Here is a 57,671-nt window from a genome sequence, read left to right on the forward strand (position 1 = left end):
TTCGCTTCTCCCGCCTGATGCCTATTCCGTTATCGCGCACATAGAGTCTCAGAATCCCCTTCCTCAGCCCGCCATTCACGACGATAAGCCCGCCGTGATTCGGCGTTAGTCCATGGAAGAGTGCATTTTCTACGAGCGGCTGCAGCGTAAGCTTAAGTATGCGATACTGCAGAAGATCAGGATTGATATCAATCCTAAACTGATATTGTTCCCCAAAGCGCACCTGCTGAATATGCATGTACATTCGCAGCCCTTCCAGCTCCTCCTCAAGGGATACGTATTCTGATTGCTTGTCGAAGCTGAAGCTTAACAGCTTGACCAGTGAACGAATCGTATCGCGTAACTCGTCGATACGCTGCTGCTTTGCCAAGCTGCTTATGCAGGCAAGGGTATTATACAGAAAATGGGGCGCAATCTGGCTTCGCAGCATCTTCAGCTCGTATTCCTTCTTCTGCTCCTCCGCATTTTTCGTCTTTTGGAGCAGGCTCTGAATCCTCTCGAGCATGGCATTGTAGCTCTGCGTTAGCTTGCCGATTTCGTCCATTCTCGTAACAGGCAGCTTCGCCACAACCTCAAAGTTGTTAAGACGGTCCATCTTCTCGACAAATCGGCGAATCGGATGTGTGAACGATCGGCTGAGCAGATACGCACTGATCAGAAGCATAATGATCCATACGATACTCGCGGTCCGGTAGTTGTTGTTCAGCCTCTGAAGGTCCTGATAGAAATAATCCTCTTCGATGAACGCCGCAAGCGACCAGCCTAGACGGTTTTTGGTCGACTTCACGGCAACGAGCGGATTCAAAGAATCCCCTTCTATGCCGCTTACGCCGACTTTGAGCAAGGCGAGCTGCCCGCGAAAGCTCTCCTCCAGCTTCGGCGGATACGAGGCGGCTTGGAAGGGGAGCAGCTTATCGCGGGAATCCAGCCGATTAATGACGCTGCCTTCCTTCGTGAACAGTATATAAGATTGATAGATCATCGGCGCAATACGCTCTGTGAGCAAATCGAGATTAAGTTCGGCGACTACGACACCCTTCACCTTTTTGCCAGCATCCGCAATAGGCAGTACGTAAGCAAGCGTTCGCCCCGACATTGGCGAATCATAAGGTTCGCTCACGTTAATGGCCCCGTAGTTAATAAGCGCCAGCTCATAGAGCTGATTCAGATTTGGATTGCCGATGATGTCATAAACGACCTGCGAGCTTGCAAATACTTGGCCGTCAGCTCGAATCATGTACAAAGTTCTGGCGATGGAGTTGTTAATCCCCGCAAACTTGCGAAGCGTCTCGACGGCTGCCACCTCATTCCCTTCCTCCAGCAAATCGGCGCGGGTCGAGAGTAGCAGCAGCATATTTTCCACATTGTCCAAACTTGCATCGATATATTGATTCGTCCGGCTGACGAGCAGCTCTGCATCGCGAATGACTTGATTCTGAAGCAGACTTTCAGCCTCGTGGAGGTTTCGCCATGCAAGCACTTGAACGAGCAGCAGCGTCACGATGAACAAATAAATAAACTGCTTGGTAGCGAGACCAAGGCTGGCATACCAATGAAACAGTTTCGTCATTATCCCCCTTCTTTCGCGCCCGTTCTGACGCTCCCATGCTCTCAGCCATTCCGTTTATAGTCCGTCGGCGATACCCCGGTCCAATTTCGAAACGTAACGGTAAAATAGCGGTAGCTCGGAATGCCGACCTCTTCCGCGATCTCATATACCTTCTTATTCGAATGCCTAAGAAGCTCAATCGCCTTCTCCATACGAAGACGGGTAATATACTGATTGACCGTACTCCCCGTTTCCTCGCGAAACAATTTGCTGATATAGTGTGGGCTCAATCCTACCTGCTCTGCAATAACGGGCAGTGAGATCGGCTCCTTGAGATGGTCTTTGATCCATTGCACGGCCAACCGAATCTCAAAGCGCGAACGCGACTTCCCTAGCTCGACAGCTTCCATAACCTGAACAATATTGGTAATCATCTCGGCTAACGTTCCTGCGTCCATTAATAGCCCCATACGGACTGCGCTTAGGTCAGCGCCCTCTTGCTGCCTGTGCCAGTCAACCTGCCAATGGAGTATCCGTTCCTTCAGTTGACTTGGCTTCACTCGCTCAGCGATGCACCAATCCCTGAACTCGCCAAGCAAGCATTCCTTCAAGCTCGCAAGAGACAATGATGCTTTTCTCAGCATCTCGTTTAATTCCTTCGTTTTCTTTTCCGTCAGATCCGATAGAGGCAGCGAATGCTGCGCGTACACAGCGCTTTCCTCGGGACATCGGTCGTAAAACAGCGCATCTTTCCACTCGTTCGAATAGGCGAGCGCCGATGCAATTTCTTCCTTCGATGTGACCGGTTTGCTAAATAGGGCACATACTGTCGCCCACCGTCCCTGCTTGGTCTCTTCCCTATTCAACAGCTCCGTCAAATGCTGAACGACCGTGCGGAGTGACTCTAGAACAGCATTGGCAGAAGTTCTGCCTTCAAGCAGAACAAAATATTCCCGCTCCCGTACCGTCAGCCAAGTCAGCCAAGTTGGATCCCTTTTTTCCTGCTCGGTCAGTCTCTGCCGAACCGTTTCCTTCACGGGTAGATAGGCAAATGGAGGAATGTCTAGCTGAAGTCGTACCAGCCGAATCGGACGATCTACGCTTAGCGTCATCGATTGCCAATCGGAGCCGGCTGGCTCTTGCCCATGAAGCAGCTTGCCGAATAAGGCGGCTTGCAGCTGCCTCTGTTCCCTTCTCGCATGCTCCTGCACCATGCGCTCCTTGATGACCGCAGCTCTCACTTTGTCCATCGCCTGCTTAAGCTCTTCTTCCTCCAATGACACCTTCAAAATATATTCAAGCGCTCCAAGACGGAGCGCTTCTTGTACGTAATGAAAATCGCTGTGACAGGTTAACAATATGATCTGAACGTGCGGGTGCCGCTTCCGGAGTTCCCGAATGAGAGCAATGCCGTCCATAACCGGCATCGTAATATCCGTTATCACGACATCTGGCGTGCGTTCAGCACATAGCTGCATCGCTTCCGAGCCGTTGCTCGCTTCCCCTATCCATTCGGCTCCGCACGCCTCCCATGGAAATAGCCGAAGCTCTTGCCGCAGAGGAATTTCATCTTCAACGATCAATACGCCAAGCGGCTTTATGACCATGATATCCTCTCCTTTACGCCCTAAAATGAAAGCGCTATCATTTATTTTATTCCATTATAGAGCATAAACTCTCATTTCGGCAACCTCCGCGCGTGGTCCTCCGTTCGTTTCGTCGATCCATAGTCTAATCGTATGCGACGAGATGGAACGGCTGAGCTTATGCACTTTTTTGCGCTTATGGTTGTGCTTCTCTTCAGCCAGTGTAACCCACTCCTCACCGATGAGCGCCTCGATCCGATAAGCTCGGACGAGCTCGGGAATCGCTTCGAAAGCCGTGCGATGATGGTGCAAATTGATTAAATCTTCATTAACGTCGTCGTTAAAGGTGACGTGGATCTCGGCGATCGATTGCACTTCAGCCCACTCCAGCTGCAGCCATTCCGGTTTGCCTGGAGACATCGGCTCGGACATCCATAAATGCGGACCGGCGAACGGCCGAATATACCCGTCCGTCACCGCTGCGGCAGCGTACGCTTCCGTATTTGGCGTAACCTGCAGACACAGCGGCTTGCGGTTCCAACGGCGCATGCTCCACTGTACGACCGGCTGATCCGGTTGACGATCCTCTAAAAGCGTAGAGACGATCGGCTTTGGCCCCTTCTCAAAGCACAGCACGCCGGTCATCGGACAATCCAATCCGTGTAGCTGAATCGCTTCGTTCGCCTTAATAATAAGGAATGCATTACAGGCTGCATCGGGCTGCCAAAATAAGTCCAGCTTAACCCACTGCCCGGTACCTTCGGCTACTGACACCGATGCTTCAGCTACCATCTGCTTTGGCACGTAGTTTTCACCTTTATCCGTATGCCACAGCTCCACTTCAAGAGTAGCAGCCTTTGCCGCATCGATCAGCAGCTTCACTGATTCAAGCGAGGGATTCACGGGAAACAGGATGCCCAGTTCTTTATCCAACGGGTGCGTATAGGTTGAGTCCGTCAGCGAAACTTTGGTCATTGTGCTGGATGCCGTAATACGGGCCGACTTGGCGTGATCGTAAGGGTCGTCTGCCGCGATTCCGATAATCGACGCATCCTGCCTGAGCATCGTCTGCTGCAGGTCGTTCATATGGTCACGGTGCAACGCACGCGGCGATATCCCTTTCTGCACGCACAGTGCGGCACCGCTTCCGGCTGCTTCGCCGATGACCGCACAGGTTGCCATTACCCTCGTGGTACCGAATGCGACGTGAGTTGCGCTGATATCGCGGCCTGCGAACATCAGATTGCTGACGTTGCTGGAGTACAGACACCGAAATGGAATATGATAGATGCCGTCCGAAAATAAATGCTTTGAACCGCTCTCTGTCGAATACATGCCTTGCGGCGGATGAAGATCTATCGACCAACCTCCGAAGGCGATGCGATCGGTGAAGGGCACCTGCGCGATAATATCGTTTTGGTTCAACATATAATCTCCTGTGAATCGGCGATACTCCCGTTTGCCAGGGAGCGATCCGACCCATTCCAGCGTCATGCGATCGGCATCGAAATTGCCGGAGTTTTTGATATAATCCCATACCCCGTAAATGACCGACCAGAGCTCATCGCGTATTCGTTCATTATCATGCACCGTATCCAGCTCGCCGCCCCATTCGATCCACCAATAGTGGCAGCCTGAGTCGCCGCTGCGAATGACCCGCTTCATCGGGATCGCCGTTTGCGTAATGTCCTTCGCAAAGCTCGGCGGAATGTACTTGACCGGCCGATCGGCTTCCTTCGTATAGAACAGGAGCGTGCTGCCAAGCGTAATATCGTCCGCCGTCTCCGGTGCCCAGTCCTCGTTGTATTCCTCTGCGGCCTCGCGGCCGATCCGATATTTAGCGCCTGCCAAAAAACCCGCAAGGCCATCTCCTGTACAATCTATGTACATATCGCTTTCAAACCGGATTTTCCGCTCGGAGCCCATCATCCAGCCCGTGACCGACTTAATGATGCGCTCCTCCTCCGTGCCCTCTGCTTCGACCTCGTGCACATCCGTATTGAGAAACAAGGCAATGTTCGGCTCTGCTCGGACCGTCTCGAGTACGACGAGATCCCATAAATACGGATTTCCATCCGGGTTCCGGAATTGATTCTCGACGAACATTTCTCCCATGATGCCGGTTTCTCTCGCGTAACGCTGCGTACCATGCGCCGTAGCACCGCATACCCACACCCGTACCTCGCTGCTAGAATTGCCTCCGAGTACGGGTCTGTTGTTCACGAGCGACACGGTTTGGCCAAGACGTGCCGCTGCAACGGCAGCGCATACGCCGGCCAGGCCTCCGCCAATAACGGTAATGTCGGATTTTACTAATTCAAACTTCAATCGAATCCCCCCATGCTTAGAATTACTATCATCTTAATCGAGGGGGTCGTTATTTAACATGCACTGCGCTATCATATTGGCATATACTTTATTTCATTCTGGAGGCGGATTGCCGTGATGATGTTAAATCGAAGCCCCATCCTATATCCTAGTCTAATGCATCATGTCTTTTGGAATCATAAGAAGCAATTTCAATACAGCGTGGACACCTACGGACATTGGGTTCTATTTGCGGTGGAGGGCGGCAGCTTCCGTTATGGGATCGGCGATAGCGAAGGTACGGCGCAGATGGGCGACGTCATCGTTTGTCCGCCGGGCATCGATTTTCATCGCGACGTTATCCATGCGCCGTCCTTTCATTTCATCGGATTTTGGTTAGGCTTTATATCGGGAGAGGCGGTTGAAGGGCAAGAGGCAGTGCAGGACGTCCACCATCGTTTAGCGGCTTCTGCCTACAAGCCCGCCGTCGCGCATAAGGAGAGGTTTGCCGATAATTTGAGATATTTCAAGAGGCAGGACGAAGCTGCCGCGGAGATCGATCAGCGGAGCTATTGGCAAAACCATGCGCTGAACGATATTTGGCTCTTTTCTTTGCAGTCGATAGCGGTCGGTGTGGTTGGCGAAGACAAAAAACCTGCCGATCCTCTGATGGAACAAGCACGGCTCTATATCCAGCAGAACGCCTATAAGGACATGAGCATGCTGGTGCTTGCGGACGAGCTGGGCATCAGTCCCGTTCAGCTCACCCGCAGATTCACACGAAGCGTGGGGATGACTCCTTCGCGCTATTTAAGCCATATTAGGCTGGAGCAAGCAAAGTCCTTGCTCGTCGATACCCATCTGAATTTAGAGCAGATCGCATTAGCTTGCGGCTTCAACAATGGCTTCTACCTCAGCCGCGTGTTCACGAAGCTGATGAAAGTCAGTCCTTCCGCTTACCGGAAAACGAACCGGGTCTAATGCCTGCAACAATCCCCTCTATTCAATAGAAGGAAGCGACAGGACAAATACACTTCCTTGTTCCGAGCTTTCCCTAATCGTTAGCTGCCTGCCTTGAGCTTGCGCCAACTGCCTGCGAACGTATGGCCAAGACCTGGCCGCGAACGGCATGCTTCTTGTTCTCGCCGCGGATGAACCGCTCGAAGATATTCTTCCTGTTGCGGCAGTGGTATGCCTTGACCGTTGTCAGACACCACGCATCGTCTCTCTCGCTTAGGGAGACGGAGATGCTAAGCGGCCGATCCGGATGAAGGGACTGTACGATATTATTGAGTAAAACCCGTAATGTCTTCCAGTCCTTCTTCCATTTTGAATTCCTCATTTGCCTGTATATCCGTTTCATCCCATTGTTCATCAACGTTTCAAATCATTTTTAATGCTTGCAAGGCCACATGAGGCAGTGTATGTGAGACTGGTACAAAACTGGGACAGATGATCCTTCAACTCTCAGTCTTCTGTCCTGAACTGGTAGAGCGAAGGCCGCTTGCATTGCAGGTGGCTTTACTTGCTCTTCCCCCTTCTAGAACAACTAAAAAGCGGTACCACGCGCTTCGGTGTAGTTGGATTTTTGTTATATGGTGAATCTAGTAGCCACCACGGCTAAACTGACCAAGCGGAGGCGAGCCAAGTGGTTACAGCAAGTCAAGCGCTCTTCTGATTTTTCTGGCGAAAATGAGCGGCTTTTGTACCGCTTCGATGTTGACATAGATCAATCTGGGGCGCTCGAACAGCCATTCGTTATGAATGGACGAAACGATGATGCCCTGTTTAAGAAGGCTTGCGATAAACCGATCCGTTTCCTTTTGCAACAGGGCAACTCTTCCCAAACACAACGCTCTACCAGTCACAGCATTTAACGATTCAAACGAGAATGATGAGGTTAACATAAACCTTTTCTTTAAAATCGTTGCCTTTACTCGATTCCGCGAAATGGTCGCGACGCATTTTCCGCCTGCAAATCCGGGGGTTCCTCCAATGATTTTGGCAAACCTTCCGCAAATACGTTCATTTCTACTCATGCTCAACCGACTTCCTCCTTAAAAGCGTAGCAGATTCCGGTACTGCTTTTGCTTGACCTGCTTCATTTTCGCTTCGTAATAGGTACCCCTGGCTCGGCGGAGCTTCGGCATTAGAATCGGGGGGATGGCCAACGGGGTAACATATTTTTTGAGCGGCACTGATATATCCTCCTATTGAAGACTAGACATTTGTAGGTTCAAGGCATTCGCCCTGAAGTCCTGATATAGTCTAATGCCGCATCGGAGAAACGCGATACGTACAGCAGCCCACGGATATCATTTATTTTATTACGCTAAACTTGCGAAAGAGAAGATTTTGATAAGGCTGTTTTTTTGGAGACCATTGATCAATAAGCTCTGTGGGGTACGCCTATATATTTATTCATATGAAGAGACCATATGAAGAGACCCCACCTGAATTATACAGGCAGGGTCTTCGTCATGCGTGAAGTATTATACGAAGGCGTCACAGCAATCCGATTCCACCTCCCGATTCTAAATTTTGCTTGCCCTAGTACGCACGCAGCGGATCAGGCCGCCAGCTTGAATGCTCTCTGACCAGATCGCTGATCCCGACGAACTCCACTTTTTTTTGGAGCTCCGGAATGGATTTTTTCAGCGCTTCTGCCGTACGAATTCCGTACACGCCTACATGGCCTATTGCAATACAGAATGTCCGCTCTTCCGCTTGCTGTGCCGCGGTGAGGAGCTGCTTGCTCACGTGCTGTACGGTATGAACATCATCCAGGAATATATCGTTGGCAATGGAAGACATTCCCTTCGCCACAGCCAGTTTGCCGACAACGCTGTGGTAATTCGTCTTACTGTCGATAAAGAACAATCCTCTTGCCTTGCCCTGCAGACATCGAGCACGATAGACATGATTACGAATAACAAGGTCATCATGGGTTTGTGATCGTTCCTGCCAACGTGATGCTTATTGATTATTTTATGCACAATAAAAAGCCGCACATTGTGCGACTTTGTTTATAACAGCCTACCGCCATACCGGTATCTGATAACAAGACATCTCTTGTATTCACTCTAGCGTCGTTGTCAGACAATCATGCGGTAGTGAAGATGAACAACGCCGCTTGGAAAGTGGCGCTCACCGAGCAGCTCGAGCCGCATGCAGAGGTTGTCCGGCAATGCTCGTTTACCTCCACCCAAGACGATCGGATTAAGAAGCAGATGACACTCGTCGATCAGTCCCGCTCTCATCGCCTCCCCAGCAAGCTCGGGGCCGCCAATCGTGATATCGGCTCCTGAAGACTCCTTCAGCCTCCGGATCGCTTCAGGATCGAATTCGCGCTCGATCCTAGTCCTGGCGCTTGAAACCGCCAGAAGTGTCCGGGAGAACACGATCTTCTTAGCTGTTCGCCAAATCTGTGCGAATTCCCGTATTACCTCTGGTTGATCATTGGGCTTGGCGCTCGCCGTCTCCCAGTACACCATCGACTCGTACATTCGGCGCCCGTATAGGTAGGTGCCCATCGGCCGCTCGAAGTCAGTCCAGAACGCAAATACCTCGTCATCGGAGATCGTCCACTCGATATTGCCGTGTTCGTCCTCAATGTAACCGTCCAAAGATACGTTGGCTGCGTAGATCAGTTTAGCCATTTCAATAACGCCCTCCAATTTTCAGTTTCCAGCCAGACCAAGTATGCCCCTCTGAATTTGCTCCTTGTAATATAAACGAAGCAGCCGACAAATGTATTTTGGCTCGTATAGCAGTGCCAAGCCGCGGTGATCAGCCAGGCATTGTTATCGAACGGGCGTGTAGTGGAGCACCACGACGCCGGAGCCGAAAGGCTTGGTCTCGGTCAGCTTCAGATTCAGTCGATCACGAACTCCCCCCAATAATTGGGGGCCATGTCCGGCAACGATGGGCTGCACCAGAAAGTGATACTCATCCACTAAGCCTAGTTGTGCCAGGGTGGACCCGAGTCCGGGACCGCCGTTAACGACTAGGTTCTTCCCTTCTGCCATAAGTCGCGGCACCTCCTCGGAAACAGGCCCTTTCAACAAGAAAGAGTTCTGCCACGACACGTGATCCAGCGTCCGCGAAAAGACGTACTTGGGTTTCCGATCGAGCTTGCGTGCGAAGTCGACCAAGAACTGAGGTCCGTCGCCGCTGCTGGCAATGGATGGCCAAGCACTTTCCATCAACTGGTAGATTTCACGTCCGAAAAGCAGACCATCAGACTCGTCCATCAAGTCCATAGTGTACTGGTGGAGATCCTCATCCGCAATTACCTGCGTGTGGTCACAGCAACCGTCCAGTGTCACATTCATCATCAGGATTATACGTCCCATATTCAGCCTCCTTATGCCTACATTTTATCATCCAAAAGCAGGCCATGTTTCTCATAGATTGCTGATATGAACAGTCTGGGCCAGACCGAATACTACTTTAGTAAAATGGAGGATAGAAATTTTGCCAGTTAACTTATTTAGTAGGTTTGTGTTTTAGTCATTGAGGATTTCTGTTACGTTCTAGTCTATTTTCCAAGTCTACTTCTAGTTCATCAAAACAAATTTTTATCCGCCCTTTGATTCCCAATATCAGATAAACTTCATCGAGACAGTCCCAAGTTAGTTCGTATACTTCACTATCTTAAAAGTGCTGCAGAACGATTTTACCCACTGTCCGGCCTGTCTCCAAAAGAACGTGCGCTTTACGCAGGTTCTCCGCGTTGATTGGCTCCAACTTCTGTGCAATGGTCGTCCGTATGATACCTTGGCCCACGAGACGTGCGACTTCATTAAGGAGTTTATGCTGCTCTATCATATCGGCTGTCTGATAGGTGGAGCGTGTGAACATGAATTCCCAAACAAAGGTTGCACTTTTATTCTTAAGAAGTGTCAAATCCAATGTCAACCGCACCGATCGAATTGCAGGACCAGTTCGTAACGATTCCTTTTTCAGAGTGAAGATAGTTGTTTGATAAGGTACGAAGCCAATCTGTATCTATCATTTCTGAGATACATTGTATATCCATACGTTTCCCCTTTCCTTAACTATTGAAGAAGTTAACGGAATATATATTCTGTTTCTAACCAAAAACCTCCAACCCTATATTGCCAGTGGTGGAGGTCTTAACGAATGCAAAAAATTAACATTTTTGTTTCATTCCATTAGATCACTTTTTCTAAAATGGTGATTAATCCTTAACATCAATGCATAATGTAATGATCCAGAAACGTATTTCGAAACTTCCCTATTGGATCGTATCGAAGTAGCAGCTGACGGAAATCCGCTAACCGCTCATACCGAGCCCGTATCATTTCCGACTCCATCGTAAACAGTTTCGCCCAATGTGGGCGTGCTCCAAACGGTTCGAGTTCACGTTCTACAAGCGGAAGTAATTGGCGCACGCGCTCCCAATCCGGTTTCCATGTAAAATGAAAACCAACACTGTCTTGTCGGTAGCATGGGCTCATCCAGTGGGTATCCGAGGCAATGGTTCGTATCTCGGAGATGAAGAGCAGAGGCGCAATTCTATCACGCAGTTTTCCTAGCGCACGCATTGCCTCGACCGCATGACGCCTCGGAACGAAATATTCACTTTGCAGTTCGTTGCCCGCGCTGGGGGTAAATTCCATGCGAAAATGAGGCAACCGTTCATACCATGGTCCAGGAGCGCCTAGCTGCTCGCTACAGCTCTCTACAGATTGGCCAGTTACCATATGCCGTTTTTCCGGAGCTGGCAAAGCCCCGAAGAACTCTGGAGATATCTCATCCTCCCCGTTTATTCCCACCTTTTGTTTTACCCACACTTGATTGAATATGGGCTCTGCCCAATCCGTAAACAAGCTGATACTGTATGCGGAAGATAAAATTTCGTCTATGCCATGATCCAGTGCAGAAAAAGGAAGACGATCATATACGGTCTGACTTACCTGAAACGAGGGTACTAAATCCAGTTTAAGCTTTGTGACGACTCCAAGTCCGCCGAGTCCGACAACCGCCCCATCGAACTCGGGATCTATCCCGCGCGTGAGTACCGTTACTTCTCCATCCGATTTCATTAGCTCGATAGCACGTACAGAAGACGCCAGGCTTGCATTCTGATCGCCCGAGCCGTGCGTGGCTGTCGCAACGGCGCCTGCCACGCTGATGTGCGGCAGCGATGCTAAATTATGCAAAGCATAGCCATGATCATTTAAATAGCGGCACAGATCGCCATACCGAATGCCACCTTCGACGGTTACGGTTCTCTGTACACGGTCGAGATCGATTACCCGATTCATCTTTCGAAGCGAAAGATGGCTGCCCCCGGTGTCAGCAATCCCGTTAAAAGAATGGCGCGAGCCAAGCACGCGTATGCTTGTGCGGCTAACAACTAGGTCCTTAACTTCTTCTAGACTTTTAGGCTCAAGCAACTCCATCGAACAGTAGCGATAATTCCCGGCCCAGTTCAGTTTATCTCCCATATGAACGCTCCTATTTAATATGCTGGTTTTTGTACGGTACTCATAAACTTTCACAAACAGAGGCTATCGCACCTTTGTGTTGATTTACCATTACCTTACAGGAAAATCAACTTAAAACTAGGTATTCGGCATAGCGCACCGCTTTCCTGCCCGTTAGCATAATGAAATTGCATGGTATCGTAGTTAGAAACTTATCTAATCGGCAACCGGACAATGTTCTTGTCCTTGGCTCGGGCCAAGAACTTGTACCGAAAAAAAAGCCGCTAAATTAGCGACTTTTAATGGGATTATGTTCTTGTGCCCGACAAAATAGTAATTTCTCATGGTTGTCGAGTAAGCTAGCTTCTGTTCCCTCTTACGATAGCAGTCTGCATATCCGCAGCCGAGGTGCCCTCGTCAAGAATAAGAATCGGCATGTTTCGAATCAGCGCCCGCGCAACAGCGTTGACCTCGGAAAAATTAGAGCCGTTTTCTCCGACGGCAGACGACAACCCATTTGGCAGTTGCGCAATCAATTTGTCGATCCCGCTCATTTGAACGGCAGACTGGATCTCTTTAAGTCAGGAATTGAAATGGGACACAGTAGATGAGAAGCAACAGCTCTATCCACCCCGCCTGGCAGGCCGGCTATGGCTTTTGAATCATATGCTTTTCCTTGTATTCCTGCGGTGAACAGCCGGTAGCCTTTTTGAAAAAACGAGTAAAAGAGGATGCGGTTTCGTAGCCCACACGGCGGGCAACTTCACCGACTCGAAGATTCTCGCTATGAAGTAAACGCTTCGCTTGCATAAGACGGGTGGAGTCGATAAACTCCGTCAGATTGTTTCCGGTTTCCTGTTTGTAGATGCGGGATAAATATGACGGATTCAAATATACTTGTTCCGCCAATCGCACCAAAGACAGGTCTTCATCCAAATGATTCCGAATGAATTCCTGCAAAAAATCGATGATATGATCCGCGCGTTTTTTCTGCTCTACTTTTTGCATGTCGAACAACACAGACGATAACTCCGTCAAATATAAGGAAGCTTCGCTCCAACTGTCAAAAAAATCGATCCTCATCAGTCTGTTTTGACCCAACTGAGCTTCAATCTTCTCATTGAGTGCCCATCGATTGATATAGGACATCAAATACAGGGACACGGTGTAATAAATTTCCTGGGCAAAAGCATTATTTTTCGTGCGAACGTCTCTGATCGGACCAAGAAGCAGCTCCAAGGCTTCAAAATACTTACTCCTTTGTCCTGCCTCCAGATATTGCTCGATAAGCGAAAGATCGTTGGACTTAAGCACCCGCCCAAGCCTTTCTCCTTCGAGATCCTCTTCCTTCAAACCCTGAACGTTGCCTGCCTCATCGGGTTCATCATGACTAACCGCATCGTCGATCAGAAGAACTGTATTTTCGAGTCCGATCCGGTAATTGAGCAAGTGGTGGAGCGAGTGATACTTATTGGAAACCGATTCCCACCCATCCGCTTGGCTGCCGATTGTAAAGCTGATCGGAAGTCCGATATTTTCCTGGCATGCCGACTGGATGACCTCCAATATTCCTTTAAGGAACGACACTGTTTTATTGAACGTCTGCAGGATCGTCTCCGCATTCTCAGTACCGGTAGCGGACAACGACTCCTTAGGCTGAATAAAAATCACGAATCTGCGACTATCATCCAGCACAATCACGAAATTGACACGGGTGGCTAAGTACCTATGCATGATTTGACGTACGGCATAGATTTGTTGCATCTTCTGCATATAACCGGTAGAGTCGGGGAATTTATCGATCTTGCCCACGACCAGGGCAACCGGCCACTTAACATTCAGCGGGATCGACAATTCTTCGAACTGTGATTGGCTGGCTTGTAACCCGCGGCTGCCTTTTAACATGCCTAGAAGATAATCTTCTTGAAACAAATTCAGCGCTATGTTTATTTGCTCTTTGGCCTCCCGGATCAGATCTTCCGTTTTGATTTCCTGGCGGATTTTTGATACGGTCTCTTCGACCACCTGAATCACTTTGTCGATATTCTCGGTCTTCAGAATATAGCTGACATCCTGATACTGAATCGCTTTGTATACATATCTGAATTCACTGTGCCCTGTCAAAAAAATCACTCTGCACTGAGGCCAGCTTCGAAAAATCTCCTCCATGAGCTGCAGACCGTCAATGTGGGGCATGTCGATATCGGTCAACACGATATCAATTCTTGTACGGTTGAGCCACTCAATGGCTTCTTCTCCCCCATATGCTTTATAGACATCGAGATCCAAATGGTCAAATCCTCGAAAAATTTCATAAAGATGATTCACTATAATCTCTTCGTTATCGACAATCAGGAGTCTGTACATCCCTTACACACTCGCTTTCGGGTCAAGTTGCAGCGTCACCTTCAAGCCGCCCATTGCGCTTCGTTCCAAAAACAGGCCGTGTTCATCACCATATATCAAACGAAGCCGGCGATGAATGTTAATCAGACCTGAGGTCTCGATATTGGACGTATCGTTAAGGAGCTTTTGGAGCGCGGATAATTTGGACTCCGACAGATCCGTTCCGTTGTCCTCTACAATAATACGCAAAGCGCGGTCCTCCTGCTGAAAGCGCATTGTGATCAAGCCTTTGACTTTGGTTTGTTCCACGGCATATTTGAATGCATTTTCAAGAATCGGTTGAAGAATCAATCTAGGCACCTGAATTTCCTTGACCTCATCCGGAAGATCTTCAAATTGGATCGTCAGCCGGCTTGGAAAACGCATGAACTGGATCTCGCTATAGGTCCGTGCGTGCTCCACTTCTTCACGCAGCGGCAAAAAATCCGAAGCATTTCTTGTAATAAACTGAAAATAATCACCCAGCAGCTTAGTAAACGGGATTAAATTATCGTCCCCTAGTTTGGCCATCGTGTTGATCAAAAACAAACTGTTATATAAAAAATGCGGACTAATTTGCGATTGCAATTGCTTTAGCTCCGCTCTCTGGTTTAGAATTTTCTGCTTGTACACCTGCTCGATCAAAGCAGATACGTTCTGTACCATGGAATTAAAGCCTTGATAAAGATAACCGAACTCGTTTTTGCTGTTTACGTGGATCGAGACGTTAAAATTTCCGCTCTCGACGTGTCGGAACGATCCGACAAGCTTACGCATGGGCTTGTGAATTAAGTTATAGGTGTAGATAGAGTAAAACAACATAATCATTGCGCCTGCACCGGTGAATACCCACAGCCAGATATAAAAATCCCGCAACGGCACAAAGATGAGCTCTTGGGGAATATAACGCAGTAAGAGCATATTCAAATAATCCGATTTGACAGACACCACATACATTTTCTGACCGTTTATGTTGCTGTATGTGACGTTCCCGCTCTTCAGTTCATGGTAGTTTCCCGCCAAATCTTGTAAGCGTACATTTGCATCGTTGCCTTTGCCGCTAATGACGATGTCGTGCGTGAGATCAATTAAAAAGGATCCGCTGTTGTCGTAAGTATGAAACTGGCCCAGCGCCTCTTGAAACGCCGTCGTATCCAGCTCAATCTCGATCATGTACTTTTGAGGCAAGCCGGCATTCTCGGTATGTAGAGTGGTTATGTAAAGATTATTTTTGTATTGTACCAGCTGCGCGCCAGTTTCCCCCGCCGGAACGCGAATCTGATCGAATTTGTCCATATCGATCGGACTTACGGTAGCGGTGGAGGAAATGGTTTTTTGAATCGGTAAAATGTGTGCGCTTACATTCGAGGTGTAGGAGCTGCTGTTATGAATAGTGACGAGACGCTGATGGAGCTTTCGCATGCTTTCCATGATTTCATACTCGTCCATGATGGAATACCGTACCGCGAGTTTGCCCAGGTATTCATCAGTCAAGCTTTCGTGTTGCAAAATTTTAATGCGTTCGATCTCCTCCTCCAGGCTTGTAAGGTAGAACGAAACCTGTGCAGTCGAAGAATTAATAATTTCATTTTTTACGGTGTTCAGGCTCCAATTGTACAAATAGATGCCCAAGAAAATAATTAGGACGATCGCCAATAAGAAGGACGCGATCAATCGTGCGAAAATGCTGTTCTTGATCTGCCCTCCCTCCCTTATTCACGATTATTATTGCGGGAAACGAGGTCGGCCTTTCGTGTTTATCCTTTCACGCTCCCGAGTACAATTCCTTTGACAAAGAAACGCTGCAGGAACGGATACACGCAGATGATCGGCAGAGCTCCAAGGAAAATCTGGGCCGAACGCAGCGTCTTATCCGAAATGTCCGCCATGAGCTTGGCCTCTTCCGGCGTCATCGTGGCTAACGAGCGCTGAACGACGATCGTCTGAATGTAGCTCTGGATCGGGTAATGGCTGGGATCGTTCATATAGATTAACCCATCGAACCAGCTGTTCCAGTGCGTGACCAGTGAAAATAGCAGAATGGTCGCAAGAGCCGGCAAGGATACCGGAACGTAAATCTGCCACAGCGTTCGCCAATGTCCGGCACCATCGATAAACGCGGCCTCACTCAGTTCCTTTGGCACTGCTCGAAAAAAATTCAACAGCAAAATGACACTGAATACAGGAATTGCAGTTGGGAAGACCAGCGCCCAGATCGTGTCGATCAACCCGAGCTGCTTGACAACCATATACGTCGGAATTAATCCAGCCCCAAATATCATTGTAATAAAAAAGGCCCATGAATAAAAGGTGCGCAGCCGGAATTCTCCCTTTTCTTTCGAAAGCGGATATGCGACTGTAGCGATCAAAACGAGATTCAGCGTCCCTCCCAATGCGATGCGCTCCAGAGAAACGAGCATCGATTGCCAAAAGGCTGAACGATGTGCGACAAATTCATAGGATTTCAACGTAAATTCCTTCGGCCACAAGGTTACGGTTCCTGTTGCAGCGACAGCGCTGGAGCTTAATGACACGGCCAGGATGTGTATCATCGGAATCAGACACAACATTCCGACTGCGATCAAGAATATACTATTGCACACAACAAACCAATCCAGCCTCTTTTTTACAGGCATATCGGTCCCTCCTTAGAAAATCCTGTAGTCCGCAACTTTATACGCGATGTAATAGGAGACGGACACGAGAACAAGCGCGATAACGGACTTGAATAATCCTACTGCGGTTGCAACCCCGAATTGCGCATCCAGCAGTCCGATGCGGTACACGAAGGTATCGAGAATATCCCCGCTTTCATATACCATCGGGCTGTACATGTTAAAAATTTGGTCAAATCCGGCATTCAGCAAATTCCCCAAATTAAGAACCATAAGCAATACGATAACCATCTGCATCCCAGGCAGCGTCACGTGAAGCGTCTGCCTCCAACGGCTCGCTCCGTCAATTTGCGCCGCTTCGTACAGGTTCGGATTGATGCTTGTAAGCGCGGCCAGATATATGATGGTTCCGTATCCAAACTCTTTCCATACGTCTGTCAAAATCATGGTGTTTGGGAACCACCGATTGTCCCCAAGGAAAAAGATCGGTTCAATCCCGAAGGATTGAAGCGCCCGGTTGACCAAGCCGTCATTCGGTGACAGAATTTCGATAAAGATTCCGCCCAATACTACCCAGGATAAAAAATGGGGCAAGTAAATCGCGGTCTGCACTCCTCTCTTCAGTGCCATATGCCGGACCTCGTTTAATAGAATCGCAATCACAATGGGCACAAGCAATCCTAGAATGACTTTCATCATCGCGATATAAAACGTATTCCACATGATGTTATCGAAGTTGGGCAGGTTCATTACATATTCGAAGTTGCGCAGACCAATCCAGTCCTGATCGCCGAACAAACCTTTCGCCGGTATAAACTTTTGGAACGCAATAATGATTCCGACAATGGGAAGGTAGTTGAATACCAGCAAAAAAAGAAAACCCGGCAAAATCATTACATGCAGAGGCAATTCCCTTTTCCAGCTTCTTTTTTGCATAATAAATCACCCGTTTCTTAAGATGAGAATGAGGAAGGGAAAGGATGCCCCAGATCAATGCAGCATCCTTTCTCATGGTCCTAGGTACTTATTTTACAGATGCGTACCACTCATTGACTTCTTTGGTCATATCGGCTCCCCCAAGCGTATTCCAGTTCTCTACGAACTTGTCGAACTCATCAATCGAAGTGGCGCCCATAATGATTTTGACAAACACCTCGGTTTCCAGCGCTTTTAGTGTGGACTGCTTTTCCGCCATCGTTTGGGTAGGCGGTCCGGCAAACGCCTCAAGCATGAAATGGTCGTTCTCCAGGTACTTCACGCTATGCTGGAACACGCCGTCTTCCCCATAAATTTTAGGCCATCCCCATAAAGTGGTTTCTCCATTGTTGAAGGCTTCCATATTTTTCTGAATCGACAGTGCCTCGCCGGTTAGCTGATCCAAAGTTTTATTCTTACGCGCCTCCTCGATTTCCTGGAACGCATTCACGTTTTTAAATGGCGGGTAGGGTTGTACCGGCGAATATTTCCACACGCCTACGCTGTCATTGGCGGAAGGCATATAATAATAATCGAAATCTCCGCTTTCTCCCCAGTTCAACTCAATGTGCAAATTAAACATTTTCACCAGGGCTTCCGGATTGGAAAATCCTTTTCTGACGACCCAGAACTCCGATGCGGCAAATTTCTGCGGTGACAGCACCGGTTCCCCGTCCACCGAAACCAAGGCGTAGCCTTTCCAATCTGCACCCGGATCGTTCTGATAGTTGCTGATGAGCGGGTACATCGGATTCCATTGTTGCCCGAACTCCATGCCCACCTTGCCGGCGGCTATCGTCTCAGCCACCTTGCCGCCGTCCTTAACTCCGAATTCCTTGTCGATTTCACCGGCCTTATACATCGAAGACAGCGCTTTCAATCCCTCCTTTACTTCAGGAAGCGTACTGCCCCAAACCAGATTTCCCGATCCGTCATCGATCCACATGTTCGGATACGCGTGGTAGCCGGCAAAAAAACCTTCCAGCCCCATGGCTCCGCCGTACAAATCCTTCGTAATTGCTAGCCCGTAGGTGTCGTTGACCCCGTTCCCGTCCGGGTCCTGCGTGGTAAACGCTTTACTGATTGCAATCACATCATCCATCGTTTTGGGTTCTGAAAGCCCGAGTTTCTCTAACCAGTCGGCACGAAGCCAGATAAATACGCCGTCTCCGTATACCTCCGGCGGACCAAGGCCCATCATCTTACCATCAACCGTAGCGGCCTGAAGGACCGCAGGCCCTTGCACCGCGTACAGTTCCTTCATTTGGTCAGAAGCATATTCGTCCCAGTACGGTGTGAGATCCTCGATCATATCTGCTTCAGCCATCTGTTTCATTTGTGCGGCTGTGACTCGGATCATGTCCGGAATATCCCCGGATGTCAACGTTACGTTAACCTTTTGGGTATAAGCATCCCCGCCGCTGACCGTCCAATCGTATTTTACGTTGATTCCCAGTTTTTCCGAGAACGCTTTCAACCAGCGGTTGTCTTCCACTGTTTCGCCAGGTGTTTTGGGTATGATGTTATCCTGCATATCGTTGTCTACATCGCGGGCAAATCGAATCGTAAGCGGTTCTTCATATTTGCCGAACGGTCCTTCCGCTGCGGTGGCTCCCCCTTCAGATGATTTGCCTGAACTGCTTCCTGACGGATTGGTTGACTGTTGATTGTTTGAGTCGGAACTACATGCGGTGATCAATCCTGTTAAAAGTATTGTTGCTAAGATGAGGACGACTTTCGGGTAAACCCTTCGTTTCATGCTAATAACCCCCTTGAAATCGTTTTTGCCTTGAATCACGTTTCATTTTAACCCTGAAATTTAGGAATGAATACAGGCGAGCTGTTACATTTCTAACATTTGTTTACGCTTTTGTCTCACCCCATGCTCGCAGTTTTCAACAAGTTTAGCATTTCTTTACGACCTCGTTCGGGAGCATGAAATCGGGTTGAACCGTTAAAATGAAAGCGCTATAATGGAACATCGCAAGGAAGTTCACAGGTCTAGCAACATATATTTTTCCGAATGGAGAGGAAGGCTATGGCGTTACTGTTCATCGATTCAGGGCGGAAGTACGGAAAAATCAACAAAAATGTTTACGGGCATTTTTCAGAGCATTTGGGACGAGGTATTTATGGCAGCATTTATGTCGACGAAAACAGCCCCATTCCCAATATCCGCGGGATACGCACCGACGTTGTGGAGGCATTGCGGCATATCCGGGTGCCGGTGCTGCGCTGGCCCGGCGGATGCTTCGCTGAATATTACAATTGGAAAGACGGCGTAGGTGCTGAGCGCAAGCGCATCGTGAATGCAGGCTGGGGCGGCGTCGTGGAGGACAATTCATTCGGCACCCACGAGTTTTTGGATCTATGCGAGCAGATCGGCTGCTCGGCTTATATCGCCGCCAACGTCGGCTCCGGTACCCCTAGAGAAATGAGCGAATGGATTGAATACATGACCTTTGACGGAGACTCGCCAATGGCGAACTGGAGGCGCCAGAACGGCAGGCACGAACCGTGGAAGGTTGAATATGTCGGCATCGGAAATGAGAATTGGGGATGCGGCGGGCACATGCGGCCGGAATATTATGCCGATGTGTACAAGCAATTCAACACTTATGTTCGCAATTACGGCAATCATCGGATTTTCAGGGTTGCTTGCGGTGCCGACGGCAACGATTATGCCTGGACGGAAACCTTGATGCGCGAAGCGGGCACAAATATGGATGGATTGTCTCTGCATTATTACACCATGCCGGGATATTACAAATCTGACGAATATCCCGAGGAGCGCAAAGGTCCGGCTCTGGAGTTCGACAAGCCGACCTATTATCGCACCCTGCGCCGAGCGTTGTATATGGATGAATTAATTACCCGGCATAAACATGTCATGGATCGCTACGACCCCAATGGGAAGGTGTCGATCATTATCGACGAGTGGGGAACCTGGCACGAGGTGGAGCCTGGGACTCACCCGGCATTCTTGTTTCAGCATAATGCGATGCGAGACGCCATTGTCGCCGGAGTGTCCCTGAATATATTTAACGCCCACAGCGATCGGGTTCAGATGGCCAATCTGGCGCAGCTGGTCAATGTGCTCCAATCGGTCATCCTGACGGAAGGCGAGGATATGGTGCTCACACCGACGTACCATGTATTCGATCTCTATAAAGGGCATCAAGATTCGACACGGATCGAAAGCTATATACAACCGCAGCTGACGGGGACGACCGAAGCCGAGGTGCCGGCTCTGCACGTCAGCGCATCGAAACGGGCGGACGGCCGCGTTCACGCGACAGTAGTGAACTTGTCCGCAGATGAGTCCCAGCAGCTCCTTTGCGTGTTAGATGGTCAAGCGTTTTCCTCTGCAGAAGTTCGTTACATTTCTGGGACCATGACGAGCCACAACGCGTTCGGACGTCCCCCGCAAGTCGAAATAAAAAAGATGCCGGTTATTCCAATTAAGGACAACCGTCTGGATATGCACCTTCCCGCCTGCTGCGTTGCTGAAATCGTGTTGTCTTAATGCATCCAGGCTAGCTAGTGGCCGAGTTCGTTGATTTGTCGATAGCTCCACTTCTCCCACACATGAAGCCGGATGGCTTCTTACTTGAGTCTTCTGAAAATGCTTGAATTTTGCTCTTTATTTGCATCATAAAATGCACCCCTAGAAATCATCGGAATAGCCAGGGGATTCCAATGTCTATTCTAAGGGGTGCACTTAATGGTCTGATACCGCCTTTGCCATTTACATTTCTTTATATACAAAATAATCAAAATCAGCGTGTTTCCGGGTCCCGCCAAGATCCTGCACGCAAAGACCGATGTAGGTTCCCGTAAACCGGATATATTCAGGAGATTCATCCGACAGATGCGTGATATCGAACCATCCGCCTGCCGGATGCCAGGACGGATCATCTTGTAACCCATAGTAAAAACAGGCACGGTCATGATCGATCACAACCTTTAACCGGATCCCGTTCACCGGTTTCAGCGTGATATCATCCAGCAGCTCGTCGTATATCCCGTATCGGGACTGAATGATTCCGAGGCACAGTCCCTTCTCTTCGTGATACGTTACCCGTAAATAGAGATAGTCTTTCGTGTCGTAATACAGAATCAGCCCTGCCATTTGCTGCGGATGGTCCGGTGCAAACTCCAGACAAGTTTCGGCTTCGCACGCAAAAGCCTGCAGTCTTCGCGCGACCATGCTCTGCCTGTGCGTCGAGCTCATTGACTCCATGCCGCGCAGGCGCAAGCAACCGGGACGTTCCGTAAGGCTCAGCCACGTCGAGTCCGGCGGAATACGAAGCGTATTCCAATCGCTCCGAAGCATGGGTTGATCAAAGTGGTCCATTTTCGGTGCCGGTTCAAAAGGGTGTGGCATAATTTTCGGTGCAGGCACCTGAACTTCGGGGTAGCGGTCACCGCTCGCAAGCCGCAGCCAGCCGTCCTCGCTCCAAACACATTGCTGCAGAGCCGTCTCACGGCCAAGTGTGCAAAATTGTCCATTGACAGGCCGGCCGACCAGGTGGGCCATGTACCATTCGCCGGTGTGCGTCTCGACGAGGCTGCCGTGACCGGCCTTCTGGAGCATTAAATCCGGCCTGCCGTATGAAGTCAGGATCGGATTGGCAGGATCGACCTCATAAGGTCCCTGTAACATGCGGGAGCGTGCTACCGTCACCGCATGCTCGTAACCGGTTCCCCCTTCAGCCGTTATTAAATAATAAAAATCCTTATATTTGTACAGATGCGGCGCTTCCGTCAGCCCTAATTCCGTGCCTTTGAATATGTTAACGGCGGGCCCTATCAGCTTCTGTTCCTGAACGGAAAATTCCTGGAGCACGATGCCCGAGAACCGGTTCTTTCCCTTACGGTGATCCCAAATCATATTGACCAGCCACTTGCGTCCGTCCTCATCATGGAATAAGGATGGATCGAATCCGCTGCTGTTCAAATATACCGGCTCGGACCACGGGCCTTCGATATCCTTTGCCGTCACAAGATAATTATGGGTATCTTTAAAAGCGCCGATCCGGCTTTTGACATCCGTGTAAATCAGGTAAAACACGCCGTTGTCATAGCTAAGGCAGGGAGCCCATACTCCTCCGGAATCGATGTTGCCCTCCATATGCAGCTGCGAAGTCCGGCTAAGCGGAGATTGTATCGGCTTCCAATGAACCAGGTCCCGGGAATGGTGAATCCGTACACCCGGGAACCATTCGAAGGTGGACGTGGCGATATAATAATCTTCCCCCGCCCGGCAAATGGACGGATCGGGATGAAAACCGCGAAGAACGGGGTTCGTGATCATATTCATTTAAGTTCCCTCCGGTATGAAAATGATGATTGTACAAAATGGTTGATTTCAGTGCCAGCCCAGTACTTTTTTGCCGGCTTCCAGAGCGGTTATGATCCGTTCCACGTCGTACACATTCCCTCTCCATGTCCCTCCGCTGACGGACTGCAGCGCAGCCCACAGCCTGGTGTCATCCGGCAGAGCTTCATCCGGCCGCATATCCGGATGGAAGGGCCTCTGTGCAAGGATGAGAGCTCCCTCCTCCGGCGAAACCTCGATTTCCCCTTCACCGACAAAGTTCATGCTGCCTTCCAGCGTGTTGCGATCCACGACGATATCGATCAAGTCACCGTTCCGAAGCTTGCCGATCGGCCCGCCTGCCAGTGCTTCAGGGCCAACGTGGCCAATGCACGCCCCGGTGGAAACACCGGAAAACCGGGCATCTGTAATGAGCGATACGTATTTGCCGAAAGACAAATGCTTCAGCGCAGACGTAAGTTGGTAAGTCTCCTCCATCCCGGTCCCTGACGGCCCCCGCCCGAGAAGTACGACCACGTCGCCTGCCAGAACACCGCCGGTCTTAATTGCACGGATCGCTTCGCGTTCGGTTGTAAACACTTTTGCTCTACCTTTGTGACGATACACGCCTTGGTTATCCAGTACCGTAGGGTCGATCGATGTGGATTTGATCACAGAGCCCTCCGGAGCGATATTCCCTGTTGGAAATGTCACGGTAGAGGTAATGCCAAGACGCTGCGAATACTCAACGCTCATAATGACACTGTCCGGATCTATCCCGTCCTTCTCCTTCAGCTGCTTCCGCAGCAGATGACGGCGTTCCGACGATTCCCACCAGTCGAGAACCTCGCTCAGCGTCGTACCTGTTACGGTAAGCACGGACTCATCCAGTACGCCAAGCTGCCTAAGGTGAAGCATCACTTCGGGCACGCCTCCAGCCTGAAACACCCGAATGGTCGGGTGGAAGATCGGGCCGTTCGGCAGGGCGCTGACCAGTCTCGGCACATGTTTGTTGACCTGGATCCAGTCCTGCACCGCAGGCACGTTTAAACCGGCTGCATGGGCAATGGCGGGAATGTGCAGCAGCAGGTTGGTAGAGCCGCCGAATGCGGCATGAACAGCCATCGCATTGCGAATCGCCGCATCGGTGACAACGTCCGCCATTCTCAGCCCATTGGACTCCATCGCCATCAGTGCGCGTGAGGATTGGCGCGCCATTTCGATCCAGATCGGCTGCCCGGAAGGTGCAAGTGCGGCATGCGGCACCGTCATGCCCATCGCCTCGGCGACGACCTGGGCCGTTGCTGCCGTGCCCAGGAACTGGCAGCCTCCCCCCGGTGTAGCACATGCCCGGCAGCCGAGCTCCGCCGCCGCTTCCAGGGAGAGCTCGCCGCTGACGTACCGTGCGCCGATCGTCTGAATTTTGCCGGCGTCCTCTCCATCGACAGGCGGAAGGGTGACGCCCCCGGGAACGATTACTCCCGGCAGCTGCGGCATTCCCGCAAGCGCTAACATCATCGCCGGCAGACCTTTGTCACAAGTGGCGACGCCGATCACGCCTTTGCGCGTCGGCAGGGAGCGAATCAATCTGCGGAACACGAGCGCGGCATCGTTCCTGTACGGGAGCGAGTCGAACATGCCTGTCGTGCCCTGTGATCTGCCGTCACAGGGGTCGCTGACATAGCCGGCAAACGGAATTCCGCCGCGGTCCGATATCTCTTCCGCCGCGGCCTTCATGAGCAGACCGACCTCCCAGTGGCCCGTGTGGTAACCGAGGGCTGCAGGACTGCCGTCCTCATTGCGAATTCCGCCCTGCGTGCTCAGGATCAGAAACTGTTTTCCGTTCAATTCCTCAGGCTTCCAGCCCATTCCGACATTCTGGGACATGCCGAACAAGTCGCCGCTCGGAGCGTTCCGCAGCAAATCATCCGTTAAAGGCAGCCGTCCCGCTGCCCCCGGAGCTTGTGCTGTAATATCGAAACGGCTTGAGTCCATCTCTCCCATTATCGACATAATCTGATCGTGCATGGCACCCTCCCGCAGCTTATGACTTCACGAAGACCGTTTTGATAGAAGTGAAAAACTCGATCGCTGCTTGACCCTGTTCCCTGGAATGCGAGCTTGACATCTTCATCCCGCCGAACGGCGCCTGCAGCTCTACACCGGCCGTTTCCGCATTGATCCTGACCAATCCGGCATCCATATCCCGGATGAATGACAGCATTGCCCCGACATTTTGCGTATAGATGGAGGCACTCAAGCCAAAGTCGCTGTCATTGGCCGTCTCTATGGCTTCCTCCAGGGAATCCACCGCGATCAATGCAAGCACAGGACCGAAGACTTCTTCCCGGGCTATGGACATATGCGGTTCGACACCCTCAAATACGGTTGGCTGGACATAGAATCCCTCTTCAAGTCCTGGACCGTCCGCTCTTTTTCCGCCGGTCAGCAGCACGGCACCTTCATCCTGCCCTTTATGAATATAGTTCAGCACCGTTTCGAGCTGTCCTTCGTTCGCGCACGGTCCCATCCAGCTTTCGGAAGACATGCCGTCGCCCAACCGGATCTCCCGAATTTGCGACAGGAGCTTTTCTTTAAAGGCTTCATATACTTTCCGCTCAACAATGACCCGGCTGGTGGCGGTGCATTTTTGGCCGGTGGATTTCAAGCCGCCGCTGATGGTGGCCTCGACTGCCAAGTCCAGGTCCGCATCTGCCGCGATAATGATCGGATTTTTGCCGCCCATTTCAAGCTGATACTTGGCTCCCCGCCCCAAAGCGGCGGCGCCGACCCGTTTTCCGACTTCGTTGGAACCTGTAAACGTTATCCCGTTGACATCCGGATGCTCGGCAAGCGCAGATCCGATCACCGAACCTCTGCCGCATACAAGATTGAGAACGCCTGCCGGAATTCCCGCTTCCTCAAAGCATTCCATCAGTTTGGCTGCCGTGACCGCCGTTTCCTGCGCCGGCTTTAACACAACGGTATTGCCGTATATCAAAGCCGGGGCCGTCTTCCAAATCGGAATCGCTACGGGAAAATTCCATGGGGCAATCACGCCCACGACGCCAAGCGGTACACGGGTCGTAAACATCAGTGCTTCGCTGTCCGTGGAAGGAATGACATCGCCGATTTTTCGCATCCCTTCGCCAGCGTAATACCTAAGGATCGCGACGCCGCGCATCGTCTCTCCCTTAGCTTCTGCGAGCGTTTTGCCCATTTCCCTCGTCATCGCCTCGGCGACCTCGTCGACCCGGCGTTCCAGCACATTCGCCGCCTTGTACAGAACATTGCCGCGTTCCGAGCCGGTTAATCGCCGCCAGGCTCGGCCTGCTGCTTTGGCCGCTGCGACAGCACGGTTCAGATCCTCTATACCGGAAACCGGTACATACCCGACTACCTCATTCCGGTTTGCCGGATTGATGCTGGGTTCGTTTTCTCCGGACGCCGCCTTCATCCATTCTCCGTTGATATAGTTCCTGTATACTTGCTCTCCTTGAAATGCCATCATGGAAGTACGTCCTCCTTATTAAAAACTAGTTTGATAAAACAGGGTTCACCAGCGTACCGATACTGCTGATTGAAATTTCAATCCGGTCCCCGGGCTCAAGCGTGAACTCATTAGGCGGCACAATGCTTGTGCCTGTCAAAAGCACCGTACCGTCAAACAAATCATTGTCTTTTGCCAGGAAGGAGACCAGTTCATCCAGCTTTCGGTTTAATTCACTCGTACTGGCCTCGCTCTTAACGACCATGCGCCCCTCGCGGTAAATTTCGCAGACGATGCTGAATGCATATGGATTCTGCACCGTTTCCGCAAGCCGGATGGCCGGTCCGATGGAGCAGGATTTGCGCCATATTTTCGCTTGCGGCAAATACAGCGGGTTCTCCCCTTCGATATCGCGGCAGCTCATGTCATTGCCGACGATATATCCCACAATGCTGCCATCTGCGCCAAGCACCAATCCCAGCTCAGGCTCAGGGATCTGCCATGTGGAATCACTGCGCAGCGTGACGGCCTCGTTCGGTCCGATGGTGCGGGCGGCCGTGGATTTGAAAAAGATTTCCGGCCTCTCAGCCTCATAAACTTTGTCGTAAAATGTTTCCGCATCCAGTTTTCCATCCGTAGCTTCATAATTACGTGCTTCCCGGCTCCGTTGATATGTAACGCCTGCCGCCCATACCTCCGGAGCTTCCACTGGCGTGATAAGGCGCAGAGAAGTCCAGTCACCAGCCAACTCATTCGCAGGACTAAAAGCGCTTTCAACCAGTTGGACAGGAGAGATCCCGCGCTCCCTGGCTTGATGGATCAAAGTCATAAAATCCGGCTGCGGCAGACGATAGGCTGCTTCATCATCCGTAACGGCTGCCAGCCGCTTCTGTTGTCCGTCCAGAAATCGTATAATTCTCATTCAGGCTTGCCCCCATTTCTTCCCCTTCGGGTTGATATTACTACCATAGCACCACCGATCGTCTATGACGATGCGCTAATCTCTACGACGATTTACCCTTTTCACGCATGATTTTTCTGTTAAGATGAGTCTAACCGTTACTGGAAAACAGGACATACCGAGGAGGTTTGCTTTGACCAAGTTTTCCGAAGCCGTATATTTAGGCCGTCTGCCCGATGTTCGCATGTCTTTTCAATTATTGGGGCTGCATGCAAGAAAAGTGGGTTCCCGCTGGACTTATCCGTCCCACGAGCATTCCATGTACGAAATTCATTGGATGATGGACGGAGAGATGAATATGGTGGTAAATGGACAGCTGTACAAACAGTCCGTTGGAGACTTGTTGTTCATCCGCCCCGGTATGACGCATTCCTGCACTGGCGCCGGTCCGAAAGGTTTCACTTACTTTTCCGTCCATTTCAGCGTTCACGATACATCCTTTTGTAGAGAACTCAACCGCTGCAAGGACATTTATTATCCGGCTGATTCGGTTTTAGCCCAGGGACTGTCTTCTTCTCTCTCTACACTCTACAGTCTGGCCACTGAGCACTTATCCAGCCCGCTGCCGGCCTTCAAACAGATGAGAGTCCACGCTGCCGTATTCGAACTGCTCGGCTCCCTGGTCGGACAGCTATCTCAGACCCCATCCGTCATCTTATCGAAAAAAGAAGCAATCGCCCGTCAGATCGCCGAGCAAATTGAAGACTCCGTAAGATATATCCATCTTCACGGTGAAATTCAGGAGACCGAGCGAACCTGGATCCATGACATCGCCAAGTCGCTGAACCTTAGTCCGTCGCAGGTGAATCGGATCTTTCGTGAAGTGTACGGCAAAGCACCTCGCAAGTTCTTGTCAGAAACCCTTTTGGGCGAAGCTCAGCGGCTGTTAAAGCAAACGGATTTAAGCATGGACCATATCGCGATGATGCTAGGATATAAGACCAATGCGCATTTCAGCCGCCAGTTCAAGCGGTGGACGAGGATGGCGCCCAGTGAATACAGAAACGGAGTCCAGCAGCAGTCATTAGATTATGAGCCGGGTCAGTAACTCATTAAGAATGCGTATCACGAGCTATTAAGTTATTTGATGATCACTCATCCCTTTTCTTGGTGAACATGTAGGAGCGGCCGGCTTCCCCCGTAAACGAAACAGGGTCAAGTCCAGGTGCTTGTAAACGGCATGGACCGGAGACTGAGCAGGACACGACCACTTCAGTAACCTGTCCCTTCGTCCAGGTGAAATTCAAGGTGAAGCCGCCACGTGCCCGCAGCCCTCTGACTTCCCCATCGCTCCAGCTGTTAGGCAAAGCAGGCAGCAAACGGATCAAACCAGCGTGGCTTTGCAGCAGCATCTCGGCAATGCCCGCCGTGCCGCCGAAATTACCATCGATTTGAAACGGCGGATGGTTGTCGAAAAGGTTAGGCAGCGTAGAGTGGTGAAGCATCGCTCTTACGTTTTCGTAAGCTTTGTCGGCATCCAACAGTCGTGCCCAGAAGTTGATGATCCACGCCCGGCTCCAGCCGGTGTGTCCGCCGCCGTTAGCCAACCTTCGTTCCAAAGTCGTCCGAGCCGCTGCGGCGAGCTCCGGCGTGGAATCCACGTTCATGCCTTCGCCCGGATAAAGCGCAAACAGATGGGAGATGTGGCGATGTCCCGGTTCCACTTCCTCGTAATCCTCCATCCACTCCTGAATTTGCCCATATTTGCCGATCTGCGGTTTGGGCAGCCGCTTCAAGGCGGCAGCGAGCTCCTCGCGGAACGCCTCATCCCGCCCGAAAATTTCCGCACTCTGCATGCAGGCATCAAACAGCGCTTCGATGATCTGGAAATCCATCGTGGCCCCTGTGCACAGCACCCCCGTCTCGCCGTTTGGCAGCTTATAGCGGTTCTCCGGGGAAACGGAAGGGCAAGTCACGAGCCGCCCTTCGCCGTCCTCGATCAAATAATCGAGCAGGAACAACGCCGCCTCCTTCATCGTCTCGTATGCCCGCGCCAGAAAATATCGGTCCTGACCGAATCGGTAATGCTCCCACAGATGCAGGCACAGCCAGGCGGCGCCCATCGGCCAGAAGGAAGCAGGAAGGTACGTATCCTGCGGGGCCGTGTCCGCCCAAATATCCGTATTGTGATGCGCGGTGAAGCCCCGGCAGCCGTACATGACGCCGGCCGTAACCCGCCCGGGCTCCCGCATCCGTTCGATCAGCTCGAACAACGGCTCGTGGCATTCGGCCAAATTGCAGTTTTCCGCATGCCAATAATTCATCTGCGCATTGATATTGATCGTGAATTTGCTGTCCCACGGCGGAGTAAAGCTGTCGTTCCAGATGCCTTGAAGATTCGCGGGCAAAGAGCCCGGCCGGCTGGAGGCAATGAGCAGGTAGCGCCCGAATTGAAAATAGGTCGCGATCAGGCCGTGGTCTTCCTCGCCGTGTTGGAACCGCTTCAACCGTTCGTCGGTCGGGAGCGCGGCTTTGTCCGGATTCTCGGGCAGCTTCAGTTCGACCCGTCCGTACAGCTCGCGGTAATCGGCGACATGCCGGGCTAACAGCTCGGCATACGGAACTCGGCTCAACTCCTCCAGCCGCCGTTTGCCGTCAAGCTCCGGGTCGGGATGCCGGAACGTCGTTCCGGCGGCAAGCAGCAATGTGACCGAGCTTGCGCCGTCCACTAGCAAATACTCGCCAAGCGTGCGGCAGACGCCGCCTTCCGGGACCGCCTTCAAGACGGCGCTGAAGGAGCTGCCTCCTTCGCCGCCGCAATCCCCGCGCATGACCAGCCCGCTCGCCTCCCATTTGTCCGTCTTCTCCACGTACCTCCAGTTCCGGCGGTTGAACCGGGCTTTGAACGTGACCGCCTCCTGCTTGTCGGCGGTGATGCGGATGACGACCGCCTGATCCGGATAACTGGCAAACAGCTCGCGCGTATACCTGATCCCGCCGATCCGATAGCTGACGCGGGATACACCGCGCTCCAAATCAAGCTCCCGCATGTAATCCTCGGCAAGCTGGCCATGCTGGCCGAACGACAGCAGCAGATCGCCGAGCGGCACATAGTGCCGCTGCGCTTCGGGCAGCCCCGCCATCGTCATCGCCGCCAGCTCCTCCGCTTCCTGCAGCCTGCCTTCCATAATCAGCTTGCGGATCTCGGGCAAATGGGGCAGCGCATCTTCGTTGTTGCGGTCGCGCGGGCCCCCGTACCACACCGAATCCTCGTTAAGCTGCAGCTTCTCCTCGGCCGTGCCGCCGAAGATCATCGCGCCCAGCCGGCCGTTTCCGATCGGCAGCGCCTCATTCCATTCGGCCGCCGGTTTCCTATACCACAAGCGATGCTTCAGTTCCATGCCATTCAAACTTGTCATGCTTCTCCTCCAATCCGCTATCGCAATTTGAACTAGTTCAGCTCCACCAACGCCTTGATCACCTTCGATTCCGGCAAGAGCCAGCTGTCGAAGTTGTCGATCATGTCCTCGAGCGAGCTTCGGTGGGTAATGTAATGCCGATGTCAATGCAGCCGCCGGTTATGGCCGCAATCACCCGCTCGAAGTCCTCCCGCGTCGCATTTCGGCTGCCCTGCACCGTCATTTCGCACGCGTGAAAATCGGGATCGTTAAAGGTAATCGTGCTTTTTACCAACCCGACAAACGTCAAGGAACCGCCGTGGCCGACGAGCCCAAAGGCGCTTTCCATCGACGAGGCGCTGCTCGTACGGCCGTTTCGCTTAATTTCAGAATGAATTCGGTTTCCTCGATCGTCGGCGCAGCCTGAACAAGAATCGTATGGCCGATGCCGTGTCTCTGCAAATGCAGTTTGAGACCGGAAGGCAAATAGTCGCGGTAAAGCACCGGAATTTCGGGCGTCATCCATCCGTAATCGTTGCGTTCGATTTTCCAAAAATGCTGATGGGCGTCAATGCGCATCGAACACAACCTCCATTCCACCTTGTTGCAACATCCGATAACAGAATAGAAATTGCCGAATTCCGCATATTTGTACCTTTTTTTGATGTCACGGTCCCAAATCGAAGATCACTTAAACGCCGAACTTTAAAAATAAGGAAGACAAGAGCCCCGCGTCCTGAGCAAAGACTCCTGCCTCCAAGAAGCCGGGCTTATCGGGCCACGGTTTATTTCGATATTGTCGATGAATCGTAAGCAGCCTGCATGATTTCAATATAACGCGGCATGTTCAGACCCTCCAGCCCTTTCACGTAATCATCCCAATCCTTATCCAGGCTCTTGGCACCGGTGATGAACAGCAAGGCGTTCTGGTCAATATAGTCCTTGATGTTCGTCTGCATCATGCTGGCTTCGTCGGCAACCAGCGGGTCGACCCATAGCGCCCAGTGCGGGAAGATATCTTGCGGCTCCTTGCCTTCCATCAATAGCGTTGCCTCGTACAGGCGGCGTTCGTAACCGTCATCGGCGTAAATATCTGTGCCCTGAACCTCGGCATCGCGGTATGCCCGGTGATGGTTATATTGGGTTAATGCTCCCCAATTGTCATTGCGGGGCTGCTCCCCGGGTTCAAGCGGGATCGCTTTATAGAGCGGCTCCACTTTATCGTTCAGCGCGATTTCTCCATCCTGCGGCTTGCGCCAGCTTTTGCCTTCTTCACCGAGGTAGGAAAGCATCGCGCCTTCTTGCGTGTAGAAATAGTCCAGCATTTGAATGGCGGCAATTTGGGCCTCTTTGCTCGCTTTATTCGTCAGGACGAAGGATGCGCCCGGATCTATCGGATAGTTGAATGTTGCATAATCGGCATGCGGTCCTCGCAAAGGCGAAAGCGGGTTATAGTCCTTGCTGTACGGCGCGTCTTCTCCCGTCGTCAGGAACAAGGCGGGATGCATGCCGGCCCCGGCGCCCAACAGCTGTGCGTCCGCGTTATCCCCGATTTTTTTGTACGCGCCTGCATTTTGCGTAAAGGCTCCCGGGTCAATGAGCCCCCCATCATAAAGCGATTTGATGTAGGCCAGCGCTTCCCGCCATTCCGGTTTGTTCGCGGCGGTGTCTACCTGGCCCTCCTTCATGATGAGATATGTTCTGTCGTCGTTGTATATAAAGCCGTTCATAAGGTAAGGGATTACGTGAACGCCGAAATTTTCGACGGATCCGCTAAGCGGCACTTCGTCCGCCTTGCCGTTGCCGTTCGGATCCTGTGTCTTGAAGGCCTCGAGAACCGCTTTGAATTCTTCCGGCGTCGTCGGCTGCGCAAGCCCGAGCTGATCAAGCCACTTCGTATTGATCCACATTTTATTCGGGTAGGAGCAGTGGAAGCATTCGTTTAAGCCGGTCAATCCGTAAATGTTGCCATCCGGCGCGGTGTTCATCGCTTTATAATAATCGTTGTTCTCCAGCACTTCCTTAATGTGCGGAGCATGCTCATCGATCAGGTCGTTCAGCGGGATGATTACCCCCTGCTGTCCGAATTTCAATAAGTCCGTCTGCGAGAAACGGTCTACCCATGGAATAAGCATATACAAATCCGGATAGTCGCCGGACGCGAGCGAGATTTGCCGTTTTTCGGCCGCGCCGTCAAACGGAACGGTTGTCCAATTGAATTTGATGCCGAATTGCTCTTCCATTTTTTTCGTAAACTTGTTGGTTTTCAGATCCATATCCGATCCTTGATGGGAAAAAACGTTGATCGTTACCTTCTCGCCGGAGTCCGGCATGCCGCCTTCCTTCCCTGCGCTTCCCGGGTTGTCATTTCCGCCGGAGCATCCGGCAAGCACAAAACTAAGCATCAGTATGAGAACAAGCAGACGAGTTGCTGTTTTTCTCAAATCAATCTCCCCCTCATGAATTGGTAATGCAACATAACGGGCTCTGCCCACGATCAGCCCTTCACGGAGCCGATCAGCATGCCTTGCACGAAATAGCGCTGCACGAACGGATAGATCACCAGCACCGGAAGGCTTGCCACCACAATAAGCGAGTATTTCATGAGCTCGGCCATTTGCTGCTGCTTCACCATCTCCCCGGCGTCCATATTGCCCGTTCCGCTTCCCAGGATGAGAATGCTGCGGAGAATGAGCTGAAGCGGATAGAGCGATTGCGATTTTAAGTAGATCAAGGCATCGAAATAGGCGTTCCACTGCCCCACCGCGTACATAAGCGAGAGCACGGCGATAATCGGTTTGGCAAGCGGAAGAACGACGCTGAAAATGTAGCGGATGTCGCTGCACCCGTCGATGTCTGCCGCCTCGGAAAGCTCATCCGGGATCGAGGTCTGGAAGAAGGTTCTGGCGATAATGACCTGCCATACCCAAACGGCATTCGGAATGAGCAGCGCCCAGCGGGTATCGATCATGCCCATCGATTTGACGACCAGATAGGTCGGGATCAACCCGCCGGAGAACAGCATGGTGAAAGTAATGAAAACCATAAGCGGCGTGCGGCCGAAAAACGACTTCTTCGACAGCGGGTAAGCGACCATGATGGTCAGGGATACGCTGATGAACGTACCGGCAACGGTATAAAACAGCGAATTGGCATAGCCTGTCAGCACCTGGCCGTTTCGGAACACCGCCTCGTACCCTGCCAGCGATACGTCGACCGGCCACAGCCACACCTTGCCTGCAGAGACGGCGCTTGGACTGCTCAGGGACGAGCTTACGATGTAAATAAGCGGATACAGGACGGCAATTAAAACCAAGATCAGCAAGATGTAGGTTACGCTCAGAAAAATACGGTCCCCCAGCGACTCCTTGATCCTCACGCTCCGTCGGCTTCCGGAATGGGCCCGCAATGCGTTCATGTCACTCCCCCCCTTTCGTGAAATTTACCAGAGGCTGGTATTGGATGCCCGCTTGGCAATGGCGTTGACGACTAGGAGCAGCACCAGATTGATCAAGGAATTGAACAATCCTACCGCCGTGGCGAAGCTGTAGTTCGCGTTCAGCAATCCGATTTTGTACACATACGTGGAAATGATCTCGGACGAGGACAAGTTCAGCGGATTCTGCAATAAGTACATTTTCTCGAAGCCGAGTGCCATGATGTTGCCTACACTGAGAATCAGAATGATGACCGCGGCCGGCAGAATGCCGGGAAGATCGACATTCAGGATTTTCTGGAACCGATTGGCGCCATCCACTTTGGCCGCTTCATATAATGACGGGTCCACTCCCGCCAGAGCAGCAAGATAAATCACCGCGGAATAGCCCATGGTTTGCCATACATCGGACAGCACGTAGATCGTGCGGAACATGCCAGGCTCTCCAAGATAATTGACCGCTTCAAAGCCAAGCGCGCCAGCAATGGTATTCACGATCCCAAGACGCGGGGACAGGAACAGCATGATGATGGACACCATGACCACCGTGGAGATGAAATATGGCGCATAGGTGACCATCTGCACGGTTTTTTTGAACCTTGCGCTCTTCACCTCGTTCAAGGCCAACGCCAGCAGAATCGGGATCGGAAACCCGACGATCAATTGATAGAACGAAATGTACAGCGTATTTTTGATCAGTGTCACGAACGCAGGGTTGCGAAAAAACATCTCGAAATACTGTGTGCCGACCCATGGACTCCCCCAAATCCCTTTCATTACGTTATAATTCTTGAATGCTAGCACGGCGTTTGCCATGGGCAAGTACTTGAAGATGATGAAGTACAAGACCGGCGGAATGACCAGCAGATACAGTTGCCAATGTCTTCTGAAGCTTCGATAGGCGGCTCTTCCGATTTCCGAGCGCTTGCCGCTCGGGGCTCTGACCGTTTTGGACTTGGAAAATAGAGTACTCAGTTCCATCCCTCCTTCGATGAGTAGCTGCCAATGAAGCCGGAACTTATTTGGCAGCGCTTTCTTGTGCGTAATCATAAAATTGCACGCTCGGCTTCGTAAAGGCACACTTTCTCCCTTGCCGTACAATTTCGGAAACGGATGCTTTCCAAGCCTTGATTTTACTAGGTTTTTCATTAGGCGGATTCGATAAAAAACGTCCGCCAACACGTTCGATCCCCTTTGATTAAGCAGACGGCTGACTTCCCTTTTACGCAAAAGATTGGCGAGATCGCCGTTTCCTTAATCGGCCATTTGCCGGAATGTGCTCGGCGACACGCCGCGAACCCGCTTGAAGGCCCTCCGAAATGAATGGGCGCTGTTATACCCCACCTGCGCGGCGATCTCGTCAATCGTCAATAGGTTCTCCTGCAGCAGCTCGGCCGCCTTGCCGATCCTCACCAGCTCAACGTAGTCCGAAGGATTCGTTCCCGTATGTTCCTTGAACATTTGGGAGATATACTTTTCGGGCTTGCCAATATGCTCCGCGATACGATAAAGCGTCAACTCTGCGTCGGAGTAACGCTCGTGGATATAGCGGATGATCTCACCGACGGTCTCGGCATGCATGTCGCATTTTTTCTTCCGGACGTCCATGCAGATATCATGAATGAGCTTCCCGAATCTGTCCCTGAGCTGATCGACCCCGTCCGACGTCGTAATGGCCGCGATCTGTTCCTTGATATGGTCGGTCAACGACTCGTCGTGGAATATTTTTTGTTCGGCCAGCTTCAAAAAGGTTCCCTTGAGTTCCGTCACAAACTGCTGCGTCATATCGTACGACAGCTCCCTTTCTTCAAAGTTCCGGCTGAACAGCTGGTCAAGAAGGCGGCTTGTTTCCTCCAGTTCACCCGCCTTAAGCGTATTGAGCATACGCTGTTCGGATTCAATCGGATAATAGTACAGCTCCGTTGCTTTCATCGCATCCTCGAACCGAGTGATGCCGACTGCCCCAGTGTGGACGGCATATTCCAACGCTTGCTGCGCTTCGTTGAACGAGTCAGCTACGCCGTTCCACGCGTCGAACACCGAACCCAGCCCGATCGTGATCGACAATCGATGCTGCCGATATACGGTATCGACTAGTTCGAGCAAACCGGCTTCCAGGCGACGATGTAAATCGTCCAGCGGCTCTCCGGCAAGCGCATGCACGAAAGCGATCTGGTCCGAACCCCAGTCCGTAACCAGCACATCGGATTCCAGCCGGCTCAAGCCCTGCCGGACGATCAACCTTGCGACGCTGAGTTCCTGGATGATTTCCTCACTGTCAGCGCTGCCATATCCGGCAACTTTTAGAATGCCTGCACGTCCATGCTCGCCGCGGAGGCGGACTCCGGTTTGACCGGAGACCGCCTCGATCTCGCGCAGCGTATAGAAGTCGCCTGTCAGCAGCCGCTTGATAAACGCATCCCTAAGCAGCGGGAGCTGATCGTTCAGTGAAGACTCCAGCAATTCATTGTTTGCGATCAGCGCCGCGATATTGCCGGCCAGGAAATCATACTCATTACCGATCTTCTCCCGAGAAATGTGGTTTTGCTCGCGAAACACGGACAGGAGCGAATGGAGCTTAGCACTGTGCCGGTACGCGAGCACAAGTCCGATCAGCAAACCGATGACCAGCGCAGCCAGCGTAAACGTCGTCGTGATCCGCTGGATTTTGTCGGCCTTCGTCAACAGCACCTGCTCGGGTATTCCGGCCATATAGGTCCACCCGTTCAGGTCGGACCGAATGGTAATCAACAGTTTGCCGTCGCCCGTGGGGCTGACTTGTCCGTTCTCGTCTCCCGGAGCTTCGGAGAAGCGCTTGGCTTCCTCTTCGCCGATGCCGCGGGACAGGATCAAGCTGCCTTCCCGGTCCGCAACCACCGCCCAGCCGCCGTATTGGTCCACGATGTTTTGCAGCAGGCTGCCCATATGATCTTCATCGATCATAACGCCGATCATCGCCTGTGGATTGTTGAAGCTGTTAAGCGGTATCGACTGCAGAAACGTGACTGCCGGCATTTCGACAAACACCGTATCGCGGATTTCCCGCCTATATTTCTTAAGCGGAATCAACTCATTTAGATGAGGTTTCTTTAATACGGCCTCTTCCCATTCCTCGAACGTCATTCCTTCAAGCCGATTCGCCTCGTAATAATGCTCAGGCCGGTAATAGACGGTGCTCGGCGTAATAATGGCGTTATAATTGCGTATGTAGATGAAGAAATTAGACAGGTAATCGTTCGTGCTGCTGTACATGGACAGACTGCGCTGCATCCTCCCCAAGCCGTAAACGTTGTTGCTGTCGAGCGGCTTGGGATCGGCGATCAGACGATATAAATCCTGATTGATCGCAAGCTGCTTCGTGAAGGCTTCCACCTCCACCAGATGCCGCTCGATGATCTCTTTTCCCAGATTCAATGAACTCAGACTGTTTTCGATCGAGCTTGATTTTGCTACTTCAATCGAAGCCCTGTACGATGCATAACCTGCGATTTGGGGGATTAACAGCACAATCAGGTAGGAAATCAGAAATCTGCGGAACACCGGGGAGAACTTGGACCATAAACGCTGCATATGTACCCTCCTCAATAGAAAGCGTTTTCAAATATGAAGCAATTCGATGATACACTTGACTGTTCGCAAGAAAAAGGTACAATTCCTTCCTCGGAGTACAATTGCATACGATATGGCAATAGGCTAGGAGCGAAAGGACGCAAATTCCTTTACGAGGCAATATGATCAATCGGAGTTAATATAAACATTAAGGGGTTTGGCAGGAACCACTGCGAGCTGTGTGTCGGCACTTCGTGGATTTCCTTACTGATTACCAGCCCAGAACAAAGAGCTGCCCTTCCAAGTCACCCTTGTGACTTGAAGACAGCCCTTATCATACGCTTTGTTAACAGTACCGTAGACGATGTGTTACCGCCCGAGTTCACCCACAAAAGTCGTAACGCTTTGCGCGGGAAGATGAGCCCAGAAATTGCTCCCTGTTACATTGAGAGACGTTCCTGGCTGGAGATTGCTGCTGCTGCTCGTGATCCACCTTGATACCTGCGAAACGGTTCCATTCTGAAGGACAAAGTTCTGATTGACCCCGGAGTTGTTCCGGTTTATGGCAACGATAACGATTTTGTTGTCGCCTTTATAGGCGGATACGTAAACGTTCGTTTGTGGATTTTTCGAAGCATCCACCCTGACATAGCCGGGACGGACAAACTTGGAGAAATGAGCCATATTGTAGCCGCGTTTGCTGATCGTGCCGTCCTCTTTCATCGGACCGTAGGATCTGCGGATATACCACCATACGTAAGCTTGAAAATCTCCCTCTACCATCGCATTGTGGATATGGTAAGACACATCCAAGGCTTCAGGCCAGCGATCCGCCGAGTTGTTGTCGCTGTTCGGGTAATACACCTCGGTCATCCAGAGGTCTTTTCCCGCTCCTTTTTGTTTGAATAGTGGATACGCGAAATTGCTAACTTGGGTACCGTACAGATGAGCGCCAAGAATATCCATATTGGCAAGCGCCTGGGGATCATTTAGAATCGGGTCCGACATATTTTTCAGATATTGGAACGATTCCGGTGCGATCACTCTGCTGTTGATCGATCCGGCATTTTCTTTCATAAAGCGAAGCATTTCCTGCGGCGTCCACCACGTCCAGTCATGCGCATAATCGGGCTCGTTCTGGACGGAAATCGCGTAAAGATTCACGCCATTGTTTCTCATGTAGGTTACGAAATCGTTAAGATGCTGGGCATACGCGGCATACTTGTCGTAGCGAAGTCGCTTTGCCGACGTATCGCCGTTGCGGTTGAAGGTCTCGACCATGTCGGCGGGCGGATTCCATGGCGAAGCGAATACGATAGCTCCAAGGGCAATCGCTCGTTTGGCCGTATCCAGTTCACGGTACCACTGATTTCGGTCTTCGTGCACGTAGATTCTTAATATCGAGAATCCTAACTGGTTGTGTCCGTTTCCGAATGCGGTTTCTCTCTGTGCTGCCGTCAAATCTCCGATCCATGCCGGGTGGTTGATGCCTCCGAAACCGCGTATCACTTGTTTCTCCGACGATACATTCACAACGGCGTCGCTGGCTGCGGCAACATCGCCAGGTGCCGGCAAAAGGGACAACGCAAGGACAAGGGCCAAACATGCACTTATGGCTTTCTTATAACGTGAAATCAAGAAACGATTCATGAGACTGCTCCTCCCAAAAATTTTTTTTTGGATTCGTGTCAGGATGCACTCGGTTGAATTCATATCCGACCTTTCAATTCCACTCCATCCCTTCCACAGCTAGCAATCGCTTTATCGCTTTGGAAGCCTCGACGAATAGTTGGGGATTGGTGAATCCCTCGAACCTTCCGGCGGCCCGCAGATGCGGCTCCAAAGACAGAAAGCCGGAATACCGCCTGCGGCAAAGCTCTTGAAGGAGCAGACGTAGCTCGCCGTCACCATCGCCTGCGGGCACGACCATCCCCTTCCCCATTATGGCGTCTTTGACATGGATATACGCCGTATAGTCGCCGACCAATGGGTAGGCCTCGCCTACGGGTTTCACGCCGCACTGCACGAAATTCGCAGGATCGAACGCCGCCCGCAAATGGGGGGACGAAACTGATTGAAGCAACTCCAAGCATCGCTCGCCGGTGTCTCCGTAAATATGGCTTTCGTTCTCATGAAGCAGTACAATGCCTTCCTGCTCTGCCAACTGAGCGAGCCGAAGCATGCGCCGTATTACCTCTGGCCGATACTTCTCGTGGTCTCCGTCGGGAATGTAAAAGGAAAACACGCGGACATAAGGCGCTTGGAAATACTTAGCCAAACGAACGGCATGCTTGGCATGTTCGAGATGAGGTTCAAAGTCGTCGGTGATTTGGATTTTCCCGATCGGCGATCCGATTGAGGAGACTCCGACCCCCCGCTGCGATAATCGTTCTTTTATGCCAGACAACTCTTCTTCCCTCAACTGCAGCACGTTTTTCCCCCATACGCCTCGAAGCTCAAGATAACGGATGCTTTCGGATTCAAGGACATCCAGCTGTTCCTCCAAATCCTGGGAGATCTCATCCGCAAACCCGGTTAACGTGATCATTCAATCATTCCCTTTCTTAGCTGAAAATTTCGATAATAGCAAGCGGCGATTCCATGGTAAAATTACAATCCAATCACAGGTTGTAAAAGTTCATTAGGACGTTACAATTTTTTTAAAAGGAGGCGATTTTCGCATGGAGCTTGAATATCACCCTCATCTCGTACCGAATATCTTTCTGTTCGTAGACCGTAAATGTTATCCGGATTGGAAAATTCAGAAGTCCCGAATCGGATTTCATGATTTGACGTTCGTTGTTGAGGGCCGGGCAAACTACTACATTAACGGCAAAAAATTTGCAGTTGAAGCAGGCGACCTGGTATACGTTCCCGGAGGAAGCGTACGAGAAGCCCATACATGTAAGGAGTCGCCCATGCATGCGTATCCGTTCAATTTTTTCTGGGCCGAGCCGCATAATTATATCCGGCTTCCGTTTGGCGTGGTCACAAAGAAATTGATCACCAAGGAGATTCTTTCCTACATCCGTGAGTTCAACCTCGTGTGGATGAATAAACAACCGTTTTATATGATCCATGCGCGCGCATTGTTCGAACTCATTCTCCATCGGCTGCTCCGCTGCATGCATCGCCAAACGACGATGCTGATGGATCCGCGGATCAAGAAACTGACAGCATTCATCGAAGAGCACTATGCGGAAGACTTGACGTTAAACGATTTTGCCGAGCAGCTCAATCTCCACCCCGTCTACCTTGGAAAGCTATTCAAGCTGAACACCGGTTCGACCTACAAGGAATACCTGCAGCGCGTTCGCGTAAATAATGCTGAAATCATGCTGGCGACGGGCAATTGTACTGTTACGGAAGCCGCGGAATGCTGCGGTTTTTATGACCTTTCCTATTTCAGCAAAGTGTTCAAGGAATCGAAAGGCTATCCTCCCTCTGCCATTAAGAGGCATTAATCGAAATCGCTTTCCAACACGAATGGCTTTACCTGAAGCCGCCCTCCTAATCGAAAGAGGATGCGAGGGCAGCTGTTATGGTTGATGATCCCTGCTCACTTTTTCCAAACTGTATCAATCGCGGCCTGGAACGGCGCTTTGTATTTCTCGACAACCGTTGATACCGGGATGCCTTCCTGAATTTCCCCTGTAAATTCGTAATAAGGCATCGATGGATACCCGGCGTTGGTATCAACTACTTTGATGCTCTCACCGGCCATCTTGGCATTTTGAATATCGTCCTCATTGCTGAATAGTGTTTCCAGCGTGGATTGTTTCGGATAATCGTAGATTGAGTCGATATCGTTGATTTTCTCGTAAATGTAAACCAGGCGTTCGGGGTGTTCTACCGCGCTTGGAATCGTCAGATAGTTCGGGATCGTATTATGCGAATGATACCCTGTGGCGCTTGGCCCTTTCGGGAATGGAAGAAAGCCGATATCGTAATCCGGCATGTCCTGCTTGAAGTTCTCCATTTCATAGTCGCTGCCGGCAAGCATCAATGTGTTGCCTTGGCGGAAAAATTGGCCCGCCTCAGTCCAGTCCCCTCCTTCCGTAGGCCTGCCAACCGCCTCGGTTGCAAGTCGCGATAAGAAGTTCAATACTTCCAAGGTTTTTGGATCCTCGAGTCCTTGCTGATCGAGAATGACCAGATTCGCCTCGTTCGAAGCCATGGCAGGAACCAGAAGGGAAGCGGTTGCAAGCCCCCAAATATCCAACTTGCCGTCGTTATTTGAATCTTTGTTCGCTTCTTTCGCGACTTGAATGAATGTGTCCCAGTTCCAGTTGTCTTCGTTGACGTATTCCTGCAACGGCTTTATGCCCAATTGATTCATTAGCGTGCGATTATAGAAAATGCCGGATGATGCGCCATTGATGCCGGTCCGAAATCCGTAGCCTCTTCCTTCGTATTGGGAGTACTCGTTCGTGTACTGCTGTATGAATACCTTCTCATTCTTGGTATATTCATCCACTGGCGCGAACAAACCTTGATTGACCAGCGTCGGAATCATCCATGGCCTTGCAACCCGGATGATATCGCCGATCGGTTCGCCCGCTACCAGCGAAGCTGTCACCTTGTCCTGATACTCGCCGAAATCCACGGTTACGTATTCCATTTTAAAATTATGCTTTTCCATTAACTCTTCCAAATTTCGTTTCCGATTAATGTTGTCAGGGTTGTCTTCCTGAATGGACTCGTCATACCAGGACACCCATTTGATGGTGCTGCCGCCCATATCAAAATCCATTTCCGGCGAACCGGATATGTCTTCCTGGCCGCTTGGTTCGTCTGCCGGTTCCTCGTCTTTCACTGCAGGCTCGTTGACGGCCTCATTCGCTATGCCGGGTTCGCTCGACTTCAGATCACCGCCCGAACCGCTGCTGCATGCCATCATGAACACCAGAATCAGACTGCAGAACAGCAGGCTGATCTTTCGCATCCACATGCGTTATTCCCCTCCCTTGGTCATGGCTGCATTCATGTTGCAGCGCTTACATTTTGTAGCTACCAAGATCATATAACTGCTTGCGTTAACGGACCAGAGAGAAACTAAACATGATTTGTAAATTCTAAAAGTGTTGATGCTCTGGGCAACGCAAAGGGCCAGAAAGTGGAAAGCGCATGAGCATCGGCTATACGGTGTGCCCAATCTGAATTCATCATTGGCAAAGGATTAACCTCGGGTTCACGTCGTCAAAACGCAAAAGAAGCGCTGCGTACCCGCACACGGGAACACGGCGCTTCTTTTGTTCTTCATGTTCAACAATTCGCACAAACCCAGAAAAGTTGTTGTTCCGTCAGCCTTCCACCAATGCTTCCACCTGCACATCCAGGTATACGGACGCAAGCGCTGGATTCAGGTCCTTCTCTTCCGTCAAGCCCAGCATCGGTTCACCGTCAACGTCGAAATGCACGCGACGGAGACCCGAGCAGCGGGGTTGGCCGATGCCTGGACGAGCGTGATATACGCTCCAGATCGTTCCTTCCTCGTCCTTCACATAAGAATTGTGTCCTGGCCCGTATTCGCCCGGCACGCTTCTGGAGGTTAGCAGCGGGTAATTTCGCTTCGTCCATTGGTTCGGGTCAAGCAAATCAGCGTCAGAATTGACGCTGAGCATGCCGACGCAATACGTGGCATCGACCAGAGCACCGGATATCGTCACGAAGATCTTCCGGTCTGTCATGAGTGCAAAGGGCCCTTCCTCCACGAACGTTTGATTGTTCGCCCAGCCGTAATCGGGCTTGGACAGCAGGACAGGCTCCGATAACAGTCTCCACGGTTCCCTCGGATCCGCCTCGGCGATATAGATCCACGAGCCCAGGTCATGCGGTACCAATTCCCTTTGCGCCCAGAGCACATATAAACGGCCTTTCCGCTCTAATACGGTCATGTCCAGCGTTATGCCGGCTTGAAACAGCGGGCTTCCGTCATTCCTGGCGACCCGGATTGGGGTCCCCCAATCCGCAGCCATTCTCGGATTGCCGCCATTCTTTAACCGCATAACATGCGATTGAATGTCTTTGAATTCGCCGCTGCAGCCGGCAAGAAAAATATACAGATCGCCGCCGATGCCATGAAGTTCAGGCGCCCACAGAAATCGCTTCAGATGATCATGCATGCCTGTATCCAGGATTTTGGTTTCTTCTGCCGAGACCAGACCGAATATGGAATCCGCCTCCCGGATCGATATCGTATGGTTGCCGTCGGCATCATTGGTCGCGACAAAATAATACCTTCCGTCCCACTGCGCAATGCAAGGGTCGGCACGGTTCGTCGCCATCGGAAACGTATAGCGATCCTGCCGAATGCTTCCAGAAATGCGATAAGTTCCGGGACGGCTCCAATCGATCTCGGACGCATCCCACTCAATCGGCTTGATCGCGGTTGTGCCATCACTGTATATCGCCGTCACTTTAACGGCTTGTAACTGTTCTTTGGACGTAACGGCCACACGCTCCGGCAGTTCATTACGCACATGAACCGGTACCGTAAGCTTATGAATCAGCCTCTGAGCCACGCCTCGCGATACACGTATCGCATTGCGGGGCACTGCTCCTTCAATGTCGACGCGTCTCGGGCTTAGCGTGAAAGCTTCGCACGGCTTCGGCTTGGCAGCGTCGTCCGGGCATGTCACATCCGCCATTTCCCTTTGATAATACCTTCCGTCTTCTTCACGCCAACGAAGGATATACCTTCGGGAAGCATGTTCATATTCGCACATGATATCTTGTACATGAAGCCCGTTCGTTAGGTTCAACAGACCGAGCTCCCGATACTGCAGCAAGTCCGGGGAAGTGAACAAAAGCACTGAGCCCTTGCTCTGCTGATCGGGAGAACCGTCCGCTTCCGTCCGAATGGCCAGTACGCCAAAGTTTCCGTCAGCCAAGTGGAACAGGTACGGATTCTTCAAACTCTTGGCGGACAGCGTGGCGTTTGAGAGCTCGGCGGCTTTAGCGAACAGCACCCCCGAGTTGTGATTAAGCTCCCGATAACTCATCCCGTCTTCGGTGTAAGCGAGATGCATGCTATATGCAAGCTTCGGGGAATAGATTTCCGGTTCAAGCGGTTCTCTCGTATAGCAGAGAACGCTGAGAATTTCATTTTCCATACGCTGCTCCTTCCCTCCTAACGGATAAGGCTTTTCAAGAATAATCTCTTCCAACTTTGCACTCGGCTTCGAGTAATGAATATTCACTCCGGTCGTCCCGCCGAACAGGAACGTTATATGAGACCTCCGACAGCTTACATCTCTCAAATCTCCATTACGGAAATGGCAATTTTACCGATCTCAGTATCCGCCTGTTTGATCGTACTAGTCATCAGCCTAGATCTATCGCAGGAATGGATGTTGATCGGCTGGACACACGGAATATTTTATTTTTCTCTCTTCACTATAATTTTGTACGCGTTACTTTGAAGTAAATTTGATAAGGTTCGTACCCGATATCCCGAATTCGTTTGAACGTGATGGCAGGTTCCTGGTTGACTGTCTTGAAGAAATACCGCCAACTCCCCCATTCACGTTCATTTTCGTTCTCGATAGCGGACGCAATATCCTCATCCCTCATATAGAGCTGCTGTTCTGATTCGCACAAGCCTGCCAACACTTCTGGACCGTATCGGAAGGCACCTGTTCGTTCGTCGTCCGGTAGCGGAACAAACCGAATGCCGATTGGCAGCATGATCGAGACGGTATCGCCTTCCTTCCATGCTCTGTGAATGTCATAGAAGTTCTCGCTGTCCAGAGTCGTCCCCTGCAGAACGTCATTGACGTACACGGATGCTCCCGCCATGATCCACTCAGGTATGCGGAAGCGGAGCGTGAACGTTGTCGGTGCGGCAGCAGATACAATGAAATCGTATTTGCGAAAAGTAGGTATATTTTCATTTATCGACGCTGTATCATTAATAGCTTGGTACCCGGCCGTGTTAGACGAGGATAGGAGGCTACCGCTCATTTTGTCCTGCGTCTGTACGATCCGTATGAGGGTTCCAGCGATACTTGCGTCCAACTCGGAATCGAAATATTGACTGATATAGACGATATCCCCGTCCTGATAATAAATTCCCATGTTCCAGGCCGCATTCGCCTGAACCATCGTGCCGTGGCAGCAGAAGAAGCTGTCGGTTTCCGTGCTCCACTCCTTGCGCAGACCGGCCTTCATGGGGAGGAAATAGGTCAGCAGGCCGGTTCTAGGATAGTTATGCTGACTACCAGTCAAACCATATTCCTGATAATAGGCTTGCGCCATAATGCCATTGTATAGATTGTACTCGATATATTGCGCGTAGGTAGGGTCGCCAGATTGACGAAATAAGAAATCTGCTAGTCGGATCATGTTATAGACAGTACAATGCTCCTGATTTTTGTCACCTAGGCGGGCCTTCATCTTCATCTTCGGCATCCAGACCTCTCCAGCGGTTTGACCGCCTGTCGCAAGGCTTCCCCTTTCCGTTACAGCGCAATTCCAATACGCTTGGACGATGGACAGCCACCTGTCGTCTCCGGTAACCTCATAAGCTCTCGCACAGCCGAGCACTTCCGGTATCGTAGTGTTAGCATGCATATTCGTAAGCGGATCCTTGCCCTCCAGCAAGGGTTGAAACAGCCGACTGCGATAATACCGGTCTAACAGCACACGATATTTGTCCGCTCCGGTTATGTGCAACAGATCGGCCCAAACCTCAAGCATTCCGCCTGTCTCCACATCGAGAATATCGTCGAATTGCTCTCTTGTGAATGTGCCGCTCCATTCGACAAACCAGTCCGCGAACCGATCCACGATATCCAGGGCCTGCCGATTTCCGGCATATTGCCAGGCATCGACCAACCCCATTAATATTTTGTGACAATTGTATTGGGGCGCCCAGATGCTTTTTCCGCTTGCAATCCAGTGCAGATATTTTTCGGGTATCGGACCGACCCACTGACCGCCGTTATCGCGTTGGCATTCATGCAATTCATGCACAATAGCATCCAGTTTGGCCTTTAATTCGATGTCGCCGCTTTCTTCATAATGCAACGCCGCACCAGACAACCAATGACCAAGAAAATGGCCGCGCAATTGGCAGACCGGCGTTTCCCAACCGCCGTGCGCACCTTCGGGAATCGTTCTTCCATGAAATCTTCCGGCCTCCAAATGATAATTAAACAACAGATGACCGCTGTCCAGCTTCATCAGATAGCTTCTGTTCGCTCGTTCCCTGCGGATCAGTTCTTGCTCTTTCAAAATGACCTGTTTGCCTCTCAATGCTTTCATTGAGTTCCTCCTTTCGATATGTCGGCAGAACGAGCTTTTAATCTTTCAGCCCGTCTATTTCACAGTAAGCATCTGGCGGCGTCATACCACCACGGAAGGGTCGCTCTTGCGGGACATGCCGCGCTGGGCGGCAATCAGCTTGTAATAGATCCCCCGCTTATCCATCAATTCGCGATGCGAGCCGATCTCGGCGATCCGCCCCCTGTCGAGAACGACGAGCCGATCGGCATGGCGCAGCGTAGAGAGGCGATGCGCGATAGCGATCGTCGTGCGGTTTTTCGTCACCCGTTTCAGCGCTTCCTGGATGGCCGCTTCCGTCTCGATGTCAAGCGAAGCCGTTGCCTCGTCCAGAATGAGGATTCGGGGATCGTTCAGCACGGCCCGTGCGATCGCTATGCGTTGACGCTCGCCACCAGACAAATTGTTCCCGTTCTCTTCGAGCCTCGTATCATAACCGTCGGGCAAATTGATGATAAAATCATGCGCGTTCGCGATTTTGGCCGCCTCGATTACTTCTTCCGGTTTCGCACCCGGCTTCGAATACTGAATGTTCTCCGCAATCGTCCCGCTGAACAGGAACGTCTCCTGCAGCACGACTCCGATCTGCGAGCGCAAATCTTCCTGCCGGATCATCCGGATATCGATATCGTCGATCCGAATCTCCCCTTCGTTCACATCATAAAAACGGGAAATCAGATTGATCGTCGTTGATTTGCCCGATCCGGAATGGCCGACGAGTCCGATCATCTCCCCCGGCTTCACGGTGAGGTTGATTTCCTTCAGAACAGGCTCATACGATCGGTAACCAAAAAAAACGTCGCGGAACTCGATCGAGCCCCGAATCCGGTGGCCCACCGCGTTCTTTGCATCGATGACTTCCGGCTGCTCGTCGATCACCGAGAATACACGATGCATTGATATGACGGCATTCGCGATCCAGCGCGGCATGAACATCAACCAGGAGATCGGCCCGAATATCATTGTGGCGTAAGCGCTGAACTGAATCAGTTCGCCAACGTTCATTTCCCGGCCGATAATCATGTAGCAGCCGATCATGAGGACGAGATATTGGCCGATCTGAATCAAATAATTCGAGATCGGCGATAAAACGCTGTACAATTGCTCGCTCTTGATCGCGGCTGCGGCAAATTCGCCGTTGTATTTCCGGAATCTGCGGATTTCCCGCTCTTCCTGGCCGAACGCCTTCACGACCCGGATGCCGCTTAGAACGTCGTGAAGGAATGAGTTCGCCTTATCGGAGATTCGCCACTGCTTGTGAAACAGCTTGTGCAGCACGTGTCTCCAAATATGGTAGTGCAGATAAGCAACGAACGGAGCGGGAAGGAGCACGACCAGCGCTAGCCGCCAATCGGCGGTAAAGAGCAGAGCCGCTGACGCAACCAGGATGATCAGTTGGTAGATGGCCGTTGTGCACATCTCCTGAATCAAATGACGGATGCGGTCCGTATCGGCCGTCACCCTGTTCATCAGGTCTCCTGCTCGCTGGGACGTCAAAAATCCGAGCGACATGTTCTGAATCCGATCGAATACCGTTTTGCGCAAATCGGCCGCAATGCCCGTACTGACGCTGGCCATGATCCGGTTTTTGGCGATGCCGAGCAGCTCGCCGAAGGCCAGGGCGAACAGCATCCCGGCGAGGGCAAGGAAGAACACCCTAACGTTCGCTTCTTGCCCGGCGGGGGGCAGCAGCGCAGCGTTGACGAGTAGCTTCTGGAAATAGGGTCCAGCCATCGCCAGTCCCGAAGCGACGATCAGAACGCCAAGCCCAAGCATTAAGCCTCGCCAGTGCCTTCTCGACACGAGAAGCAGTCGTTTGAAAGCAGCTGTTCTGCTCATGCATCGGGGACACACCCGCGTACCCGGGACGAGCGATCGTCCGCAAGCTGCACAAACCGGATCCGCTTCATCATGATAAATACGGATGGGGCGAGCGGCAGCCATGTCATTCAAGATTTGGGCGATATAGCCGTACCTGGCCGCATGCTGCATCGTCACCCGGACGACGATTCGCTTCGTCTCGTTCTCCGTGGCTTCGAGCACTGCATTGCCAACGAACGGCACCAGCTTATAATCGCTGGCGTCCGCGATGTTTCCCTCGTCTCGCACCTGGCCGTCTTGCACATAGGCCCACCTGCCACCGCCGATCGCAAGATAGCCTTCCACCCGCTGCCCTTCCAGCGACAGGTCGGCCGGGACGCAATAAGCGATCTCCGCTCCGACGACTTGCCGTACCGCCGCTAAATCCTGCTCTGAAAGCGTGAAATTCAAATTCATCGATTTTCCTCCGTTACCGCCGTTTACAATCTCATTTCGACCATTCGGTATTCCTTGTCGCTCAGACGGTCCACCTGCGGGATGACGAATCGGTTTCCGTCGACGTCGATAATCAGCAGGCGATTCTCCGCGGCGAACTTGACGTTGCCGCTGCCGTTTCGCACCGTAAACCGGCACAGTCCGGCAGTCGTTGCAACTTCCCAATAGGAATAGCCGAACTCCTCGGTTACGGCAATAACCTTCGTTATTTCCGGCGTAAAATAGCGGATTATCATCTGCCTTTCAATCAGGGAGGCCGTGCCTTGGGGAAAATCGTCAAGATGGCGGATCATGCCGATCTCCTTGTTATCCGCCGTACGAATCGACAAGAATGAGCGCTGGTTCGTATGCGGAAAGGAACAATGCACGTAAACCGGCGAATGCACTTCGCCCCCGGTACTAACCGATAGCATACGTCCGTTCGTCTCCGTGAAATCCGTATTATCCGGGGTCAAATATCGGATGCCCGCCGCATCCGCCAGCTCCGTCCCCCGATGTTCGTCCATCGTCGTCATGCGATGATCTCCCCCTTCATTCTGAGCGCTTCGTCATGTTTGCGGACCAGTTCCCTATAGACGCCCTCCATCGCCATCAGCTCGTCGTGCGTGCCCGCTTCGACGATGACGCCTTTATCCATCACAACCAAAAAATCGGCTTGCCTTAACGTGGACAGCCGGTGGGCGATCGCGATGGTCGTCCGTCCTTTGACAAGCGAATCGAGCGCCTGCTGAATTTGCAGCTCCGTCTCCGTATCGAGCGAGGCGGTCGCCTCGTCTAGAATGAGCACCTTTGGGTTGTGCAGCACGGCCCTGGCGATCGAAAGCCTCTGTTTCTCCCCGCCGGACAAGCTGTAACCGCCCGATCCGACCTGGGTATCATAGCCGTCCGGCAGCTTTTCGATGAAATCGTGCGCATTCGCGATTTTGGCCGCATGCAGAATGTCCTCCGCCTGGCAATCGGGATCGGCGTACGCGATATTTTCGGCGATGCTGCCCGAGAACACATAGACATCCTGGGATACGATCCCGATATGACGCCGCAGTGAAGCTGTCGAAAGATCCTTGACATTGACGCCGTCGATCCGGATTTCCCCCTCGGTTACGTCGTACAATCGCGACACCAGATTGACAAGCGTCGATTTCCCCGCACCCGAATGGCCGACGACGCCGATCATCTGCCCCGGTCTCGCGCACAAGGACACCTGCTTCAAAATCGGTTTGTTCGGCTCGTAGCCGAACGAAACGTTATCGACCACGATATCGCCTTTCATCGCCGGCAAATGAACGGCGCCAGGACGCTCAGCTACATCCGGCACGGCATCCTGGATCTCGAAGATACGCTGCGCCGCCGCCATGCAATTGGACCACCAGCCGACGATATTGTTCATGAACTGAATCGGCCCGTACAGCATCATCATATAGTTGACGAACGTCAGCACGGCGCCGAACGACATCCGGCCTTGCATCACGTACCAACCGCCGAACGCCCAGATCAAGATCCCGCCCGCCTGCGTCAGAAAATTGAGCACCGGGAACACGGTTCCGCTCAATTTGTTGAAACGCTGTTCGGCCCCGGAGAATGCATCGTTCGCCCGCTGAAAGCGGCGGATCTCCACCTTTTCTTTACCGAATGCCTTGACGACCCGCGAGCCGCGAACCGAATCGCTGATGATTGAATTCAGGGCGCTCACCCTGCGGTGCCTTCGCCAGGACAAGCGCCACAGCTTCGGAAACGCGCTCCGGACAAGCCAGAGGACCAACGGCATCGGCAGCAGGCAAATCAGCGTAAGCCGCCAATCCATCCAAAGAAGCACGGCGGTGATGCCGATGATGTTCAACGCATTTACGATGAAATAAGAAAGCCCGTCTAATAAGAAATATTGCAGTTCCTGTGCGTCGTTATTCACTCGGGTCATGAGATGACCGGTCTGCCTACGCATGAAAAAATCGAGCGACAACCGCTGCAACGCGGTAAATACGGCCGATTTCAAATCGAATGCGACCTTTGCCGCCAGTTTTGCGATAATGGTGCCGAACAAGACCCCGAATAACAGCGATAGCGTTCGGAATGCGAGAATGATCACAATGACAAGACCGATCTTCCCCGCGAAAGCGCCACTTCCGGCAAGCGCCTGATCAAAGAGCACCGTGCCTTGAAAATAAGGAATGACGAGACCGGTCGCCGAGTTGAGCAGCATAAACAACACGATAAAGAAGATAGACAGCTTATACTTGCCCGCAAACGACAGCAAACGTGCGAAGACGGCATGCCTCTTCATGCATTTCGGGCAGAATGGCCTGCCTTCTTCAGGGTACATCAATCCGCATGTCGGGCAGGAAGCCCCTTCCGATTCCTCGTTTTGTTCGAAGGCCTCCAACCGCTCGTTTTTCTTCATTTTGTCGAAGGCTCCCGCAAATCGGACGGCCTGTTTCATTTGACCACTCGTGAATGCGCCGATCACTCGCTCTTCCCGCTCCTTTGCCACGACCATGCCGGAAGCGACCAGATTAACGATGATCAGGGATTCCAATCGTTCGACGGGAATGCGTTCCCATGCCCAATCGACGGAACGGTCTCTCCCCGGCTTGCCAGCGTCCTTGCTCCGGCGGGCTGCATCACTCGAAAACGTCTTCTCCTTCGAAGTGACGCTGCCACGAAAGATGTGAAGATATTCCCGGGACAAGACGAGATATCCGTCCGTATAGCCGCCGTCCGGCAACCGGTCACACTCCATCCAGTGCACCAGATCAGCGGCTTTTGTACCTTTTCTGTCCAACATGGACATGATTTCCTTCGGCAGTAACGTCATGATCTTTTCGCCTTTCGGTCATTTTGGCTGAAAGTAAAAAGCCCGGCCATAAACGGACAAGGCTTCCTTGCACATTAGCTATCTTTAAAAAGGTGCTGAGAAAAATGATACAAATCGCTCTTCCATACGGACCAATCATGTCCGCCAGGTTCCTCAAACGAAATATGTGGAACCTGGTGCTCCGCCAAATACGCATGCGTCCGGTCGCTAATCGGCTTAAGACTGTCTTCGTCGCCGCATGAAAGCCACAGCAATTTGAGCCTGGCCGACGCTTCTTCCGGTTGCGGGACGAGCTGTTCAGGAGATTTCGTATTGGGAGCCGGGGAAAAAGCGCCGATCCATGCGAAACGGTCGAGGTGCTTCAAGCCGATATTCAAGGATTGCCCCCCGCCCATGGACAACCCCGCAATCGCACGGTTTTCCCGACCTGTCGATACCGAATAACGCGACTCGACAAAGGGAATAAGGTCGTTTAGCAAATCGAATTCGAACGTCTCGAATGCTTTCACTTTGTCCGGATCAAACAGGTCCCCTTCAGCCCGATCGTTCGGCATCGCACGGCCATTGGGAAAAACGACGATCATCGGCGCGAGTTTCCCATCCGCGCATAGATTATCCAGAATCGTCTGCGGATCCGCATGGCGGTGCCATTCCGACTCATCACCACCGATCCCATGCAATAAATAAAGCACGTTGTACGTTTTATCATCGCCATCCCCTGGTGGCGTATAGATCGTCGCCTTTCGAAAGTTGCCTACCGTTTCGGATGCATATTCCACCGTTTCGATTATTCCCCTGGCGATATGTTCCCGTTGCCGGTCGAATCCGGCCGGGGCCTTCTCCTTCATGTTCCTCTCCCCTTCAGTTCATAGGTTTAGCGCCGGGCGATATCCAAGCAAACTCACCACTTTGGCAAGCTGTGCTCTAATACAACCCTATGGAACATAACCGAAGCCCAGAATCGTGAATCGCTTATCCTCGTGGCCTTCCGCCATTTCGATCTCTACCGCATGTTCATCCGAATTTGGATCATTGTATAAAATCACAGCATTGCAGTGGGTCCAGTTCACTTCAAGCGGATCGGCGGTCTTCTTCAGCTTCCCGTCCACCCATATCTTCGCGGTCCCGAATTCCCGGCTGCCGGAGTCTTTATAAACAAGGATGAGACTCTTGCTCCGGAAGGTCATCTTGAAGCTGTGCTTGCCGGAATCGGCCGTGTGCATCCAGTTGTGCGGAAATTGCGGCGTCCCGTATGCATGATCGTCCATTTCCGCCGTCTGCAGATCCGTGTCGATGTCCGAAAAACCGCCGGCATCAATGCGGGCGAAACGGTCGCCATTCAGACGGTCGAGCAGCTTCGTTAAAGCGAAGTCGTTTCCGATCAGCGGAGGCTGTACATCCGTGAAGTCTTCCTCGTCGGTGGGGGAACGATCGGTTATCTCGAATAACCAGCCCAAACAATCGGCCATCACCCGATGTCCTGCATTGGTCGGATGATATATGTCGTAGAAAAACTGCCTTTTCGTAATCACGTTGCCTTGCTCCTTGCTGTATCGAAACTGTTCCGTGACCGCATCCTTCACGCTGACCATCGGAAGGTTGTAATGCCAGCCTACGGGGGCTAGCCGGTCTTGAAGATTCCAGTCGTTCACGAATACGCTGAACAGCAAAATCACCGCCGGCTTGTGATCGGCACGAAGAGCCTTGAGGACCAGGCTCTCGTAACAGTTTCCTTTCGTTTCGTCGCCGGCGTCGTTGACGGCAAACTCGACGATCACGATATCCGGCTGTACCTCCCCTTCTCGAAGCACATCCCGATCATAGCGGACGATGCCCAGCTCCGACGGTGTGCCGCCTACGCCGGCTTTGATCAGACGCATCGGGCTGTCGGCGGCTGGTGCAAACCTTCGCTTGAACAGGTCATAGGATTGGTATGCGTAGCATTGGGAATGGAGCGGAACAGCACCGGCCCCTTGAGTGATGGAACCACCGATGTAGGCGATGGTTACGGGCTCGCCTCGCTTCGCTTTTTCGATCGCCGCTTTTAGTCGTTTGTTATGGCCCGGACTTATGAGCGATTTCTTAATCATGTCTTGATATGCTTGTGATTCCACATCGACCGGCGGGTCGGCTGCAACCTCGGGAACTTGGTAACCGTCATGAAGATAGAATACGATGCTTGCCGTTGCCAACACGCCCCCTCGCTCAAACTCCAAGACGAATTTGCCCGGAACATGGTCATCCGAATATCGACCCTCGTCGTTATCCAGAACCAAGAGCGTTTCCGTTCCGTTGGCTGGACAGGTTATAGTCTGCCGGGATCCCGTTTCGTATGGATTCGCTTTTCCCCAGTTCCAAAATGTGAATAGGGCGCTCGATACGTCTCGTTCATGAGCATGAACGGAGATCCCGATACAGTCCACCAGCCGGCGGAGACCGCTGCTGCTCTTTAGCAGCTCAAGAATGGTTTCATCCGTCACACCTCCCGTAAATCGGGCTTTATCGACGAGTTGGCTCCCGTCCAGGTAAATCTCTTGCGTATACTTCCCATCGGGACGAATCGTCGCTTCGATCATCGTCTCATATAGGATGTAAAGTCCGCGGCGTCCGACTGCCGGATTCTGCGGTGCGGCCGGGCCTTCCGTTTCATTTGCCGCTGTCGTCCCATGGTCTGCCATGGCTCGTCATCCTCCTGCTCTACCGTTCGGCTTTTTCGTAGCGGAAATAATCGAAGTCGACATGGCCGCCGATTTGCGTGGTGGCATAATAAAATAACCCGATCCGATAACCCATAAAGTGATCTAACGTATACCGCATGTTCAGCTCTCCGCCGATCGGCATCCACTCCGACCCGTCGACAGAATAATGAAAGGAAGCCACATCTTTGCTGTTTTCAAAATCAAAATGGATTTTCAAATGCACATCCCTGCCGTGAAAACGTACGGTTTCCAGCTCCTTCTCTAGGCCATCCCCATCGTTCACGCTCATCCCGATGAACTTGTCGCCGTTTTCTGCCACCTTAACGCCTACGGTGCCGAAATGGCTTTGCAGGGCAACAAGCCCAGCTCGATCGCCCGGCTTCATACGATCCGTATCCAGCAAGGCCAATCCCATGCAAGCAGGCCCTTCCGTACGCTGCGTTAACGTATTGCGCGCCTGAAGCACGCCTGCAGCCAAGCTGCCCGTCGTCAGTCTTAGAAAACCGGGGCGTTCGGTCACCGACCACAGCCGATGATCCGGGTTGTGGTTCCACTGCCAATTCAGCGCCAGCTTATCCGATTCGTATTCGAATTCGTCGCTGATCACGAGCGGCTTCGCCGCGCCTTGCGGCAAGTCGACATCAAACCGTTCCGGCACCTTGCCTTCCATGCCGAACACCGGCCAATCCTCCTCCCAGGCCACCGGCACCAAGCACGGGATTCTGCCGACTGCATCATGATCCTGGAACAGCATCGCGTACCACTTGCCATCCGGCGTGTCGAATATTCCTCCCTGGGCAATTCCCTTGTTACGGTATCCGAGATCGTCATCCAATACGATTCTTCGTTCATAGGGGCCGAGCAATTCCCGTGACCGGTAACAGATTTGTCTGCGCCGGCCGTTGCCGAAGCCTGCTTTCGGCCATTCAATGAACAGCAAATAATAATAACCGTTGATTCGATAGGCATGGCAGCCTTCGCAGCGAAGTCCGATACCCTCCGCTTCCGTTTTGAACAGCAGCTGGTGGATTCCGTCCGGCTTAAGAGCCGTGGTATCCGCGGTCAACTCGGTGATGTAAATATCCCCGTTGCCGTAGATTACGAAGACGCGGTCATCATCAAAAAGCAGGCCCGGATCATGCCGAAGTCCGTCGATGACCGAACGCTGCCACGGCCCCTGAATGATATTGTCCGTGCAGTACACGTAAAATTTCCTGGTATCGTTGCTGGAGAAACAAACATAGAATTTGCCCTGATGATAGCGTAGGCTGGCCGCCCAGGATCCTTGCCCGTATATATTTTGGCCGTCTTCCAAACGATGGGCCTCATTGTCTTCGAACGTATCATATACGTAACCGACAATTTCCCAATGCATCAAATCCTCGGATCTCATGATCGGACAGCCCGGCATCGAATGCATGCTGGTGCTGATCATATAATAAGCATCCTCTGCGCGGATGACATCCACATCCGGCACGTCCGCCCATATGATCGGATTTGTGATCAATGTCTTGTTCATAGATGGTTTCTCCCTTCAACTAATGGAGACTGCTGGAACGGTGCGCGATCAAACATCCTGAAATGTCTGATCCGCCTTGGCTTCCTTCAACAGGTTCCAATAAGATTCCTTCGGATGATGATTCTCATCGAAGACAAACGGCCAATTTTTGCGGCCCCTTACCGGAAAATGATCCAGCCAGGTATAATCGTCCGCCGCGCCCCAGAAGGTTACGGAAGTTATGCTGCCGCTGTACTCTTTAAGCAGCCGGAACAATTGTCCGTAACGCTCCGCCTGGCGCTCAAGCATTTCTTCCGTCGGCGCCGCCAGATCGGTCCGCTTATCCTCATGCGCGAAAACGGATACGTCAAGCTCCGTTATATGGAGCATCAGGTCAAGGCTTGCATATCTTTCGATGGCCCTGCGGATATCGTCAAGCGAAGGGAACTCCAGATTCCAATGAGCTTGAAGCCCGACGCCGTGAATCGGCACATCCTGCTCCTTTAACAATTTAAGGAGCGCGTAAATCTTCTCCCTCTTCTCCGGTACGGATTCGTTGTAATCGTTATAAAACAGCAGAGCTTGCGGATCCGCTTCATGCGCGTATTCGAATGCCTTGGCGATAAAATCCTCCCCGATTGACGCAAGCCACGGGGAAGAACGAAGAAGTTCGCTTCCGCTGTCGGCAATGGCTTCGTTCACGACATCCCAAGCATGGACATCTCCGCAATAACGGCCAACCACCTCATCGATGTGCGCTTTCATCCGCGCAAGCAGCAGCTCGCGGCCGGCTTTTCCGCCGGAGCTGTTTTGAAACACCCATTCCGGCGTCTGATTATGCCATACGAGTGTATGTCCTCGCACCGCCATTCCGTTCGATTTGGCAAACGATACAATCTGGTCGGCTTGCTCGAATGTATATACCTCTTCCGATGGGTGCAATCGCTCGAATTTCATTTCATTTTCCGCCGTAACGCTGTTGTAATGGTGCGTCAACAATTCCTTTTGAGTCACCATCGTGATCGGATTCACGGCAGCTCCGATGTTGAAGCTATTTCCAAAGGCTTCATGAAGCTTGGGCAGCTTCTCCACATTCAT

41 protein-coding genes and 2 pseudogenes (1 of these 43 running past the window's edge) are annotated in these 57,671 nt (G+C 51.8%); 4 read left to right on the forward strand and 39 right to left on the reverse strand.

Going from position 1 to position 57,671, the window contains the following annotated elements:
- The 3 genes in view from MHI43_RS16580 to MHI43_RS16590 are tightly spaced (at most 54 nt apart) and all read right to left on the reverse strand, a layout consistent with a single transcriptional unit that may run on beyond the window.
- Nucleotides 1-1,570: the 5' portion of a sensor histidine kinase gene (locus tag MHI43_RS16580; RefSeq protein WP_036660546.1), read on the reverse strand. 212 nt of this gene lie to the left of the window's left edge; the window shows 1,570 of its 1,782 coding nt (coding positions 1-1,570); it begins with the start codon at nucleotides 1,568-1,570; the stop codon falls past the left edge of the window.
- Between the two features lie 41 nt (nucleotides 1,571-1,611).
- Nucleotides 1,612-3,156, reverse strand: coding sequence for a response regulator (locus MHI43_RS16585; RefSeq protein ID WP_036660547.1), 1,545 nt, complete (start codon nucleotides 3,154-3,156; stop codon nucleotides 1,612-1,614).
- 54 nt (nucleotides 3,157-3,210) lie between these two features.
- Nucleotides 3,211-5,463, reverse strand: a complete 2,253-nt coding sequence (locus MHI43_RS16590) for an FAD-dependent oxidoreductase (protein ID WP_036660548.1) — start codon at nucleotides 5,461-5,463, stop codon at nucleotides 3,211-3,213.
- 156 nt (nucleotides 5,464-5,619) lie between these two features.
- Between MHI43_RS16590 and MHI43_RS16595 the strand changes: the two genes are divergently transcribed.
- Nucleotides 5,620-6,423 carry an AraC family transcriptional regulator gene (locus tag MHI43_RS16595; protein ID WP_341283135.1) on the forward strand — a complete coding sequence of 268 codons (804 nt, stop codon included), beginning with the start codon at nucleotides 5,620-5,622 and terminating at the stop codon, nucleotides 6,421-6,423.
- 73 nt (nucleotides 6,424-6,496) lie between these two features.
- Here MHI43_RS16595 and MHI43_RS16600 read toward each other — a convergent pair whose 3' ends face one another.
- The 13 genes and pseudogenes from MHI43_RS16600 to MHI43_RS16660 all read right to left on the reverse strand — a co-directional run bounded on the left by MHI43_RS16600 (nucleotide 6,497) and on the right by MHI43_RS16660 (nucleotide 19,631).
- Complete coding sequence (locus MHI43_RS16600; RefSeq protein ID WP_036660551.1) at nucleotides 6,497-6,784, reverse strand: hypothetical protein; 288 nt, start codon at nucleotides 6,782-6,784, stop codon at nucleotides 6,497-6,499.
- 310 nt (nucleotides 6,785-7,094) lie between these two features.
- Nucleotides 7,095-7,481, reverse strand: a complete 387-nt coding sequence (locus MHI43_RS16605; protein ID WP_036660961.1) for a DUF1259 domain-containing protein — start codon at nucleotides 7,479-7,481, stop codon at nucleotides 7,095-7,097.
- Between the two features lie 18 nt (nucleotides 7,482-7,499).
- The gene (locus MHI43_RS16610; protein WP_155989842.1) at nucleotides 7,500-7,640 is read right to left on the reverse strand and encodes a hypothetical protein; all 141 of its coding nucleotides are present in this window, start codon (nucleotides 7,638-7,640) and stop codon (nucleotides 7,500-7,502) included.
- Nucleotides 7,641-7,992: 352 nt separating this feature from the next.
- On the reverse strand, nucleotides 7,993-8,322 hold the full coding sequence (locus MHI43_RS16615; protein ID WP_235201638.1) for a divergent polysaccharide deacetylase family protein: 330 nt from the start codon (nucleotides 8,320-8,322) through the stop codon (nucleotides 7,993-7,995).
- 215 nt (nucleotides 8,323-8,537) lie between these two features.
- Entirely contained in the window at nucleotides 8,538-9,101 is a 564-nt protein-coding gene (locus tag MHI43_RS16620) for a dihydrofolate reductase family protein (RefSeq protein ID WP_036660552.1), read from the reverse strand.
- Nucleotides 9,102-9,245: 144 nt separating this feature from the next.
- Entirely contained in the window at nucleotides 9,246-9,797 is a 552-nt protein-coding gene (locus MHI43_RS16625) for a dihydrofolate reductase family protein (protein ID WP_015735493.1), read from the reverse strand.
- Between the two features lie 301 nt (nucleotides 9,798-10,098).
- Nucleotides 10,099-10,356 (reverse strand): annotated as a pseudogene (locus tag MHI43_RS16630) (zinc-binding dehydrogenase); the annotation flags it as partial.
- Between the two features lie 302 nt (nucleotides 10,357-10,658).
- Nucleotides 10,659-11,918 (reverse strand): FAD-binding protein, encoded by a 1,260-nt coding sequence (locus MHI43_RS16635; protein WP_036660554.1) that lies wholly within the window; start codon nucleotides 11,916-11,918, stop codon nucleotides 10,659-10,661.
- 627 nt (nucleotides 11,919-12,545) lie between these two features.
- Nucleotides 12,546-14,264: a response regulator gene (locus tag MHI43_RS16640; RefSeq protein ID WP_015735495.1), complete on the reverse strand. Its 1,719-nt coding sequence runs from the start codon at nucleotides 14,262-14,264 to the stop codon at nucleotides 12,546-12,548.
- Between the two features lie 3 nt (nucleotides 14,265-14,267).
- Nucleotides 14,268-15,776 (reverse strand): histidine kinase, encoded by a 1,509-nt coding sequence (locus MHI43_RS16645; RefSeq protein ID WP_341283136.1) that lies wholly within the window; start codon nucleotides 15,774-15,776, stop codon nucleotides 14,268-14,270.
- 263 nt (nucleotides 15,777-16,039) lie between these two features.
- On the reverse strand, nucleotides 16,040-16,918 hold the full coding sequence (locus MHI43_RS16650; protein ID WP_015735497.1) for a carbohydrate ABC transporter permease: 879 nt from the start codon (nucleotides 16,916-16,918) through the stop codon (nucleotides 16,040-16,042).
- Nucleotides 16,919-16,930: 12 nt separating this feature from the next.
- Entirely contained in the window at nucleotides 16,931-17,833 is a 903-nt protein-coding gene (locus MHI43_RS16655) for an ABC transporter permease subunit (protein ID WP_036660558.1), read from the reverse strand.
- Between the two features lie 88 nt (nucleotides 17,834-17,921).
- Nucleotides 17,922-19,631, reverse strand: coding sequence for an extracellular solute-binding protein (locus tag MHI43_RS16660; protein ID WP_015735499.1), 1,710 nt, complete (start codon nucleotides 19,629-19,631; stop codon nucleotides 17,922-17,924).
- Nucleotides 19,632-19,910: 279 nt separating this feature from the next.
- On the opposite strand from MHI43_RS16660, the gene MHI43_RS16665 reads away from it, so the two are divergent.
- Nucleotides 19,911-21,398 carry an alpha-L-arabinofuranosidase C-terminal domain-containing protein gene (locus MHI43_RS16665; protein WP_036660560.1) on the forward strand — a complete coding sequence of 496 codons (1,488 nt, stop codon included), beginning with the start codon at nucleotides 19,911-19,913 and terminating at the stop codon, nucleotides 21,396-21,398.
- 222 nt (nucleotides 21,399-21,620) lie between these two features.
- On the opposite strand, the gene MHI43_RS16670 is transcribed toward MHI43_RS16665, so the two are convergent.
- Genes MHI43_RS16670 through MHI43_RS16685 form a run of 4 tightly spaced genes read right to left on the reverse strand, consistent with a single transcriptional unit; the run spans nucleotide 21,621 to nucleotide 27,604 of the window.
- The gene (locus MHI43_RS16670; protein WP_015735501.1) at nucleotides 21,621-23,195 is read right to left on the reverse strand and encodes a glycoside hydrolase family 43 protein; all 1,575 of its coding nucleotides are present in this window, start codon (nucleotides 23,193-23,195) and stop codon (nucleotides 21,621-21,623) included.
- Between the two features lie 48 nt (nucleotides 23,196-23,243).
- On the reverse strand, nucleotides 23,244-25,220 hold the full coding sequence (locus MHI43_RS16675) for a YjhG/YagF family D-xylonate dehydratase (RefSeq protein ID WP_036660562.1): 1,977 nt from the start codon (nucleotides 25,218-25,220) through the stop codon (nucleotides 23,244-23,246).
- 16 nt (nucleotides 25,221-25,236) lie between these two features.
- Nucleotides 25,237-26,703, reverse strand: a complete 1,467-nt coding sequence (gene gucD, locus MHI43_RS16680) for an alpha-ketoglutaric semialdehyde dehydrogenase GucD (RefSeq protein WP_015735503.1) — start codon at nucleotides 26,701-26,703, stop codon at nucleotides 25,237-25,239.
- Nucleotides 26,704-26,728: 25 nt separating this feature from the next.
- Nucleotides 26,729-27,604 carry a fumarylacetoacetate hydrolase family protein gene (locus MHI43_RS16685; RefSeq protein ID WP_015735504.1) on the reverse strand — a complete coding sequence of 292 codons (876 nt, stop codon included), beginning with the start codon at nucleotides 27,602-27,604 and terminating at the stop codon, nucleotides 26,729-26,731.
- A 172-nt stretch (nucleotides 27,605-27,776) separates the two neighbouring features.
- Here MHI43_RS16685 and MHI43_RS16690 point away from each other — a divergent pair, with 172 nt between their 5' ends.
- Nucleotides 27,777-28,691, forward strand: coding sequence for an AraC family transcriptional regulator (locus MHI43_RS16690; protein WP_015735505.1), 915 nt, complete (start codon nucleotides 27,777-27,779; stop codon nucleotides 28,689-28,691).
- A gap of 43 nt (nucleotides 28,692-28,734) precedes the next feature.
- Here the strand turns inward: MHI43_RS16690 and MHI43_RS16695 are convergent, their stop codons facing one another.
- The 9 genes and pseudogenes from MHI43_RS16695 to MHI43_RS16735 all read right to left on the reverse strand — a co-directional run bounded on the left by MHI43_RS16695 (nucleotide 28,735) and on the right by MHI43_RS16735 (nucleotide 40,514).
- Nucleotides 28,735-31,002, reverse strand: a complete 2,268-nt coding sequence (locus MHI43_RS16695; protein WP_015735506.1) for a glycoside hydrolase family 95 protein — start codon at nucleotides 31,000-31,002, stop codon at nucleotides 28,735-28,737.
- 100 nt (nucleotides 31,003-31,102) lie between these two features.
- A complete protein-coding gene (locus MHI43_RS16700) occupies nucleotides 31,103-31,330 on the reverse strand; it encodes a hypothetical protein (protein ID WP_144374251.1) in 228 nt (75 codons plus the stop codon).
- 26 nt (nucleotides 31,331-31,356) lie between these two features.
- Nucleotides 31,357-31,560, reverse strand: a pseudogene (locus tag MHI43_RS16705) (amidohydrolase); the annotation flags it as partial.
- A gap of 206 nt (nucleotides 31,561-31,766) precedes the next feature.
- Entirely contained in the window at nucleotides 31,767-33,425 is a 1,659-nt protein-coding gene (locus tag MHI43_RS16710) for an ABC transporter substrate-binding protein (RefSeq protein WP_015735507.1), read from the reverse strand.
- Nucleotides 33,426-33,478: 53 nt separating this feature from the next.
- A complete protein-coding gene (locus MHI43_RS16715) occupies nucleotides 33,479-34,399 on the reverse strand; it encodes a carbohydrate ABC transporter permease (protein ID WP_015735508.1) in 921 nt (306 codons plus the stop codon).
- A 24-nt stretch (nucleotides 34,400-34,423) separates the two neighbouring features.
- On the reverse strand, nucleotides 34,424-35,398 hold the full coding sequence (locus tag MHI43_RS16720; RefSeq protein WP_176502406.1) for an ABC transporter permease subunit: 975 nt from the start codon (nucleotides 35,396-35,398) through the stop codon (nucleotides 34,424-34,426).
- Nucleotides 35,399-35,671: 273 nt separating this feature from the next.
- The gene (locus MHI43_RS16725; protein ID WP_036660566.1) at nucleotides 35,672-37,987 is read right to left on the reverse strand and encodes a helix-turn-helix domain-containing protein; all 2,316 of its coding nucleotides are present in this window, start codon (nucleotides 37,985-37,987) and stop codon (nucleotides 35,672-35,674) included.
- Between the two features lie 348 nt (nucleotides 37,988-38,335).
- Entirely contained in the window at nucleotides 38,336-39,616 is a 1,281-nt protein-coding gene (locus tag MHI43_RS16730) for a glycoside hydrolase family 30 beta sandwich domain-containing protein (protein ID WP_235201640.1), read from the reverse strand.
- Between the two features lie 73 nt (nucleotides 39,617-39,689).
- Nucleotides 39,690-40,514 carry a sugar phosphate isomerase/epimerase family protein gene (locus tag MHI43_RS16735; protein WP_015735512.1) on the reverse strand — a complete coding sequence of 275 codons (825 nt, stop codon included), beginning with the start codon at nucleotides 40,512-40,514 and terminating at the stop codon, nucleotides 39,690-39,692.
- A 133-nt stretch (nucleotides 40,515-40,647) separates the two neighbouring features.
- Between MHI43_RS16735 and MHI43_RS16740 the strand changes: the two genes are divergently transcribed.
- On the forward strand, nucleotides 40,648-41,430 hold the full coding sequence (locus MHI43_RS16740) for an AraC family transcriptional regulator (RefSeq protein ID WP_051425300.1): 783 nt from the start codon (nucleotides 40,648-40,650) through the stop codon (nucleotides 41,428-41,430).
- Between the two features lie 95 nt (nucleotides 41,431-41,525).
- Here MHI43_RS16740 and MHI43_RS16745 read toward each other — a convergent pair whose 3' ends face one another.
- The 10 genes from MHI43_RS16745 to MHI43_RS16790 form a co-directional block, all read right to left on the reverse strand.
- The gene (locus MHI43_RS16745) at nucleotides 41,526-42,917 is read right to left on the reverse strand and encodes an extracellular solute-binding protein (RefSeq protein WP_036660567.1); all 1,392 of its coding nucleotides are present in this window, start codon (nucleotides 42,915-42,917) and stop codon (nucleotides 41,526-41,528) included.
- Nucleotides 42,918-43,269: 352 nt separating this feature from the next.
- Nucleotides 43,270-45,081, reverse strand: coding sequence for a family 43 glycosylhydrolase (locus MHI43_RS16750; RefSeq protein ID WP_036660568.1), 1,812 nt, complete (start codon nucleotides 45,079-45,081; stop codon nucleotides 43,270-43,272).
- A 283-nt stretch (nucleotides 45,082-45,364) separates the two neighbouring features.
- Entirely contained in the window at nucleotides 45,365-47,233 is a 1,869-nt protein-coding gene (locus MHI43_RS16755) for a beta-L-arabinofuranosidase domain-containing protein (protein WP_015735515.1), read from the reverse strand.
- Between the two features lie 81 nt (nucleotides 47,234-47,314).
- Nucleotides 47,315-49,528 (reverse strand): ABC transporter ATP-binding protein, encoded by a 2,214-nt coding sequence (locus MHI43_RS16760; protein WP_036660569.1) that lies wholly within the window; start codon nucleotides 49,526-49,528, stop codon nucleotides 47,315-47,317.
- 23 nt (nucleotides 49,529-49,551) lie between these two features.
- Nucleotides 49,552-50,082 (reverse strand): DUF1854 domain-containing protein, encoded by a 531-nt coding sequence (locus MHI43_RS16765; protein ID WP_015735517.1) that lies wholly within the window; start codon nucleotides 50,080-50,082, stop codon nucleotides 49,552-49,554.
- The gene (locus MHI43_RS16770; protein WP_235201641.1) at nucleotides 50,079-52,346 is read right to left on the reverse strand and encodes an ABC transporter ATP-binding protein; all 2,268 of its coding nucleotides are present in this window, start codon (nucleotides 52,344-52,346) and stop codon (nucleotides 50,079-50,081) included. Before MHI43_RS16770 ends, MHI43_RS16765 begins: the two co-directional genes overlap by 4 nt.
- 104 nt (nucleotides 52,347-52,450) lie before the next feature.
- A complete protein-coding gene (locus tag MHI43_RS16775) occupies nucleotides 52,451-53,224 on the reverse strand; it encodes an alpha/beta hydrolase-fold protein (RefSeq protein ID WP_036660572.1) in 774 nt (257 codons plus the stop codon).
- 87 nt (nucleotides 53,225-53,311) lie between these two features.
- Nucleotides 53,312-55,054: an SGNH/GDSL hydrolase family protein gene (locus MHI43_RS16780; protein ID WP_036660573.1), complete on the reverse strand. Its 1,743-nt coding sequence runs from the start codon at nucleotides 55,052-55,054 to the stop codon at nucleotides 53,312-53,314.
- A 19-nt stretch (nucleotides 55,055-55,073) separates the two neighbouring features.
- Complete coding sequence (locus MHI43_RS16785) at nucleotides 55,074-56,594, reverse strand: glycoside hydrolase 43 family protein (RefSeq protein ID WP_036660574.1); 1,521 nt, start codon at nucleotides 56,592-56,594, stop codon at nucleotides 55,074-55,076.
- A 48-nt stretch (nucleotides 56,595-56,642) separates the two neighbouring features.
- Nucleotides 56,643-57,671, reverse strand: coding sequence for an endo-1,4-beta-xylanase (locus tag MHI43_RS16790; protein WP_036660970.1), 1,029 nt, complete (start codon nucleotides 57,669-57,671; stop codon nucleotides 56,643-56,645).

Source organism: Paenibacillus sp. FSL H8-0457 (assembly GCF_038051935.1).
In the GTDB taxonomy this organism is placed as follows: domain Bacteria; phylum Bacillota; class Bacilli; order Paenibacillales; family Paenibacillaceae; genus Paenibacillus_AQ; species Paenibacillus_AQ lautus_A.

Bases quoted from the DNA above. Each gene is read 5' to 3' on its own strand.
- MHI43_RS16585 (WP_036660547.1), bottom strand. From the start codon at position 3,156: ATGGTCATAAAGCCGCTTGGCGTATTGATCGTTGAAGATGAAATTCCT.
- MHI43_RS16595 (WP_341283135.1), top strand. From the start codon at position 5,620: ATGCATCATGTCTTTTGGAATCATAAGAAGCAATTTCAATACAGCGTG.
- MHI43_RS16600 (WP_036660551.1), bottom strand. From the start codon at position 6,784: ATGAGGAATTCAAAATGGAAGAAGGACTGGAAGACATTACGGGTTTTA.
- MHI43_RS16605 (WP_036660961.1), bottom strand. From the start codon at position 7,481: ATGAGTAGAAATGAACGTATTTGCGGAAGGTTTGCCAAAATCATTGGA.
- MHI43_RS16620 (WP_036660552.1), bottom strand. From the start codon at position 9,101: ATGGCTAAACTGATCTACGCAGCCAACGTATCTTTGGACGGTTACATT.
- MHI43_RS16625 (WP_015735493.1), bottom strand. From the start codon at position 9,797: ATGGGACGTATAATCCTGATGATGAATGTGACACTGGACGGTTGCTGT.
- MHI43_RS16635 (WP_036660554.1), bottom strand. From the start codon at position 11,918: ATGGGAGATAAACTGAACTGGGCCGGGAATTATCGCTACTGTTCGATG.
- MHI43_RS16640 (WP_015735495.1), bottom strand. From the start codon at position 14,264: ATGTACAGACTCCTGATTGTCGATAACGAAGAGATTATAGTGAATCAT.
- MHI43_RS16650 (WP_015735497.1), bottom strand. From the start codon at position 16,918: ATGCCTGTAAAAAAGAGGCTGGATTGGTTTGTTGTGTGCAATAGTATA.
- MHI43_RS16655 (WP_036660558.1), bottom strand. From the start codon at position 17,833: ATGCAAAAAAGAAGCTGGAAAAGGGAATTGCCTCTGCATGTAATGATT.
- MHI43_RS16660 (WP_015735499.1), bottom strand. From the start codon at position 19,631: ATGAAACGAAGGGTTTACCCGAAAGTCGTCCTCATCTTAGCAACAATA.
- MHI43_RS16665 (WP_036660560.1), top strand. From the start codon at position 19,911: ATGGCGTTACTGTTCATCGATTCAGGGCGGAAGTACGGAAAAATCAAC.
- MHI43_RS16670 (WP_015735501.1), bottom strand. From the start codon at position 23,195: ATGAATATGATCACGAACCCCGTTCTTCGCGGTTTTCATCCCGATCCG.
- MHI43_RS16675 (WP_036660562.1), bottom strand. From the start codon at position 25,220: ATGCACGATCAGATTATGTCGATAATGGGAGAGATGGACTCAAGCCGT.
- gucD (WP_015735503.1), bottom strand. From the start codon at position 26,703: ATGATGGCATTTCAAGGAGAGCAAGTATACAGGAACTATATCAACGGA.
- MHI43_RS16685 (WP_015735504.1), bottom strand. From the start codon at position 27,604: ATGAGAATTATACGATTTCTGGACGGACAACAGAAGCGGCTGGCAGCC.
- MHI43_RS16695 (WP_015735506.1), bottom strand. From the start codon at position 31,002: ATGACAAGTTTGAATGGCATGGAACTGAAGCATCGCTTGTGGTATAGG.
- MHI43_RS16700 (WP_144374251.1), bottom strand. From the start codon at position 31,330: ATGGAAAGCGCCTTTGGGCTCGTCGGCCACGGCGGTTCCTTGACGTTT.
- MHI43_RS16715 (WP_015735508.1), bottom strand. From the start codon at position 34,399: ATGAACGCATTGCGGGCCCATTCCGGAAGCCGACGGAGCGTGAGGATC.
- MHI43_RS16720 (WP_176502406.1), bottom strand. From the start codon at position 35,398: ATGGAACTGAGTACTCTATTTTCCAAGTCCAAAACGGTCAGAGCCCCG.
- MHI43_RS16725 (WP_036660566.1), bottom strand. From the start codon at position 37,987: ATGCAGCGTTTATGGTCCAAGTTCTCCCCGGTGTTCCGCAGATTTCTG.
- MHI43_RS16730 (WP_235201640.1), bottom strand. From the start codon at position 39,616: ATGAATCGTTTCTTGATTTCACGTTATAAGAAAGCCATAAGTGCATGT.
- MHI43_RS16735 (WP_015735512.1), bottom strand. From the start codon at position 40,514: ATGATCACGTTAACCGGGTTTGCGGATGAGATCTCCCAGGATTTGGAG.
- MHI43_RS16740 (WP_051425300.1), top strand. From the start codon at position 40,648: ATGGAGCTTGAATATCACCCTCATCTCGTACCGAATATCTTTCTGTTC.
- MHI43_RS16745 (WP_036660567.1), bottom strand. From the start codon at position 42,917: ATGTGGATGCGAAAGATCAGCCTGCTGTTCTGCAGTCTGATTCTGGTG.
- MHI43_RS16750 (WP_036660568.1), bottom strand. From the start codon at position 45,081: ATGGAAAATGAAATTCTCAGCGTTCTCTGCTATACGAGAGAACCGCTT.
- MHI43_RS16755 (WP_015735515.1), bottom strand. From the start codon at position 47,233: ATGAAAGCATTGAGAGGCAAACAGGTCATTTTGAAAGAGCAAGAACTG.
- MHI43_RS16760 (WP_036660569.1), bottom strand. From the start codon at position 49,528: ATGAATTTGAATTTCACGCTTTCAGAGCAGGATTTAGCGGCGGTACGG.
- MHI43_RS16765 (WP_015735517.1), bottom strand. From the start codon at position 50,082: ATGACGACGATGGACGAACATCGGGGGACGGAGCTGGCGGATGCGGCG.
- MHI43_RS16770 (WP_235201641.1), bottom strand. From the start codon at position 52,346: ATGTTGGACAGAAAAGGTACAAAAGCCGCTGATCTGGTGCACTGGATG.
- MHI43_RS16775 (WP_036660572.1), bottom strand. From the start codon at position 53,224: ATGAAGGAGAAGGCCCCGGCCGGATTCGACCGGCAACGGGAACATATC.
- MHI43_RS16780 (WP_036660573.1), bottom strand. From the start codon at position 55,054: ATGGCAGACCATGGGACGACAGCGGCAAATGAAACGGAAGGCCCGGCC.
- MHI43_RS16785 (WP_036660574.1), bottom strand. From the start codon at position 56,594: ATGAACAAGACATTGATCACAAATCCGATCATATGGGCGGACGTGCCG.
- MHI43_RS16790 (WP_036660970.1), bottom strand. From the start codon at position 57,671: ATGAATGTGGAGAAGCTGCCCAAGCTTCATGAAGCCTTTGGAAATAGC.